48 protein-coding genes and 2 pseudogenes are annotated in these 57,671 nt (G+C 43.4%); 32 read left to right on the top strand and 18 right to left on the bottom strand.

Annotation, left to right across the window (positions count from 1 at the left end; genetic code table 11):
* Positions 1-99: 99 nt before the first annotated feature.
* The 7 genes from trpS to BCT49_RS08925 all read left to right on the top strand — a co-directional run bounded on the left by trpS (position 100) and on the right by BCT49_RS08925 (position 6,869).
* The gene (gene trpS, locus BCT49_RS08950; RefSeq protein WP_102434936.1) at positions 100-1,122 is read left to right on the top strand and encodes a tryptophan--tRNA ligase; all 1,023 of its coding nucleotides are present in this window, start codon (positions 100-102) and stop codon (positions 1,120-1,122) included.
* A gap of 399 nt (positions 1,123-1,521) precedes the next feature.
* Positions 1,522-3,564, top strand: a complete 2,043-nt coding sequence (locus BCT49_RS08945) for a M4 family metallopeptidase (RefSeq protein WP_102434935.1) — start codon at positions 1,522-1,524, stop codon at positions 3,562-3,564.
* Positions 3,565-3,657: 93 nt separating this feature from the next.
* Positions 3,658-3,789 (top strand): hypothetical protein, encoded by a 132-nt coding sequence (locus BCT49_RS26280; RefSeq protein ID WP_277869414.1) that lies wholly within the window; start codon positions 3,658-3,660, stop codon positions 3,787-3,789.
* Between the two features lie 5 nt (positions 3,790-3,794).
* Positions 3,795-4,172 (top strand): VOC family protein, encoded by a 378-nt coding sequence (locus BCT49_RS08940; RefSeq protein ID WP_102435032.1) that lies wholly within the window; start codon positions 3,795-3,797, stop codon positions 4,170-4,172.
* A gap of 134 nt (positions 4,173-4,306) precedes the next feature.
* A complete protein-coding gene (locus BCT49_RS08935) occupies positions 4,307-4,738 on the top strand; it encodes a hypothetical protein (protein ID WP_102434934.1) in 432 nt (143 codons plus the stop codon).
* Positions 4,739-5,102: 364 nt separating this feature from the next.
* Positions 5,103-5,963, top strand: a complete 861-nt coding sequence (locus tag BCT49_RS08930; protein WP_102434933.1) for a delta-class carbonic anhydrase — start codon at positions 5,103-5,105, stop codon at positions 5,961-5,963.
* A 279-nt stretch (positions 5,964-6,242) separates the two neighbouring features.
* A complete protein-coding gene (locus BCT49_RS08925) occupies positions 6,243-6,869 on the top strand; it encodes a LysE family translocator (RefSeq protein WP_055319497.1) in 627 nt (208 codons plus the stop codon).
* A 103-nt stretch (positions 6,870-6,972) separates the two neighbouring features.
* Here BCT49_RS08925 and BCT49_RS08920 read toward each other — a convergent pair whose 3' ends face one another.
* The gene (locus BCT49_RS08920) at positions 6,973-7,578 is read right to left on the bottom strand and encodes a short chain dehydrogenase (protein ID WP_102434932.1); all 606 of its coding nucleotides are present in this window, start codon (positions 7,576-7,578) and stop codon (positions 6,973-6,975) included.
* A gap of 153 nt (positions 7,579-7,731) precedes the next feature.
* Here BCT49_RS08920 and BCT49_RS08915 point away from each other — a divergent pair, with 153 nt between their 5' ends.
* The gene (locus BCT49_RS08915) at positions 7,732-8,616 is read left to right on the top strand and encodes a LysR family transcriptional regulator (protein ID WP_102434931.1); all 885 of its coding nucleotides are present in this window, start codon (positions 7,732-7,734) and stop codon (positions 8,614-8,616) included.
* A gap of 298 nt (positions 8,617-8,914) precedes the next feature.
* Positions 8,915-9,472: a type II secretion system protein gene (locus tag BCT49_RS08910; RefSeq protein WP_102434930.1), complete on the top strand. Its 558-nt coding sequence runs from the start codon at positions 8,915-8,917 to the stop codon at positions 9,470-9,472.
* Between the two features lie 97 nt (positions 9,473-9,569).
* On the opposite strand, the gene BCT49_RS08905 is transcribed toward BCT49_RS08910, so the two are convergent.
* On the bottom strand, positions 9,570-10,952 hold the full coding sequence (locus BCT49_RS08905) for an MATE family efflux transporter (protein ID WP_102434929.1): 1,383 nt from the start codon (positions 10,950-10,952) through the stop codon (positions 9,570-9,572).
* A gap of 390 nt (positions 10,953-11,342) precedes the next feature.
* Between BCT49_RS08905 and BCT49_RS08900 the strand changes: the two genes are divergently transcribed.
* Entirely contained in the window at positions 11,343-11,813 is a 471-nt protein-coding gene (locus BCT49_RS08900) for a hypothetical protein (protein WP_102434928.1), read from the top strand.
* A gap of 102 nt (positions 11,814-11,915) precedes the next feature.
* Complete coding sequence (locus BCT49_RS08895; protein WP_102434927.1) at positions 11,916-12,707, top strand: hypothetical protein; 792 nt, start codon at positions 11,916-11,918, stop codon at positions 12,705-12,707.
* A 339-nt stretch (positions 12,708-13,046) separates the two neighbouring features.
* On the opposite strand, the gene gcvP is transcribed toward BCT49_RS08895, so the two are convergent.
* The 3 genes from gcvP to BCT49_RS08880 all read right to left on the bottom strand — a co-directional run bounded on the left by gcvP (position 13,047) and on the right by BCT49_RS08880 (position 17,739).
* Positions 13,047-15,926, bottom strand: a complete 2,880-nt coding sequence (gcvP, locus tag BCT49_RS08890; RefSeq protein WP_102434926.1) for an aminomethyl-transferring glycine dehydrogenase — start codon at positions 15,924-15,926, stop codon at positions 13,047-13,049.
* Between the two features lie 88 nt (positions 15,927-16,014).
* A complete protein-coding gene (gcvH, locus tag BCT49_RS08885; RefSeq protein ID WP_004730871.1) occupies positions 16,015-16,395 on the bottom strand; it encodes a glycine cleavage system protein GcvH in 381 nt (126 codons plus the stop codon).
* 51 nt (positions 16,396-16,446) lie between these two features.
* Positions 16,447-17,739, bottom strand: a complete 1,293-nt coding sequence (locus BCT49_RS08880) for a serine hydroxymethyltransferase (RefSeq protein WP_017105928.1) — start codon at positions 17,737-17,739, stop codon at positions 16,447-16,449.
* A 441-nt stretch (positions 17,740-18,180) separates the two neighbouring features.
* On the opposite strand from BCT49_RS08880, the gene BCT49_RS08875 reads away from it, so the two are divergent.
* From BCT49_RS08875 to BCT49_RS08865, 3 genes are all read left to right on the top strand, one after another.
* Positions 18,181-18,804 (top strand): helix-turn-helix domain-containing protein, encoded by a 624-nt coding sequence (locus BCT49_RS08875; protein WP_017105927.1) that lies wholly within the window; start codon positions 18,181-18,183, stop codon positions 18,802-18,804.
* 493 nt (positions 18,805-19,297) lie between these two features.
* Positions 19,298-20,431: a glycine cleavage system aminomethyltransferase GcvT gene (gcvT, locus tag BCT49_RS08870; RefSeq protein WP_102434925.1), complete on the top strand. Its 1,134-nt coding sequence runs from the start codon at positions 19,298-19,300 to the stop codon at positions 20,429-20,431.
* Between the two features lie 265 nt (positions 20,432-20,696).
* The gene (locus BCT49_RS08865; protein WP_102434924.1) at positions 20,697-21,761 is read left to right on the top strand and encodes a S1 family peptidase; all 1,065 of its coding nucleotides are present in this window, start codon (positions 20,697-20,699) and stop codon (positions 21,759-21,761) included.
* 108 nt (positions 21,762-21,869) lie between these two features.
* Here BCT49_RS08865 and BCT49_RS08860 read toward each other — a convergent pair whose 3' ends face one another.
* The gene (locus tag BCT49_RS08860; RefSeq protein WP_102434923.1) at positions 21,870-22,196 is read right to left on the bottom strand and encodes a hypothetical protein; all 327 of its coding nucleotides are present in this window, start codon (positions 22,194-22,196) and stop codon (positions 21,870-21,872) included.
* A 201-nt stretch (positions 22,197-22,397) separates the two neighbouring features.
* Here BCT49_RS08860 and BCT49_RS08855 point away from each other — a divergent pair, with 201 nt between their 5' ends.
* Complete coding sequence (locus tag BCT49_RS08855; RefSeq protein WP_102434922.1) at positions 22,398-22,715, top strand: helix-turn-helix transcriptional regulator; 318 nt, start codon at positions 22,398-22,400, stop codon at positions 22,713-22,715.
* Positions 22,716-22,820: 105 nt separating this feature from the next.
* Here BCT49_RS08855 and arfB read toward each other — a convergent pair whose 3' ends face one another.
* The gene (gene arfB, locus BCT49_RS08850; RefSeq protein ID WP_004730912.1) at positions 22,821-23,231 is read right to left on the bottom strand and encodes an alternative ribosome rescue aminoacyl-tRNA hydrolase ArfB; all 411 of its coding nucleotides are present in this window, start codon (positions 23,229-23,231) and stop codon (positions 22,821-22,823) included.
* Between the two features lie 87 nt (positions 23,232-23,318).
* Between arfB and BCT49_RS08845 the strand changes: the two genes are divergently transcribed.
* Positions 23,319-23,924: a beta-phosphoglucomutase family hydrolase gene (locus BCT49_RS08845; protein ID WP_102352214.1), complete on the top strand. Its 606-nt coding sequence runs from the start codon at positions 23,319-23,321 to the stop codon at positions 23,922-23,924.
* Positions 23,925-24,015: 91 nt separating this feature from the next.
* Here BCT49_RS08845 and BCT49_RS08840 read toward each other — a convergent pair whose 3' ends face one another.
* From BCT49_RS08840 to BCT49_RS08825, 4 genes are all read right to left on the bottom strand, one after another.
* Complete coding sequence (locus BCT49_RS08840) at positions 24,016-25,920, bottom strand: sensor domain-containing diguanylate cyclase (protein ID WP_102434921.1); 1,905 nt, start codon at positions 25,918-25,920, stop codon at positions 24,016-24,018.
* A 327-nt stretch (positions 25,921-26,247) separates the two neighbouring features.
* Entirely contained in the window at positions 26,248-27,996 is a 1,749-nt protein-coding gene (locus tag BCT49_RS08835) for a formate--tetrahydrofolate ligase (protein WP_102434920.1), read from the bottom strand.
* Positions 27,997-28,290: 294 nt separating this feature from the next.
* Entirely contained in the window at positions 28,291-29,595 is a 1,305-nt protein-coding gene (locus BCT49_RS08830; protein WP_102413509.1) for an inosine/guanosine kinase, read from the bottom strand.
* Between the two features lie 116 nt (positions 29,596-29,711).
* Positions 29,712-30,188 (bottom strand): CreA family protein, encoded by a 477-nt coding sequence (locus BCT49_RS08825; protein ID WP_102434919.1) that lies wholly within the window; start codon positions 30,186-30,188, stop codon positions 29,712-29,714.
* 248 nt (positions 30,189-30,436) lie between these two features.
* Here BCT49_RS08825 and BCT49_RS08820 point away from each other — a divergent pair, with 248 nt between their 5' ends.
* From BCT49_RS08820 to BCT49_RS08810, 3 genes and pseudogenes are all read left to right on the top strand, one after another.
* Positions 30,437-30,931, top strand: a complete 495-nt coding sequence (locus BCT49_RS08820; protein WP_102434918.1) for a hypothetical protein — start codon at positions 30,437-30,439, stop codon at positions 30,929-30,931.
* A 60-nt stretch (positions 30,932-30,991) separates the two neighbouring features.
* Positions 30,992-32,788 (top strand): HD domain-containing phosphohydrolase, encoded by a 1,797-nt coding sequence (locus tag BCT49_RS08815; RefSeq protein ID WP_102434917.1) that lies wholly within the window; start codon positions 30,992-30,994, stop codon positions 32,786-32,788.
* A 349-nt stretch (positions 32,789-33,137) separates the two neighbouring features.
* Positions 33,138-33,866, top strand: a pseudogene (locus BCT49_RS08810) (HAD-IA family hydrolase).
* Here BCT49_RS08810 and BCT49_RS26385 read toward each other — a convergent pair.
* A complete protein-coding gene (locus tag BCT49_RS26385) occupies positions 33,808-34,023 on the bottom strand; it encodes a hypothetical protein (protein ID WP_080585209.1) in 216 nt (71 codons plus the stop codon). The pseudogene BCT49_RS08810 and the gene BCT49_RS26385 sit on opposite strands and share 59 nt — an antisense overlap.
* Before the next feature lie 194 nt (positions 34,024-34,217).
* Here BCT49_RS26385 and BCT49_RS08800 point away from each other — a divergent pair, with 194 nt between their 5' ends.
* Entirely contained in the window at positions 34,218-35,318 is a 1,101-nt protein-coding gene (locus tag BCT49_RS08800) for an efflux RND transporter periplasmic adaptor subunit (protein WP_157938606.1), read from the top strand.
* Positions 35,319-35,329: 11 nt separating this feature from the next.
* Entirely contained in the window at positions 35,330-38,413 is a 3,084-nt protein-coding gene (locus BCT49_RS08795; RefSeq protein ID WP_102434915.1) for an efflux RND transporter permease subunit, read from the top strand.
* A gap of 206 nt (positions 38,414-38,619) precedes the next feature.
* Here BCT49_RS08795 and BCT49_RS08790 read toward each other — a convergent pair whose 3' ends face one another.
* Together BCT49_RS08790 and BCT49_RS08785 are read right to left on the bottom strand one after the other, a co-directional pair.
* Entirely contained in the window at positions 38,620-40,044 is a 1,425-nt protein-coding gene (locus BCT49_RS08790) for a methyl-accepting chemotaxis protein (protein ID WP_102434914.1), read from the bottom strand.
* A 148-nt stretch (positions 40,045-40,192) separates the two neighbouring features.
* Complete coding sequence (locus BCT49_RS08785) at positions 40,193-41,416, bottom strand: aromatic amino acid transport family protein (RefSeq protein WP_102434913.1); 1,224 nt, start codon at positions 41,414-41,416, stop codon at positions 40,193-40,195.
* Positions 41,417-41,862: 446 nt separating this feature from the next.
* Here BCT49_RS08785 and BCT49_RS26275 point away from each other — a divergent pair, with 446 nt between their 5' ends.
* From BCT49_RS26275 to BCT49_RS08775, 3 genes are all read left to right on the top strand, one after another.
* The gene (locus BCT49_RS26275) at positions 41,863-41,991 is read left to right on the top strand and encodes a hypothetical protein (RefSeq protein WP_017059831.1); all 129 of its coding nucleotides are present in this window, start codon (positions 41,863-41,865) and stop codon (positions 41,989-41,991) included.
* Between the two features lie 174 nt (positions 41,992-42,165).
* Entirely contained in the window at positions 42,166-42,777 is a 612-nt protein-coding gene (locus BCT49_RS08780) for an ACP phosphodiesterase (protein ID WP_102434912.1), read from the top strand.
* Between the two features lie 57 nt (positions 42,778-42,834).
* The gene (locus tag BCT49_RS08775) at positions 42,835-44,106 is read left to right on the top strand and encodes a DEAD/DEAH box helicase (RefSeq protein WP_102434911.1); all 1,272 of its coding nucleotides are present in this window, start codon (positions 42,835-42,837) and stop codon (positions 44,104-44,106) included.
* Between the two features lie 119 nt (positions 44,107-44,225).
* On the opposite strand, the gene BCT49_RS08770 is transcribed toward BCT49_RS08775, so the two are convergent.
* The gene (locus BCT49_RS08770) at positions 44,226-44,972 is read right to left on the bottom strand and encodes a TetR/AcrR family transcriptional regulator (protein ID WP_102434910.1); all 747 of its coding nucleotides are present in this window, start codon (positions 44,970-44,972) and stop codon (positions 44,226-44,228) included.
* A 150-nt stretch (positions 44,973-45,122) separates the two neighbouring features.
* Here BCT49_RS08770 and BCT49_RS08765 point away from each other — a divergent pair, with 150 nt between their 5' ends.
* Genes BCT49_RS08765 through BCT49_RS08755 form a run of 3 tightly spaced genes read left to right on the top strand, consistent with a single transcriptional unit; the run spans position 45,123 to position 50,322 of the window.
* The gene (locus BCT49_RS08765) at positions 45,123-46,211 is read left to right on the top strand and encodes an efflux RND transporter periplasmic adaptor subunit (protein WP_102434909.1); all 1,089 of its coding nucleotides are present in this window, start codon (positions 45,123-45,125) and stop codon (positions 46,209-46,211) included.
* A complete protein-coding gene (locus tag BCT49_RS08760; RefSeq protein WP_102434908.1) occupies positions 46,211-47,266 on the top strand; it encodes an efflux RND transporter periplasmic adaptor subunit in 1,056 nt (351 codons plus the stop codon). Before BCT49_RS08765 ends, BCT49_RS08760 begins: the two co-directional genes overlap by 1 nt.
* Positions 47,263-50,322: an efflux RND transporter permease subunit gene (locus BCT49_RS08755; RefSeq protein ID WP_102434907.1), complete on the top strand. Its 3,060-nt coding sequence runs from the start codon at positions 47,263-47,265 to the stop codon at positions 50,320-50,322. The genes BCT49_RS08760 and BCT49_RS08755 overlap by 4 nt, the downstream gene beginning before the upstream one ends.
* Before the next feature lie 213 nt (positions 50,323-50,535).
* On the opposite strand, the gene BCT49_RS08750 is transcribed toward BCT49_RS08755, so the two are convergent.
* Both BCT49_RS08750 and BCT49_RS08745 read right to left on the bottom strand, forming a co-directional pair.
* Positions 50,536-51,273, bottom strand: coding sequence for an EAL domain-containing protein (locus tag BCT49_RS08750; protein WP_102434906.1), 738 nt, complete (start codon positions 51,271-51,273; stop codon positions 50,536-50,538).
* 573 nt (positions 51,274-51,846) lie between these two features.
* A complete protein-coding gene (locus BCT49_RS08745; protein ID WP_102434905.1) occupies positions 51,847-52,482 on the bottom strand; it encodes a hypothetical protein in 636 nt (211 codons plus the stop codon).
* 290 nt (positions 52,483-52,772) lie between these two features.
* Between BCT49_RS08745 and BCT49_RS08740 the strand changes: the two genes are divergently transcribed.
* The 3 genes from BCT49_RS08740 to BCT49_RS08730 all read left to right on the top strand — a co-directional run bounded on the left by BCT49_RS08740 (position 52,773) and on the right by BCT49_RS08730 (position 54,277).
* Complete coding sequence (locus BCT49_RS08740; RefSeq protein ID WP_102434904.1) at positions 52,773-53,018, top strand: DUF2164 domain-containing protein; 246 nt, start codon at positions 52,773-52,775, stop codon at positions 53,016-53,018.
* A 153-nt stretch (positions 53,019-53,171) separates the two neighbouring features.
* Positions 53,172-53,711: a cytochrome b gene (locus tag BCT49_RS08735; protein ID WP_102434903.1), complete on the top strand. Its 540-nt coding sequence runs from the start codon at positions 53,172-53,174 to the stop codon at positions 53,709-53,711.
* The gene (locus tag BCT49_RS08730; RefSeq protein WP_029223680.1) at positions 53,708-54,277 is read left to right on the top strand and encodes a YceI family protein; all 570 of its coding nucleotides are present in this window, start codon (positions 53,708-53,710) and stop codon (positions 54,275-54,277) included. The genes BCT49_RS08735 and BCT49_RS08730 overlap by 4 nt, the downstream gene beginning before the upstream one ends.
* Before the next feature lie 304 nt (positions 54,278-54,581).
* Here the strand turns inward: BCT49_RS08730 and focA are convergent, their stop codons facing one another.
* On the bottom strand, positions 54,582-56,033 hold the full coding sequence (focA, locus tag BCT49_RS08725) for a formate transporter FocA (protein ID WP_048662006.1): 1,452 nt from the start codon (positions 56,031-56,033) through the stop codon (positions 54,582-54,584).
* A gap of 274 nt (positions 56,034-56,307) precedes the next feature.
* On the opposite strand from focA, the gene BCT49_RS08720 reads away from it, so the two are divergent.
* Positions 56,308-57,213: a LysR substrate-binding domain-containing protein gene (locus BCT49_RS08720; protein WP_102434902.1), complete on the top strand. Its 906-nt coding sequence runs from the start codon at positions 56,308-56,310 to the stop codon at positions 57,211-57,213.
* A 204-nt stretch (positions 57,214-57,417) separates the two neighbouring features.
* Positions 57,418-57,651 (top strand): annotated as a pseudogene (locus BCT49_RS08715) (DUF1097 domain-containing protein); the annotation flags it as partial.
* Positions 57,652-57,671 lie beyond the last annotated feature (20 nt).

The following is a 57,671-nucleotide window of genomic DNA, read 5'->3' as shown; positions in this document are numbered from 1 at the left end:
AGAGCAGCACGGAATACTCACATTCTTTAGCTGCTGGAAGGTAGTTAAGAATGTCGTCTCTTTTTATCTCCAGTAGCCTTTTTTACTTGGAGATACCCCATGAAAACACCTCAAAACACGAACAAACCAGAAATCATTCTGACTGGCGATCGAGCTACGGGCCCTTTACATCTAGGTCATTATGTTGGCTCACTTCAGCAGCGCACTTCATTGCAACATATTCACGACCAAACGATATTGGTTGCCGACATGCAAGGGCTTACTGACAACGCTCATAATCCTGCCAAGGTTTCGTCTAACATTCTTAATGTGGTGGCTGATTATCTAGCGGTAGGCATCGATCCAACAAAAACCACAATCTGCCTTCAATCACAGTTACCAGCACTCGCTGAACTCACCATGTTCTACAGCAACCTTGTGTCTATCGCTCGTTTGGAACGCAATCCAACCGTTAAAAGTGAAATTCAAAACAAGGAGTTTGGTCGCTCAATTCCAGCTGGTTTTCTGACTTATCCGATTTCACAAGCGGCTGATATTACAGCCTTTAACGCGACCTTGATTCCTGTGGGTGACGACCAATTGCCAATGCTAGAGCAGACCAACGAGATCGTGAGAAAAGTAAACTCGCTCGCGGGCAAGCCAATCTTAAATGAGTGTAAACCTCTGCTTAGCAATGCCTCTCGTCTTCCGAGCACCGACGGCAAAAGCAAGATGTCCAAATCAATGGGGAACGCGATTAACCTTGGTGCGACAGAGAAAGAGATTCGTACCGCAGTCAAATCCATGTATACCGACCCAAATCATCTACGAATCGAAGATCCTGGCCAAGTAGAAGGGAACATCGTGTTTACCTATCTTGATGCTTTCCATACTGATGCTCACTACGTCAATGAACTAAAAGATCACTACCGCAGAGGCGGGTTAGGGGATGGCCAAACTAAGAAGGTATTGGAAGAGTGCCTACAAGAGATGATTCGCCCGATAAGAGCACGCAGAGCCGAATTGCTGGATGACAAAGCGCAACTCATCGATATCTTGCGCCAAGGCACGCAGCTATCAAGAGAAAGAACAGAAACCGTGTTGTTTGATGTTAAAGAACTATTTGGCTTGAACATCTTGTAAGTTTCATCAGCGATTATTCTTCATCTATTCACATTTCATCCTTCACTTATTCATAAGACGAGTGCCCGATAGCGATCTGATCTCGTCATCGGTTACCCGACCTGTGTGAAACCACCAAAGAGGTTATCGTTTACGTGACTTCTTTGGACTGATTTTAATGCTTATTACTGTGCGATTTATCATTTCCTATTTACAGAAGTAACACTTCAGCATTTAGCTAACTATAAGATTTTAAATAAATTTTTGCGGTATATCTCAGTTCGAAAGACATCATTAATTATGTTTTGAATTAATCTCACATATGCAACTGAGTTAATTTCTTTATGTGCAATATCTATCGTTAAGATGCGACTTCATCTAGTTGGTGAATTAATAAAAACATAATTATAAAGGTGATGTATGCGTGGTGCACATTTACTAATGCTATTTCCGATAGCGTTTACTTCTCAAGCTGCCAATGTTGTCGACTACTCGCAAGTCGATTTATCTACAGTACTCAATCAAACAACACAGGGTTTTACCGCTGTAAGCCAACCACTTGCTTACCAAGATGCAAGTCGAGTAAACACAGGTACAACAACACTCCTACGTAAAACACAACTTCATTACGGGATTCCGGTTTACGGTCAATCGGTAGTAGTTGATCTTTCCAAGAAGGGCATTGCGAAAGCAGTCGATGGACAAGTATTAACGGGCATTGAAGCTGATATCGGATCAACCTTGCCAATGATTAGCGCAAAGCAAGCTATTGATATTGCGAAGTCACAGTATAAAGGGGTTGCCGCAGCGACTATTCGTGATCCTAACACTGAGCTTCTTATTTGGCTTGATGAACAGCAACAAGCGCGCCTGATTTATAAGGTCGATTTTTTGCAGACTTTGGGCATGGCACCCTCAAGACCGATTACGCTTGTTGATGCTAAATCGGGTGAGTTACTGGATCGATGGGAAGGGATTGCGTTCATAGAGGCAGAAGGACCGGGTGGAAACCAGAAAAGTGGTCGCTATTACTTTGGATCGAATACGCAGTTTGGCGGATTCCAAGTCAACTCGTATTGCCAGATGGACAGCCAAAACGTTGTGACTATGAACATGAACAACCAACAAGGCTCAGGGCAGATTCATCAATTTAGCTGCAACGGAAATTACGGTAAGAACGTCAATAATTATCGCGCAGTTAACGGTGCGTATGCACCAATGAACGACGCACACTACTTTGGCCAACGTGTGTTCGACATGTATCAAGATTGGTTGAACACACGTCCTATTCAGCAAAAGCTTACTATGCGTGTTCACTACGGTTCGAACTATGGGAATGCGTTTTGGGATGGCCGCCAAATGACGTTTGGAGATGGTAACCAATCCATGTATCCATTGGCGACGTGGGACGTGATTGCTCATGAGGTCAGCCACGGCTTTACTGAGCAAAACTCAAACCTTGAGTATCGTGGTATGTCGGGCGGAATGAACGAATCTTTCTCTGATGTAGCTGCTGCGGCGCTTAGTGAATATGTACATGGCACTTTCAATTGGAAGATGGGCGAGCATGTAATGAAGCATAGTGATGCGATGCGTTACTTCATTAACCCAAGTCAAGATGGTATGTCTATCGGTCACATCAACCAGTACTACAATGGCATTGATGTTCACCATAGTTCAGGGATCTTTAATAAAGCGTTCTACCATCTAGCCACGAGCAACAGTTGGGGTATCAAAAAAGCGTTTAAGGCTTACGCTACCGCGAACCAACTATACTGGACACCAAACTCGGATTTCCAACAAGGTGCCAACGGGGTGTGCAAAGCTGCTGAAAAGTTAGGTTATGAGACCTCTGCAGTGAAATCTGCGTTTAACGAAGTGGGTATTGATGTACAGAACTGTGGTTCTGGTCAGCCAAATCCGAACCCTAACCCTCCAACTCCAACACCTGGTGTCGTGGAACTAGAGATAAACGTGCCAACACCAATTGTGAGTGGTGGCGATGATCAGCAACAGTTCGTTCTAAGGAATGCACCTGGAAGTGACGCTTGGATTCAGACTTATCATGGTTACGGTAACGTTGGCTTGTATGTCGCAATCGGTCGACCTGCGTCACTAAGCGACTACGATTGCTCTTCTACCAACTCAGATAACAATGAATATTGCGGTTTTGGTGGCCTGCAAGGTGAGGATATCTACGTGCTGGTGGACGGCGCTCAAAACTCAATGGATGCTTACGTTGCTGTTAGCGCAGACTTTGGATTACCTCAGCCTCAACCTCAACCAGAACCTGAGCCACAAGGCTTGTGCGATAACCTTCAAGAGTGGAATCCAAATTACTATTATCCAGCAGGCACAGCAATTCAGTATTACGGCAACAGATTCTCAGCGTCTGCGGATAACTGGGGAGCCGACCCGTTCAACAATTATTGGTACTGGGTATTTGAAGGTGCTTGTTACTAGCTAAAACGACTTAAAGTGATTTAAGTTAGCTAAAACTGATGAGAAGGGAGCGCAGTCTGTGCTCCCTTTATTCGTTCAAAGTGAGAGGTGAAGATGGATGCTGATCTTGTGTTAGCACGTTGGACATTAGAGTATGTGGCTAAGGCTAAGGCTAAGGCTAAGGCTAAGGCTAAGGCTTATTCGGCATTCAGCACGCAATATTCAGTAACGACGACACAAGGATGATTAATTTGGAAATCAGTCATTTAGATCACTTGGTACTAACCGTTAAAGATATAGAGATAACGGTAGATTTTTATCAGCGCGTGTTAGGCATGAAACCCATCCAGTTCGGAGAAGGTCGCTTGGCGTTGTCATTTGGTAATCAAAAGGTAAACCTTCACCAGCAAGGCAATGAGTTCGAACCAAAGGCTGAACGTGTGCAAGCGGGAAGTGCTGATCTTTGTTTTATTACCAATACACCCATGGCTGAGGTAATCGAACATATCAAAGCGAACGGAATAGAGATAGAAGAGGGGCCAGTACCGCGAACAGGTGCGACGGGTAAAATTGTCTCTGTTTATGTTCGAGATCCTGATGGCAATCTGATTGAGGTTTCTAACTATTAGGATTTAGCTTCAAACTTCATTTCTACTTTATCTTTAGATTCAATCAATCACGCTCTTAAGCTACTTGGGACTGGATGTAGCCAGACAAATAAATTACAATCGAACAATGTTTTATTAATTCGAGCCTTATCGTTATGGTGCGTAACCTAGTCACATTCATCGTTAGTCTGTTTTTCTTAACGGCTTGCTCTACCACGAGTAATGAGCAGATTGACGAGAAGACATTGAGCAACGAAGACACTTTGTCGAACACTATCGAAGATGATGCGAATCTAAACGTCATTGCTGAGTCAACGGATGAGACAAGTGCTGATTTAGTTCAGGATACTAGTGCCAACGTTAAAGCAGAAGCTGAACCTGTATCAGAAGCATTCGAAGATTCTGAAGTGCACTCATCTCAAGTAATAGCGAAACAAGATGAAGTTGAGACCGACAATGAGAAAGGGCTGGGAAGTTACCTATTGCTCAACAACGAACCGACTAAGAAAGTCATCAAGTCGTTCGAGGGAGTAACAGACACATTGAACGTTCTGACCTTTGGAATATTTGCCACAGGCAATGGTTGAGCGAATAGCTTGAATTAAGAACATCGAATCAGTAAACAAGGCGAGCCAAGTGGTTCGTCTTTTGTATATCTGAAACTTACTATTAGTTCTGGGTGTAGTTCTGGTTATAACTGTTGTTCGCTTGTTTGCCGGCTTGAGTCAAGAGACAGTCAGCAAAGTAGGTATTTGTTCGTTCTGGAATGGACTCGCCGTATTTACCGTGTTTGACTTGTTATATGCATCAAGGGTTTTAATACTCTTCCCAAAGTAAGCTGTGAAATCTAATCTTACAAAGACAATGTCTGATATTCACTTGTGAGCATAGTAGTATGTTTGCCGTGAAATCCGGTATTTAGTTTTGTTATCAATATTCTAGGGAAGAGATATGAAGAATAAGAGTGTATTTTTAAGTGTCGCGATGGCCATGTTGGCGGCTCAAGCGAACGCATCTGACGCGAACCATGAGTCTGTAGCAGACAGTGTTATCGCCGAACAAAGAGCGAACCTGTCTGAAAACACACAAGGCAAAGGTTTCGGCCCGCAAGCCCCACGTGATTTGGGTTCTTTGCAGGGAACTAACGCTCGTCTGTTTTCCGATGCGCCAGATTCAACAGCCATGAACCTATGTAATATCCACTTCCATAAGAACGCAGAACACAAAGGGGGTGAGTTTACTCAATACGCTGGTAACGGTGATGGAAAAGGTTTCCAGAGTGGCTTTAAATACACAGGTAAGTTAAGTACGGCTGAGCTGAAACCATTTGAGGGCAAGGTTTGTCCGAGCGATCATGGCTCTTTGCATTCGGGCGACACCATCGAAGTGCATTACGTGTACTCAACCGCTCAAGTCGAACCGGGCGAAACCCTCGGTGCTTGTTTCAACGATGCGATTACCAACCCGCAACTGCGTGTTGAAACCCAAGTTTATGTGTTAGTGAATGATGACAAGGCTCTCGACTTCGAAGCACTCGCTAAGCACTCTAAAGTCAACGGTTTGCATCAAGCACCTAACATTCCACAAGATACTGGCTCAGCGATTCAATACGCAGGCTCTACAACGGGCCCAGGTTACAACGAGCAAGGTTCACCTTTCCAAGTAACATGGAGTGTTCGTCCACAAGTAGCGAAAGTAAACATCGCGACGGTTGGCAACTGGTGTGAAGGAAACGACTTCAATGAAGATCACGCACACGGTGTGAGAAACATAGTTGTAAACCCAGAGTTGTTGTCACCAATAGCGAACTAATCTTGTTGCGTTGATTCGTAGTTAATATTTTGTAAAGGCGAGCCACTAGGTTCGCCTTTTTTGTGTCTTATCGAAAAACACGTTGGGTTTAGCTTTAGGGGCATGCCTCGTGGGGAAATTACGTGTGACACTTATTCAAAACATGAGTCGTGTGAATCGTTCTTAGTTAAAAACGCTGTTAGTCAAACAGTCTCTTAGACAAAAACGTTCTTTACCCGAATCGGGGCTCCATGATACGTTCGAAAATTATAATGTTGAATGATATTTGAGGGACGGAAGATGTCACTAGAAGGCGCAGTTACATTCTTTATTGCCATGTTTATATTTGGTATTACTCCGGGGCCTGGCGTATTTGCCATTTTAGCTCGCGGTATGGTTAATGGTTGGCGAAAGTGCATCACTCTTTCGTTAGGAATGATATGCAGTGATCTGATTTATCTTGCGCTTGCCTGTTTTGGCCTAGCGACGATTGCTGAGAACTGGTCGTTTGCTTTTGAGGTGATTCGTTACGTTGGTGCCGCTTATCTGATTTACTTGGGCTACAAGATGTTTAAGAGCCTACCTGAAGTGCAAGGTTCTGCGGAGCTCGCAGCCAAGCAAAGCCAAAAATCAGAACTCGCCAGTTTCGCGCAAGGCTTTTTGATCTCAGCATCAAACCCGAAAGTGATTCTGTTTTATATTTCATTCTTGCCTACGTTCATTGACCTGACGGTTTTGCAGTCGCAAGATATCATATTGGTTTCGGTTTTAGCGGCGGTTGCTCTGATGTCTGGTTTAATGCTCATTGCAATGGGCGCGGGCAGAATGGCCAGTTTACTTAAAACGCCACGCGCACATAAAAGGTTAAACCAAAGTGCAGGTGGAATAATGATTGCAGCTGGCTCATATTTGGCGATAAATCGGTAGACATAGCTTGTTAAGCTCGATTCTTTAAGCTCGACTCATTAAACAAGAAGGCGAACCGATGGGTTCGCCTTTTTCGTTATAGATGTACGCTTTGTTAGTAAATCTAAGCGTCTACAAAAATCACTTCACCAGTAAGGAAGCCATCGACTGAGCGCTCGAATGCTTTGCCGACTAACTTGCTTGGTACGGGCTCAAAACCTGGCATCATTTCACCGTAAACATCCCACGCTTCAGCGAGCACGGTCGGGTTGATGACATTGATGCGTGTGTTTCTTGGCATCTCATAAGCGACACACTTTACGAAGGTGTCAATCGCGCCGCTGGTGGTTGCGTCTGCAATAGCGAAAGGGATTGGCTTCACGTTCAAAATACCGCTAATCAGTGTAAATGAACCACCATCAGCAATGTATTTTTGGCCGATGCGAACAAGATTAATTTGTCCCATCATTTTGCTCATTACTGTGGTCACCCACTGTTCTTCTGTCATATCTGCAAAGGTGTTGTATTCACAAAGGCCGACTGTGTTCACAACCGCATCAAAGTGTCCCACATTCTTGTAAAGCGCTTCAATCGACTTTGGGTCGGTGATATCAACAATATGGTCGACATCGCCAGAGCGACCCGCTGTGATTACGTTGTGATTGCCTAAGCCCATTAGTGCTGCTTGACCCATCTTGCCACGTGCGCCAATTAGAATGATTGTTTTCATGTTGTTCTCCGATCTGTATGTGTTTCGTTTCGATGGAGGAACTTTAACTAAATGACTAAACAAGTAGAAACAAAGCTTAATTGTGAGTGTTACTGGTTTTTCTTGTGCAGTGTTACACTCATATAGAATCCAATTTCACGGAAGTAGGTAAGTGTGAGCAAATTAGATCGATTAGACATAAAGCAACTCAGGGTTTTCCAAGCGCTAATACGTGAAGAGAACGCGTCTAAAGCTGCCAACCAATTAGGGATGACTCAGCAAGCCGTCAGTGAACATTTAAAGAAACTGCGTGAAGTCTTCGACGACAGGTTGTTTGTAAGAAAGACAAATGGGTTTGTTCCAACGACATTTGCTCAAGAACTTTCTGTTGGTGTGGATCGTCTGCTTATCGATTTCAACTTGCTGTTATCAAAGACTAATTTTGTGCCAGAGAAAGCAAAAGGGACGTTTGTGATTGCGGCGACAGATTATGCCCAGCAGATTATTTTACCGAGCTTGATAGCAAAGCTAAGGGAGCGAGCGCCGGAATTAAAGCTGATTGTGCGTGACTTCGAAATCGATAACCTGCACGAGTTAATGGAAAGCGGTAAGGTCAATTTAGCTATCGCATTCCCTGATTACATTCCAGATAGCTATAAGGTCATTAAGCTGTTTGAAGAGCACCATGTTTGCGTCACTTCACCTCATTCCTCTATCGCTCAAACAAACCCTTCATTAGAAGAGGTCGCGAGTTATCCGACGATCATCGCTTCACCATCTCGCCCAAACTTTAAAGGGTCGATTGACGAATGGTTTGGGAAGTTCGGTTTAAAGCGCAATGTTGTGGTGTCTGCTCCGTGTTTCTCCATCGTACCCATGTATCTAAACACCACTGACTCGATTGCCTTCCTACCATCCAGAGCGATAGAAGGGCTGAATCTCGTCACTCTTCCAATGGAGCAATCACCAGAGAGTTTCGATGTGGTAGCTGCATGGCACCCAAGATACAACGATGATCCGCTGCAAAAGTGGGTCACATCTTTGTTAGAAGTTGAATAGTCAGGAACAAGAAGTCGTTTCAGTCGATCATTGGATCATGCGTGGGCTCAAAGAAATGGATCAAACTTAATCAGTGTCTAACTCAAGTTCTTCCTACAATATTACTGATAGAAAACCCATTCACGCCTTATGTGACAATGCTCCCAGTAAGTATGAGAGATTTAAAGTTATAAAATTGACTAAATCTAGATGGGTTATAGAAAATTAAGTTGAGTTTTAAGTGTGCTATTCAAGATGTATAGTTGGTGATAATTCATTGAGTTATTGAATCTTTTAGTTATCAGATGATGTGGGTGTTATGAAGAAAAACGGCTTTACGTTAATGGAATTAATCATTGTTATCGTGATACTCGGTGTTTTAGCTGTGACAGCAGCCCCGAGGTTTCTTAATATCCAAGAGTCAGCGAGAGAAGCGGTACTTGAGGGCGTCGCTGGTGCGATGGAAGGAGTCATCACTCAGGTAACCTCTAAGGCTATTATTGTTGGGCTAGATCCGGCTGCCAGCAACCCAAGTGATCAAAGTAACTATGTTATCGATTTTGGTATCGGTAGCGTTGAGGTCGACTGGGGGACACTTTGTCCTGAAAGCCGAGGGGAGTCTGGCGACAAATTGAATATGCTCGATTTTCTTACCTTGTCAGATGATGACAGCTTAACGTCTGACTTTGCTAATAGGTATACAGTGGTTGGTTATGAATACCCGTTTACCACTGGAGATCTTGGCGGCGCGATAATAGACGATCTTCCATCTGGTTGTTATGTTCTCTATGACTCTTTTGGTGGTAGAACGAGTGGAGATACATGTCCAGCTGATGGTTGTGTATGTACAGTTCAAGTAGTTAACGATGAGTGTTAAACCGAACACATGAACTGATTTATGAAAATTCAATAAAAAAGCGCGTTATTGCCGAGTAGCAATAACGCGCTTTTTTGTATTAGCTTGATGATTTGTCTTAGTTTGCCAATGGAGAACTTGCTGGTGGCAAGTCACGCTTCTTAATCACGTATCGCAAGCGAATTAACATCAGTGTCGCTGAAACGCTCAAGCCCGTAAGAATACCAATCCAAAAGCCTTCTTCACCCATTGCAGGAACAATGTGGTCTGTTAAGCCCAACACCATACCCAGTGGTAGTGCTAAGCCCCAGTATGAAGCGATAGCTAAGATCATCGGGATCTTAGTGTCTTTATAGCCCCGCAGTGCGCCGTTAGCAGACGTTTGCAATGCATCGCTGAATTGGTACATCGCCGTAAAGGTCAACAATACCGCTGCCGTTGCGCTAATTGCAGGGTCGGTGGTGTAAAGCCTAATGATCCACTCAGGGAACAGAAGGAACATCGCAACTGAAAGTAATGAAATCAACGCCGCAACCAAGATACCGACTTTGCTGCGTTCAATTGCGCCAAGCTCGTCTTTCTCGCCTAGTGCATGTCCAACACGAATCGTAATGCCAAAAGAGATACTCATCGGAATCACGTAAGTTAGGCTTGAGATGTTAAGTGCAATTTGTGCGGCTGCCACGTTCTCTGCACCAATACGACCAATCATCAGTGCGATTACCGCAAAGATACTGCCACATACCGCGATGTTCATCCCGATAGGTAAACCTAATCTTAGAAGGTGAAGCATCTCTTTTGCTTTTGGCTTAGCGTCTGAAAACTTGATGATGGTCTTGTAGTGGTGATGACCTTTAATGTAGGAATAGAGCATTCCCGACATTAGCCAATACACTAAACTTGTCGCCCAGCCACAACCCACAGCGCCCATTTCAGGGAAACCAAACTTACCGTAAATAAGCACGTAGTTGACCGGAATATTCACCAACAAACCAACCACTGAAATGATCATCGGTACTTTGGTGTTGTTCATACCCTCACAGAAGCCGTTCAAGGTGTAGAACAGGGCAATACCCGGTACACCAAAGGCTAGGGCAAAGGCATAGTCGCTACCAATTGGGATGATCTCGGCGGCTACACCAATCCATTCTAAGATCGATTTCGCACTCACCAAATAAGCGATGAGGAGCACACTCGCTATTAATGCTAGCCAAACCATCTGGAAGAATTCAACAGAGATACTTTGAAAGTCACGTGCGCCGCGGTGGTAAGCGACAACAGGCGTTAACGCCATAATCACGCCACGTAGCAACAACAACACGGGAATCCAAAGGCTGGTGCCAAGTGCAATAGCGGCGAGGTCGGCAGGGCTTACTTGGCCAGCCATTGTCGTATCGACAAATCCCATCGCTTGGGTAGCTATTTGAGTCAAAATGATTGGAATCGAAAGATGCATAAGTGCACCCGATTCACGAGTAAAAGGACGAAATTTCGTTAGCATGGAAGTTCACAACACCAATATAAATACACGAATGATGGCAGGATGGCCGGTGTGCATTTTAGGATGTGCCCCGTTGGGCGGGCGACAATATAAACACCTTACCGTATAGGGTCAAGCTTTGGATTTCTAGAGTTTAACTTGCTCTGAAATAGGGAAGGGTTCTGAGGGTTAAAACACAGTTAAAAAGCGCATAAGTTTATGATTTGTTGGGCGTTATATTGGTTAGGTAATTTCTGTATTTGCTACGCTTATCACTAAGGTTACAGTATAAGTTATTGTTATGGCTCAACTAAAATTAGTACAATTGGTGGCATAAAAAACTAGATAGAAAGATTCTGTATTTAAATGCAGAACTTTTCGGTCTAATAGCTGTTAACTGTACAGGTAAATATGAAAGTTACTAAAAGCTCTAGGCATTCGAAGATAACAGGTGATTTTACAGAGAACCTTGTTCTTTACTGGTTATCTAAATATGGTTTTGAAAGTACAATTGTCGATCATACTGGTATCGATATTATTGCTAGAAACCCAAATAATAATGAATTAATGGGGATCTCTGTAAAATCTCGTTCAAGAAATACAGGGAAAGAAAAACAGTATCTAAGCATTGGGAATGATCATTTTCCTAAAGTAGAGGCTGCTTGCACCGCTTTTGGTTGTATTCCATATTTTGCAATCGTAATTGATGAACTAGATACGATAAAAGTATTTATTACCTCGATGGAGCATTTATTAAGTTTACATCCTATGAGAAAAAAGTGTTCTGGTTGGAAGATGACAGATAAGTGGGTATTGCAATATGAGAAAGATCCAAAAATAAAAATGTTTGAATTTAAGCATTCAACAAGTACCTGGTGGTAAGTACAGTTAACAAGTCATTTAAATGGAAAATTAACAGTTGGCCATCGCTTCGCGATTATAGCCAACCATTAATTTCCACTTAATGAGGCGCTAGGAGGATATATGGATAGTGCATTATTAAAAATTCAAAGAGCAGAGAAACATTATAGTGAACTCTCTGTTCTATTTGTGAAGAAGAAACCTTTTCGATATTTTTTAGAAACCAATTGTAAAACGGGTCAACGAGCAACATTTGCAAAAAGAGATATAGTGGTGGTTAACGATGCTGCAATAATTATTGGAGACATAATTCATAATCTTAGAGCTGCAATTGATCATACATATTGGAACTGTACATCTGATTTTGCAAAGTCTGAAGGTGAAAAGAAGAGTATCCAGTTCCCAATAACATCTAATGAAGATGCATTGCAGAAGTCTATTCTTCCTGGATTGCCGAAAAGGGTTTCTGAGTCCTTTGCAAAGGATCTAGCATCCTTAAAACCATATCGAGAAAATGGGAATAAATTACTTTGTGCTATTCATGATCTGGATGTAATGGATAAGCATAAACTTCTAATACCAACCGGTAATTTTACAAAAATAACTAGCGCCATGTTGCAACAGCAAGTTCCTGATTTTCCCTCGGGTTTGATGGGTGTTGGAATTGGTAACTGTCATCGTGATGTAGTTTGGCATATCAAGCCTATGACTTGGACTCAACGACGAAAAGCAAGAATACCTGCTTCTAACATAATAGAGAAAGAGTTAAATGTGCCCGTAGACATCATTCTTAACGATCTTGATTTCTCCAAACCAGCTTTAGAGGTTTTGAAAGAGCTGATTGAAGTCGCTAAAAACGTCGTAAATGTCTTAAAAGAAAGTGTTGAGCCCAAAGAGCTAGTCAAATCCTCCTAACAAACGACTATGGCGCCAATATAAATTTGGCGCTATCCATCTATCAGTAACTTCAAACCTAGCGCTGTATCAGCCTCTTACTGCCACAGAGCCAGCAGAAACACAAAAAGTCCAATCCCAAGCGTGACTTTTAGAAGTAAGCCAAGAGGGGCTCCACCTTTTGGCGCTTTGTTGCAACATCCCATAATCGTTACCTCATTCATCGTTGGATTCATTTCACCATAAACCTTTCCCTTACGGTAAGGTCAATGCATTTGTTAGCCTCAGATTTCAGAAAACAAAAAGGCGAACCGTTTGGTTCGCCTTTTGTTATGTTTTTCTGCTTAGCGCCGCTACGAATTAGTCTTCGTAGTTATCGATGCTTGGGCAAGAACAGATTAGGTTACGGTCGCCGTATACGTTGTCTACACGGTTAACAGTAGGCCAGTACTTCGAGTTCTTCGTTGCTTTCGATGGGAAGCAAGCCAGTTCGCGAGAGTAAGGGCGATCCCATTCTGCGCCTGAAAGGTCAACTTGTGTGTGCGGTGCGTTCACTAGAGGGTTGTTGTCTAGTGGCCATTCACCCGCTTTCACTGCTGCCATTTCGTGACGGATTGCGATCATCGCTTCACAGAAACGGTCTAGCTCTTCTAAATCTTCTGATTCAGTTGGCTCTACCATTAGTGTGCCAGCTACTGGGAAAGACATAGTCGGCGCGTGGAAACCGAAGTCCATTAGACGCTTAGCAATATCTTCTTCGCTGATACCTGTGTCTTCTTTAAGCGGACGAATATCGATAATACATTCGTGTGCTACGCGGCCGTTAGTGCCACGGTAAAGAACAGGGTAGTGAGGACGTAGTTTTTCCATCACGTAGTTCGCGTTCAGAATCGCGACTTTAGTCGCGTCTGTTAGGCCAGGTTCGCCCATCATTGCGATGTAAGCCCAAGAGATAGGTAGGATTGAAGCACTACCTAGATCTGCAGCTGATACCGCGTAGTCAGAACCTTGTACACCGTTTTCGATGTGACCTGGTAGGAAAGGCGCTAGGTGCGATTTAACACCGATAGGACCCATACCCGGACCGCCACCACCGTGTGGGATACAGAATGTTTTGTGTAGGTTCAAGTGAGATACGTCTGAACCGATGAAGCCAGGTGAAGTTAGACCTACTTGAGCGTTCATGTTCGCGCCGTCTAGGTAAACCTGACCGCCCGCTGCGTGTACTTGTTCACACACTTCTTTCACTTGCTCTTCGTATACGCCGTGCGTAGAAGGGTAAGTGATCATGATGCTTGATAGGTTTTCTTTGTGCTTCTCGATTTTCGCTGCTAGATCTGTCATGTCGATGTTGCCATCTTCATCACACTTAACAACCACTACCTTCATTGAAACCATTGATGCTGTTGCAGGGTTAGTACCGTGCGCAGAGCTTGGAATCAGACAAACGTTACGGTGAGCTTCACCGCGGCTTGCGTGGTAACGTTGAATCGCGATTAGACCTGCGTATTCGCCAGATGCACCAGAGTTAGGCTGTAGTGAGAAATCGTCGTAACCGGTGATTTCACATAGCTTCTCTTTAAGATCTTTCGCTAGCGCTGTGTAACCCGCTGCTTGATCAAGAGGTGCGAATGGGTGAATTGAACCAAACTCAGGCCATGTTACTGGAATCATCTCAGCAGCAGCGTTCAGCTTCATCGTACAGCTACCCAGTGGGATCATGCCGTGCGTTAGTGAGAAGTCTTTGTTCTCAAGCTGTTTTAGGTAACGCATCATTTGCGTTTCGCTGTGGTGCGTATTGAATACTGGGTGAGTTAGGAACTCAGATTCACGACGGCAGTTTTCTGGAATTGCTGCAAACTCATTTGATGCAATGTCAGAAGATAGTGCTTGAACGTCTTCTTTCACGTCGAAGATTGCGAACAATGCGTTCACGTCGTCGATCGTTGTTGTTTCATCTAAGCTGATACCGATCTTACCTTTAAGAAGGCGAAGGTTGATGTCTGCTGCTTGCGCTTTCGCGTACAGTGCATCTGTCTTCTCTTCAGAGTTGATCGTGATGGTATCAAAGAAGCTGTTGTTCGTTAGCTCGTAGCCCGATTTAGTCAGGCCTGCCGCTAGGATAGCTGTCATGTGGTGTGTACGACGAGCAATAGTACGTAGGCCTTCTGCACCGTGGTAAACCGCGTAGAAAGACGCCATGTTTGCTAGAAGTGCTTGAGCTGTACAGATGTTCGATGTCGCTTTCTCGCGGCGGATGTGTTGCTCACGAGTTTGCATTGCCATACGTAGCGCTTGGTTACCGTGAGTATCGATAGATACACCGATTACACGACCTGGCATTGTACGCTTATGCTTTTCACGAGTACCCATGAATGCAGCGTGTGGACCACCGTAACCCATAGGAACGCCGAAACGTTGCGCTGAACCGATTACTACGTCTGCGCCCATTTCGCCCGCAGGCTTAAGTAGAGCAGAAGCAAGTAGGTCAGTAGCAACCGTTACAAGTGTTTTGTTTGCTTGAGCTTTCGCAATGATGTCTGTTAGGTCACGAACTTCACCCGTTGTACTCGGGTATTGAAGAAGCGCACCAAATACGTCTTGCTCTGGAAGTGTTTCAAGAGCACCAACCATTACTTCAAAACCGATGTACTCAGCACGAGTTTTAACAACTTCTAGTGTTTGAGGGTGAACATCGTCAGCAACGAAGAATACTTTGCTCTTGCTTTTGCCAGCACGCTTACACAGTGTCATAGCTTCGCCAGCCGCTGTCGCTTCATCAAGAAGGGATGCGTTCGCGATTTCCATACCTGTTAGGTCCATTACCATTTGTTGGTAATTGAGTAGAGCTTCAAGACGACCTTGAGAAATCTCTGGTTGGTATGGTGTGTAAGCTGTGTACCAGCCTGGGTTCTCTAAAACGTTACGTAGAATAACGTTTGGAGTGAATGTGTTGTAGTAGCCTTGGCCAATGAAAGTACGTTTCACTTGGTTTAGGTTAGCGATCTCTTTAAGAGAGGTCAGCATGTCCATTTCGCTCAGAGGCGCAGCAAGTGTCATTGGTTTTTCAAGACGGATTTGTGCAGGAACCGTTTCGTCGATCAGTGCGTCTAAGCTAGTCGCGTTGATCGCATCAAGCATTTTCTGCTGGTCTGCTTTATTAGGGCCGTTATGACGAGCAACAAACTCGTTTTGAGTACCCAAGTCTTTTAGTAATTGGCTTTGAAGTAATTCAGTCATGATATGTTCTACTTTCTCTTTGGAGCCGTGAGCTAGCCCCTAAAATTAAGCTGCTCTAAAGAGCAGCTTTATCGTAATGAGGAACCTATTAGTCTTCTTCGATAGAGCTTAGGTATTCTTCCGCATCTTTAAGGTTGTTTAGTTCAGACGCATCAGACATCTTCACTTTAACAATCCAACCACCTTCATAAGATTCTTCGTTAATTAACTCAGGGCTATCTTCTAATTCTTCGTTGATTTCTACAATTTCGCCAGAGATTGGTGCGTAGATATCAGAAGCTGCTTTCACTGATTCAACTAGAGAGAAGCTTTCGCCAGCTTCGATTTCGTCTCCAGTGTCAGGCAGGTCAACAAACACAACGTCACCTAGCATCTCTTGAGCGTGCTCAGAAATACCGATAGTTACAGTACCGTCACCGTTGTCTTTTACCCACTCGTGGCTGTCTGCAAACTTTAGTGTATTGTCCATTGCTTATTCTCCAAAAATTTATGAGGTTTTAATTTAAATCTTAAAAACGGTTTAACGATAAAGAGGGAAGCGTTTGCAAAGCTCTTTAACTTGCTTGCGAACACGTTGCTCAACTTCAGCGTTGCCTTCAGGGCTTTCAACTAAGCCATCAAGTACATCGCCGATCCATTCACCGATAAGTTTGAATTCTTCAGTGCCAAAACCACGACTGGTTCCAGCTGGCGTACCTAAACGAATACCCGAAGTAATCATAGGCTTCTCTGTGTCGAATGGTATGCCATTTTTGTTACATGTGATCCCTGCACGCTCTAATGCTTCTTCAGTTACGTTACCTTTCAAGCCCTTAGGACGAAGGTCAACCAACATTAGGTGCGTGTCTGTTCCGCCAGTCACAATGTCACAACCGCGAGTTTGCAACACTTCAGCAAGAACTTTTGCGTTGTCGATCACTGAATCAATATAAGTATTAAATTCTGGGCCAAGTGCTTCGCCAAACGCTACTGCTTTAGCCGCGATAACGTGCATTAGTGGACCGCCTTGAAGGCCAGGGAACACTGCAGAGTTGATCTTTTTGTTGATGTCTTCGTGGTTCGTAAGAATCATACCGCCGCGTGGGCCACGAAGTGTTTTGTGCGTTGTTGTTGTAACAACGTGTGCGTGTGGTAGTGGGCTAGGGTGAGCACCTGTCGCGATAAGACCCGCGATGTGTGCCATATCGACCATTAGGATAGCGCCAACTTCGTCAGCGATTTCACGGAACTTAGCGAAATCAATAACGCGTGGAATAGCACTACCACCAGCAATAATCATTTTAGGTTGGCTTTCGATAGCTAAAGCGCGAACGGCTTCGTAATCGATTTCTAGAGTTTCGCGGTCTACGCCGTATTGAACTGCGTTGAACCACTTACCAGACATTGCAGGGCGTGCACCGTGTGTAAGGTGGCCACCAGCATCTAGAGACATGCCTAGGATAGTGTCGCCAGGTTGAAGTAGGGCAAGTTTAACTGCACCGTTTGCTTGAGCGCCTGAGTGAGGCTGTACGTTTACGTATTCGCATTTGAATAGTTGCTTCGCACGTTCAATCGCAATCGCTTCAACTGTATCTACATGTTCACAACCACCGTAGTAACGGCGGCCTGGGTAGCCTTCAGCGTATTTGTTTGTTAGGCAAGTGCCTTGAGCTTGCATTACTGCTTTAGAAACGATGTTCTCAGAAGCAATAAGTTCGATTTGTTCATTTTGACGAGTGTTCTCTGCTTGGATGCCAGCAAATACTGCATCGTCTGTTCCAGATAGGTTCGTAGTGAAAAAACTGTCTAAGCTATGGTTTTGGTAAGCGTTCATTGTCGAGACCTTTCATTAAGCTAATGGTGATTGTTTTTATAGTCCATTAGGTCTTACGTTGATTTCTGCATCGGTATCGTTTGCGCTATATAGGTATAGATAAACGTGAATTGCGTTATAAATATACTCTTACAGCGTCTAAGCGATCGTTGTAGGGTCAATGCAGCACGAATTGTTTCCCAAAAAGTTCGGGTAAAAAACAGCTCTTACAAATGTTAAATCTATCATTTGCTGCAAGCTGAAGTAGCATCTCTTCATCTAACAAGTCGATAACATAGCTCCGATAAAATCAATTTTCAACAAAAATTTCCAATAGGAAACAACTTTTCTTGTTTTGCTACGGGGAGCACGCTTTATTTCTCTGTGTGCTCTTTAATCAACAAAGCGCTTCATGCAACAATGAAATTAATAGACAGGAAGCAAGAAATTAATGAGGGACCTATGTCAGAAGACATTTATGATGAGTACCCATCTTTAACGTTGGCGAAGGAAACGTTAGACCAGAATATTGAACCGCTTAGGCTTGGCCAGCGCATTAAAGATATCCGCGGCAAGCTTGGGATCACGCTAGAAGAAGCAAGCCAAAGAACAGGCTTAGCGCGTTCTACGCTCAGCAAAATTGAGAACGAACAAATCTCGCCAACCTTTCAGGCTATGCAAAAACTGGCGATGGGTTTGCAAATTGATATGCCTCAACTCTTTGAACCACCAAGGAAAAAAGTTGCAACAGGACGTCGTGACTTAACCAAGGCTGGCCAAGGTAAACCACACCCAACACCGACTTATGAGCATGAGCTGCTTGCCACCGAGCTGTCTAATAAGAAGATGATGCCGTTCAAGAGCCGCGTGCGAGCGCGTACTTTTGAAGAGTACAATGATTGGGTTCGCCACGACGGGGAAGAGTTCTTAATGATCATCTCTGGGGATGTGATGTTCTACTCAGAATTCTATGAACCCGTACCGATGAGTGAAGGCGATAGCATGTATTACGATGCCAATATGGGTCACATGTTGATTTCTACTAGTGCAGAAGACGCACTCATTTTGTGGGTGACTGCAAAATAAATTAACAATCTCAGAATTTCTTATAGTGAATGCAAACGTTTGCTTTTGTTTCGAACGTTAGACAATAGACGCGATATTGGTGTGATAATCATCAATATCGCGTTTTTGTATGTACCGAATAATTGTTTTTAAATTGTTAAATGTCACATTTTGAGCTGTTTGACTATTGTTAAGGGTGTAAAACTGACGCAGGCTTGTTTATTATAGTGAACACGGTTTACTCATGTTGATTGAAGTTTACTGAAGTGAATTCTTAGAAAGTGACTTGTAGAGCTTTTGTACAGCTAACCTGATTTATCAAGCTAACGATATAAGCCTATATAAAAGACATCACTTTTTACTATCTACTGTTTCTAAGGTTAAGACGCCAAGGTTACTGACGCGAATACGCTGAGGTGACTAATGATGAAACTTATCGTTAGAAGCGACTCTAAATAGAGATATAAGCGGCAGACTCGATTTGGAAAGCCTGCAACGCTTCATGGAGAAGAAAATGACTCAAGAACACGCTAATCAAGACCTACTAACAACACCACTGCATGCACTTCACGTTGAAGAGGGTGCAAAAATGGTTCCTTTCGCTGGCTACGATATGCCAGTTCAGTATCCACTAGGTGTAAAGAAAGAGCACTTACACACTCGTGATGCTGCCGGTCTTTTTGATGTTTCTCACATGGGGCAACTTCGTCTTCATGGCGCGAACGCAGCTGCTGTCTTAGAATCTTTGGTTCCTGTAGATATTATTGACCTTCCTTCTGGTAAACAGCGCTATGCGTTCTTTACTAACGAGCAGGGCGGCATTATGGATGACCTGATGGTTGCTAACCTAGGCGATCACCTGTTTGTTGTTGTGAATGCAGCATGTAAGACACAAGATATCGACCATCTAACTGCGCACCTTCCAGCTGACGTAGAAATGGAAGTGATTGATGATCGCGCTCTATTAGCACTTCAAGGCCCTAAAGCGTCTGAAGTTTTAGCTCGTTTCCAACCAAGCGTTGCTGACATGCTGTTCATGGACGTTCAAAAAGTTGATATCGACGGCGTTGAATGCATCGTGAGCCGCAGTGGTTACACAGGTGAAGATGGCTACGAAATCTCAGTACCGAACGATCACGCTGAAGCACTTGCTCGTAAACTAACATCAGAAGCAGAAGTAGAGTGGATTGGCCTTGGTGCTCGTGACTCACTTCGTCTTGAGTGTGGTCTATGTTTATACGGTCACGACCTAGATACAACAACTACTCCAGTTGAAGCTAGCCTTCTATGGGGTATTCAAAAAGTTCGTCGTGCTGATGGTGAACGTGCAGGTGGCTTCCCTGGCGCTGATATCATCCTTGAGCAAATCGCGACTAAAGACGTTCAACGTAAGCGTGTTGGTCTAGTGGGTCAAACTAAGGCTCCAGTACGTGAAGGCGCTGAGCTGTTCGATGCTCAAGACAACAAGATTGGCGTTGTAACAAGTGGTACAGCGGGCCCTAACGCTGGCAAGCCTGTTTCTATGGCGTACGTTCGTACAGACCTAGCAGCAATTGGCACTGAAGTATTCGCTGACGTTCGTGGCAAGAAGCTACCAATGACAGTAGAAAAAATGCCATTTGTACCTCAACGTTACTACCGTGGCTAATCTCTTTTAAGAGAAACCACCAAGCTTAACGAAAAGCCTATTGTTTGCTTCTCTGTATCGAGAAGTTTAATGGTAGGCTTTTTTGTTTTTTGCAACGTATAAAACTTAGGATGATGAGCTAAGGTAAGTTGTTTATAAATTCGTTTATAAAATGAGAGATGTGGCCATATCGTTACAAATACTTACTATAATGATGATTAGTACGTGTTATGGTGGCGATTCATCAATTTTGTAAATAAGTAGTAGGGGTTACAAGGAGTTATCTATGAATGAGAACCATACAATGAGTCCGGTTCGTAAGACCGTTCTTGGGCTTTTAGCGCCATTAATCTATACATCAAGTGTTATGGCGACAGAAAACTCGATCGAAAGTACTCCTGACGCGAGCGTAACACCTTATATTGTGAATGGTAGTGACGCCACAGTAGCTGAGTTTCCTTCGATGGCCAGCCTGTTCATTGACCGCATAGATTATGACGGTACCTATTCAACTGGCCCATATTGTGGTGCGACAATTTTGGATCCAACGCATATCCTAACGGCTGCGCACTGTATTTATGGTGATGAGAACGCTCAGTTATTTACTGTTGTCGTCCCGCAATTACAAGACACTTCTCAGTTCCCAAATGGAAGCATTGAAAAAGTTCGTGTATCTGAGGTTTACTATCGCAGCGATTATTCAAATGCGTTGAGCGACTTATTACGTAATGATATTGCAATATTGAAGCTAGAAAGTTCTCTCAATATCGATGCTGTAAATGATGTGATCTATCCCCTTGGTTTTTCTACTGATCTTTATCGTAGTTCGTCAGAAAATTTTGTTGCCGTTGGTCACGGTGATACGCGTTCTGGATTTGACAGTACGACTATATTGCAAAAAGCAGCTCTTAAGTATGTAGACAAAGCAACATGCATAAACGCGTTTACGGATGGTTCAGCTTTAACTGATAGCCAAATATGTTTTAACGGCGATTACAGCCCATTTACCGGGCTATTTAATGGTACGTGCCAAGGCGACTCCGGAGGTCCAGTCTATTGGCAAGATGGTTCAACCTATAGACAGGTAGGTATTACCAGTTTTGGCCCAGATACTTGTGGTGGTAGCTCTACCGTGACATCGGTATTCACCGAAATATTAGACTATAAAACTTGGATCGACAGTGTTATCGCTGGGACTGAAACCGCTAAATTTGTTTCAACAGACGCGAAACGTACTGCTTATGCTGGCACAAGTTCGTCTAGCTCTGGTAGCAGTGGTGGTAGTGTTTCATTTGGTTTGCTAGGTATGTTGATGTTGTTCGCGGGTCTTAGAAAAGCCGTGTTACGTTAGAACTTCAATGTTTTGAACAAGTCGACGCTTTATCTAACGATAGCGTCGACTTTTTTATCTCTGCAGGTTTATCTGTTTAATCATTTACCCGCTTAGTTGCTTAGTTATTTAGCTGCTTAATTCTACAACCGCTTTTCGGCTGTACCTTTCTAGAATCTCATCCATCTCTTTTATCGCATCATTGATGCTTTTGATGCCGCCTTGCGCGACACCTTTTTCGCTTGGGTTCAATGCAGAAAAAGCCCGTTTTAATTCCTTATCTTCCAACATGTTCCCGTGCAATAACACTTCTTTGTAGGTGAGTAGCCTATGCTGTACCGCGATAATTTGACTGCGGGTATTGTCTGATTCTAAAGCGTGCTTTATGCATGGAAATGCCAATGTATAACGATTCGCAATTTCCAATTTGACGTCTTTGTTATTCGCAATTTGCAATTTCTATTATTTCCCAACACTTGAGTAATCAAGTTTACTAGCCTGCACGTTCACGACCGATCAAAGTGTGAAAGTTTATGAAACGTAACGTTTTTTAATAATCGCATAATATGCCTTTGATGGCGTATGTAAACCGTTACGAGTCAATATGGTCTGCTTCTTGCTGAATTTAGGTCATAACTGTCTAGTTAGGAGAAGCTCATGTCACAAGAGCCCATCGTCATGGCGCTGATTGAGCGCAGGAAGCAAGCCAATTTGTCGCAAGAGAAGTTAGCATCAAGTGCAGGAATGAGTTTAAAAACCTATCAACGTATTGAGCGAGGGGAAGCTGACATCAAAATGTCTCAGTATCGTTCTATCACAAGAACCTTAAAAGTGACGGATTTGGATGTCGTGCTAGATATTGTTGGTGCAACGCAAGCAACTGCGGAAGATGTTGCAGCGGTCAGTCGGCTACTGACCAGCGAAGAGAGAATGTTGTTGATCAAACTGATTTTGTCGGTCAAAAAACAGCCGTAGCGATTTGGTCTAGTTTTGCTCTAATCGGTATCGTCTTTTATCTAAATAAATAGAGTTAGAACGGTTGTTTCATGGGTGACGTGTTCACTGGAGGACATGAAACAATTATTCTACTCTTCCACGCAGTTGTTTAGTGGTACTTCTTTGCTTCTTACCTTCTAAACGTCTTTTCTGAGAGCCACGTGTTGGCTTTGTCGCTCTTCTTACTTTTTGAACCTTTGTGGCTTCCAAGATCAATTCTTTCAAACGCACCAAAGCATCATCACGGTTTTGTTCTTGAGTTCTATACTGTTGCGCCTTAATGATAATCACGCCATCTTTAGTGATGCGGCTATCTTTGTGCGCTAGGAGTTTTTCTTTATAGAAATCAGGTAGGGTGGAGTGCTTGATATCAAAACGTAAATGTATCGCGCTCGATACTTTATTGACGTTTTGGCCGCCGGCTCCTTGTGCTCTGATCGCAGTTAACTGAAGTTCCCAGTCCTGAATCGAAACAGAGTTAGATATTTGTAACATAAACTTCCATTTTGAACGGTAATATGGGGTCATGATACTGAATATTGGTTATGGTATCAGTAACTTTCTTAAAGAGTGGTAGCAGTGATGAAAATAGATTTGACGGCGTATGAAGGATTAATCTTTGATATGGACGGTACGTTGATCGATACAATGCCTGCACATGTAAAAGCATGGCAACAAACGGCTGAAGAGTTCGGCTTTCATTTCGAGGCTTCTTGGCTGCACAGTTTAGGCGGCATGCCGAGTTATAAGATCGCGGGTGAGGTGAACAGTAAATACGGTTTGTCACTCGACCCACAAGCGGTATCTACGTTTAAGATGGCGTCGTTTGCGGCGATTGAAGACAAAGGCGATATTATCCCTTGTACGCATTCTCTTCTAATAGAACATCTAGGCAACAAGAAAATAGCGGTAGGGACAGGCAGCCAGCGTAAAAGCGCAGAACAGTTATTAGATAAAACGGATATCTTGAGCAAGCTGGATATCTTAGTGACAGCAACAGATGTGAAGAACCATAAGCCAAATCCAGATACCTTTCTGGACGCGTGTTTCGGTATGGGATTACAACCTAAGCAATGTGTTGTATTTGAAGATACTAATCTTGGTAAGCAGGCGGCTCATGCGGCGAACATGGATTGTATTCTGGTGGTCGAAGGGAATAAGTTAGAGTTCTATCCTGCACCAAGCTGATTGCTAAATTGTGATGTTACTGAATGATAAGGCTGCTAAGTCAATGGCTCTCGGTCTGATTAACAGCCTAATAGGAAGATGTAGATGTCTGTTAGGCGATTTCGCTCATTTCTTTGTCTAGAAATAAACAGACTTTGTTTCGACCTGCCGCTTTGGCCTCATATAACGCTAAATCGGCGCACTTGTAGTTAAGAGCAGGATCGCTGGTGATGTTAGTGATTCCGCCACTTACAGTCACTACGTTGTCGAGCTCAAGACTGACAGCAACTCTCAACCTGTTAAGGACGTATTCAGCTTCTTCTGTTGAGGTGTGAGGCAGAATAACACCAAACTCTTCACCACCAATACGAGCAACAAAATCGGTTTCACGACATTCGTATTGGAGCACTTTAGCGACCGTTTGAATGACTCGATCACCGTAGTCATGCCCAAATCGGTCGTTGATGCGTTTGAAGTAGTCAATATCCAAGATAGCTAAACAAGACTGCTCGCGAGTAGGGTAACGATTAACACGAGAGCATTCATCGCGCAGCTCAAGATCGAACTTACGGCGGTTCCAACAGCCTGCTAACGAATCTTTTTCACTTAGGTTTCTCAGTTTATTCTCGAGCTCTTTGTGTTTACTGATATCGACAAATGACGCGACATAAAACTGAATCACATCTTTTGAGTCTTTAATTGTTTGGATTCGCAGTATTTCAGTGATCAGAGAGCCGTCTTTACGGCGATTCACCACTTCACCTTCCCATACTCCAGTCTTAGTAATAATGCTCCACATCTTTATGTAGAACTCTTGATTGTAGCGACCAGAGGCAAACATTGAAGGTTGGTGACCTTTTACATCTTCTAGGCTGTAACCACTTACGCGGGTAAACTCTTGGTTTACTTTGATTATTCGGTTGTTTCTATCGGTGATGACCAAGGCCGACATACCATTCATTGCTGCTTTAGCCAGTTGGCTATCGATGCTGTTCTTCTTGTGGTTTCTATTCCAAAGCACAAACCCAGCAGAAATCATTGATATCAGTATCGTTAAGGTAATGATCTGTACGATGATTGCGTGATGCTCTTGTTGATACTGGTTATTAAACTGATGGTTTTTAACGTGAAGAACCATATAAATAGGCCCTTCAAACTGATCTATCTTAGGGCTGATATCCGAGTGGAAATACCAGTTTTCGCCATCAAAATAGCTAGAGGAAGTGTTGTCTTTAATTGCTTCCCATAACTCTGGATAGCGCTTGGCGTAAGTGATGTCAGCACGAGACTCAAGAACATGACCAAATGATTCTTCTGGGTCGGGGCCCATGATGACATGGCCGGTTTTATTGAGGAGTACAGGTACCGCAGAAGATGTTCCGATTTGATAATGCAGGCGATCATAAATCTCAAGCATATTGAGGTTTGCAATAAAGTAACCAATGATGCGATTTTTAGACGTTACAGGCGTCATGATACGAAGGGCCGGAATTAACGGATGAACTATTTCACCATTTTCGACTTCTAGATCGATACCATTTGAACTAACTTGCCCAATGTCTAATTTTTGAAGAGTATCGAAGTAACTGCGCGCTGATTTGTTTTGTAGTTCCTTGTCTGCAACGACTGTGGCTTGGTTGTCTTTGTAGTTGATGCGGAACACTTCATTTCCTTGAATGTCGAGATAACGAAGTTGTGAGTAATATTTTTGTCCACGAGCAAGCATCACCCACAAGTCTTGCAGCGCTTCTTTGTGAATCGTTGAGGGTTCTTCAATGGCACGAAGAAGGGTTTGTGAATTTGCTATAGAGGGAACGGAGTTAGATATCTGCTCCACGATGACAGAAAGCTCATGGAAGCTGTATTCAATTTGGTTTTGACTTGATTGCTTAATATTTAGCGTGTGCTGAGCATCTATCCGATCAAATTCAGAGTTAATATAGAGGGCAGGGACTAGTCCTAGGGCAAAAATGGTACATAGAAATTGGCTGACTAGTTTTTTTATACTCGTATTCATCACTGTCCTCAAAGAATCAGCGCAATACTATATATTTTATGGGGTTTTTAATGTGATCTTGACCCAGAACTTAAAACAAGCTTTGCATATACTCATGGTTTTAGTGCAACTTTTTGCAATTAAGCTTGCCAGTTGGACAATTAAGTACCATCAAAACTTTGCAGATCCGTTTGTGTTTAATTAAGTGTTTTGGGGTTGCTGATGGTCGTTCGGTTTGGTGGAAGTATATTGGGTTCAATAGGGATTCTATTGCAGAACTGCCAATAAGCGCAGTTAACATGTAACTGCGCTTATTTATGACTTATAAAGAATTAGTGAATTAATAAATCAGCTTAATCCAATAATGTTGCCATTGTCATCGATGTCTAGAGACATGAAGGCTGGTTTATCCGGTAAGCCAGGCATGGTCATTACATTGCCACACAAAGCGTAGATGAAACCCGCTCCGGCACAAAGCTTCAGTTCTCTAACGGGTACATCAAACTGGGTAGGCGCGCCTTTAACTTGTGCTTCTGTCGAAATAGATAGCGGTGTCTTTGCCAAACATACCGACAGGTTGCTGTATCCATGTTGGTTGAATTCAGCGAGTTGTTTCTTCGCTAAAGGTGATAGCGAAATACTTGCTGCACCGTAACCGACCTCGGCAACTGCCATTAGCTTTTCTTCTAAGCTCTGCTGCGACTCATAAAGCGGTTTAAAGTCGCTCTCGCTTTCACAAGCATTGATCACGGCTTGAGCTAACAACGTCGCACCTTCGCCGCCTTTACCAAAAGCTTCGCTGATTTCAACGGTCACATTCGGATCAAAATCGGTGATCAGCTGTTTCAACGCGTTCAATTCTTGAATCGAGTCTTGTGGGAATTGGTTGATGGCGACAACGGCAGGCACTTGGTATTGCTTAACGTTGTTGATGTGCCATTTCAGATTCTCAAAGCCAGCGATAAGGGCGTCTTGGTCATCATTGAAGATTGACTCTGGCAATGCGGTACCTGGTCTTAAATCGTATAAGCCTGAGTTGGCTTTTAGGCCACGTAGTGTTGCGACGATCACCGCGCAATCGGGTTTCTTATTCGATGCTTTAACCTTGATGTTGCACGCTTTCTCAAAGCCCATATCTGAGCCGAAACCGCCTTCAGTCACAACAAAATCACTCAGTTTGAGAGCAATCTTATCGGCAATAATTGAAGAGTTACCATGTGCGATGTTTGCGAAAGGCCCTGCGTGAATCAACGTTGGCACACCTTCAAGTGTTTGCATTAATGTTGGTTCAATTGAATCTTTCATTGTTACGGTCATTGCGCCTGCAACGTTGAAGTTATCTGCGGTTAATGGCATGCCTTGATGGTTATAAGCGAGTACCACACGACCAATACGTTTGCGCAGGTCTTGAAGGTCGTCAGCCAACGCAAGAATGGCCATGAGTTCTGAAGCGGCCGAGATATCAAAGCCATCTTCGCGTTCAAAACCGTTGATTGTTTTGTCTGCCTCGTTCTTACCGACAGTGATCATGCGCAGTGCACGATCATTATGGTCAAGCACGCGACGCCAAACGATTCTGCTTGGGTCTATATCTAGTGCTTTTAAGCCAGAGCGCGCTTCAAAGGCTTCTAACCCTTCACGTTGCTCATGATACAAACGAGCGTCAATAGCAGCAGAGGCGAGGTTATGAGCCGCTGTCACTGCATGAATGTCGCCAGTTAGGTGGAGGTTTAACTGTTCCATTGGCGCAACTTGAGAATAACCACCGCCAGCAGCACCGCCTTTGACACCAAATACTGGACCCATAGAAGGCTGACGAATACACGCCATCGCAGATTGGTTAATTTTAGCGAGACCTTGTGCAAGGCCAATTGTGGTGACTGTTTTACCTTCACCGAGTGGCGTAGGTGTAATAGCAGTTACAACGATTAATTTTCCGTCTTGTTGCCCAGACAGGCGTTCAAGGGAGCTTAAAGAAACCTTAGACTTATGGAGTCCTAGCGGTTGATGTTCATCTTGATTCAGGCCTGCTTGTTCAGCAACCTCACTGATGTTTTTAAGGGGAGTAGAGCGACAAATATCAATATCAGATAGCATATTTGATCCTTATATCAGAACCGAAAGGTGGTACGTAAACGTTTGCGTGGCGATAGTACTGTATAAATTTGCCAAGTAAAGGCAAACCACACGAATTATGTGCTGGAAGATAACAGATCTAAAGAGTCATTGCGCGAGATCAAATCTTAAACAAGCAAAATATTCGATTTGATTACCTCTAATTGTGTTTACATAAACTACGAATACAAAAATGGCTGCATATAGCAGCCCTTCGATAAATGGGTAATCTAACTCGGCGTTAACCTCAACCAGTCGACAACCTAATAGGGTCGATTAACGATCCCAATATGTTTCTTCTAAGCTATCTTCACGTTCCGGTAGGGCACGAGAAAGGCGAGGTGAGTGTTGAGTCAATACCTCGTAGCTTACGCGGTTGGCATACTTACAAATTTGAGACAGTGACGAGTATGTTAAACAAGCGTGTTCGTGTTTCTCTGAATTTGGCACATTCACGTGGTGATAGCTGTTTGCTGCCATATCGTGTAGCAGTGCTGAAAGTGCACCGTCGCCTGCGCCATTGGTGTTCTTAATCTCAAGTGGACCACCTAGGTAAGGGCCAATGTGAGAGTACACTTTTACTGGGTCTACACAGTCTTGCTTACGCATAGCACGGCTAAATTCAAACTTGTTGAACTCAGGGATGTTACCCGGTAACAGTGGCAGTGTGGTTTCACGTTTCGCTAGTTCGTCTGTGTAACCTGCCATGTACAGGCCAATAGGACCAGCAGTACATAAAACAAGGTCAACCCACTCAAGTGCTTTATTCGCTGCAAGTAATGGGTCTTTTTCACCGGTTAGTGCTTCACCTTCGTCTTCGTTCATCGCGACGATGGTGACGTTCTCTTTCAGGTATTCTTGCCACCATTCAGCGTTACCTTCGATCACGTATTTAGTACCAAGCGTCAGTACAACAGGCACATTGTGAGCTTTCGCATATTCAATCGCTTTTTGTACGGCTTTTGGCATTGGATCTTCAGGCTTGCCGCGCATTAGGTATGAAGACACAACCAAAGCAGATGCTTTTTCGAAAATTTGCTCAGGAATACTTTCAGGAAGCAGCTGATTCATGTGTCCTTCGTTGATCGCAAACGTACGTTCGCCATCTTCGGTAATTAGCGTGTAGCAACGACCAATTGGACCATCAACTGTTTGTAGGTGGTTTAAGTTCATGCGAGAAGAGGTACGGCAAAGGTAACGGTAACCAAACGAACCCACTTCGATTTTCTTAGACATAACGCCAAGCAGAACCGATTTGCTGTCTGCAAGAACAGAGTAGTTGTGCAGCGTATTACCAATGGTATCGCCAGGGTACTGATGCGTGATCAAACCACGTTCAACTAGCTCTTCGTACAGGGCATCGGCTTTACTTTCTTCCAGTACAAGCGAGTGGCCTTTACTCAGTTCGTATTTTTCAAGGAACGCGTTGTCAACACGGGCTTCGATATCAACAATAGTTTGACCTACGCCGACAATAGTCGCGCGATGCAACTTAGGCGTTTGTTGAATTTGGTTGACCAACGGATCACGGGCGTGAGTTGGAAAATAGTGCTTAGATTTACGCTGTCCAGGAAACTTCATATGAAAAATACAGTGAAAAAATTTTGCCGCATGATATCACATTTTGTTTCTGTTTCTTTCATTTTTATTACATTTTGAATCACCTGCACAATGTCTGTACAGGTGATTCAAGCTCATTATTCCGTAGGGACTAACGTAGCAGGATCAACGTAAGCCTTTGTACCCCATAGAGGAACAGTGGAAAGGCTGTGTTTGAAGCTGCCCTCTGTTTCTTTAGTGGTGTAAGACAAGTAGAGCAATGATTGATTCTCAGCGTCGTAGATGCGGCGAACTTTCATTGTTTTGAAAAAGATACTTTTCGATTTCTTAAATACCACTTCACCTGACTTACTCTTGTCTATTTGAGCAATCATTTCAGGTGTGATTTCACCGGTCTGACGACAAGAGATAGAGCTATCACTTGGATCCGATAGGCTAAGGTTAGCTTCGATAGATGCGATATGACAAGTTACACCTGCGATCTTATCGTCATCTAAAGAAGACATCTTGATATCCTTCATTGTGAAGAAACCAAGAGAAACGTCGCCAACCTCGTTGTCTGAGCAGCCTGCCAACAATGTCATGATACCAACTGCTATTAAGGCTTTTTTCATAAGAAGTCCTTTTTATTTATATAGTTCTGTTTACTATAGGAATATTGAAAGCTTGAATACGAGTGTAGAGCTTTTCACTGAGTTCTTAAAGGATGTTGTTGGAGAATGAAAAATATGAAGCATTTAAAGTACTTGTTGGCCTTGGTCATGCTCTGTATGCTCTCTGCTTGTAGCTCGGCACCTCAGTCGACCATATGTCTTCCAAATAACTGTGATATTTGGGGATACTAAACGTAGGTACTAATAGAATGAATAACGAAATACCTGAAAATGCACACAAGAAAAACCAATGGCTGTTCAGCCAACTCGACATTGCGTACCCCGCAAAAGAGAGCCTTCTCGGTCGAGACCTCTATAAAAGCAAACTTCCTCAGAAAACGTATCAATTCCTCCCGCAAGATCAAACACCTACCCAACTAGACGAATTACACAAAGTCGACTTCCATAAACTGACGGTTCTATTCTCGCTAAACCAAGCCAGCGCGTATCAAGATGAAAGCGAAAGAGCGCATATTTTGGAGTTTTTAAGCCAAATAATGCTGTCGGATGAACATGAGCTATATGTAGGTACCAAGAATGGTGATGTAGTGGCGAGTGCGATTGTTACAGCGACTGACGATTCAGTGCTGATCTCAGATGTCGTAAATCAGCATGACCAAGACGCTATTGGGTTTGCTAAACAGTTACACGAATTTTGGGCACAAGATCAAGTTTCTAGCCATAAAGTATGGTTCGAAAGCTAAAGAGTCTTTGAGAAAGCGTTAATCTGAGTACAATACACCGTCTTTTAAACAGGGTCCGGTATGTACAAGCTATTGATATCAATCGCTGTATTGTGTGTTAGCGCTTTTTCTACAGCTACTTACGCTAACAACTGGGATATCAAGCACATCCTAGTTATCCACTCTTATGGACCTTCCTATCAATGGACCGCCGATTTCCAAAAGGGAATAGATAGCGCGTTCAGTCAATCTCAAGTCGAAGTTAAACTTTCAATTGAATACCTAGATACCAAGCGTATCAACAGTCCAGAATATTACGACTCTCTAGTCAACTACTTTGAAGCTAAGTATTCGGGTTACCACCTGGATGGTGTCATTGTTACTGATGATAACGCTGCAAATTTTCTTGAATCCATCAGCTCTCTAATTAACCGAAATACACCGGTTGTTGCGGTTGGTATTAATGATACCAGTACCGACATGTACGCGATCACCGACAGAGCAACCGTGCTTCATGAAAATGATCATATTGACATTAACATCGAGTTGATTTCACAGTTAAGACCAAACCTTAAGAACCTGTACTTCGTAAATGATTACAGTGTCACTTCTGAGTTGATTCGCAAAGAAGTACAAAAGGTGATGGTTGATTTTCCCGATATCAATTTAGTTGAAATCCGAAACCAAACCCTTGAAGCGACGAGCCAGTACTTAAAAACTATCTCTGCTGATGATGCCGTTCTGCTCAGTCACTACAACACGGAACTTGGCCAAGGTGTTTATCACTCTTATCAAGAGATTGCTGAAACTTTGTCAGTATCGAGTGCGGCTTCTGTGTTCGCGCTATGGCAGTTTTATATCTTAGGTGATGTGTTGGGCGGTTACGTTAATCATTCGCAAAGCATGGGAGAAGAGGCCGTTGATGCGTTAGACAAGTACGTATCTCTTGGTTTCTCTGCACCATTGGTGCCGGGTGACAACATACGCTTTGTGTTCAATTATTCAGCGATGAAAAAGTTTGGTATCGGTGAGAGTGCGCTACCTGAAGAGTCGGTCGTTATCAATGAACCTTCTTCTTTTATTCGTAAGAACTTCCAACTGTTGATGGGTCTGACCATGGTGATTGCGGGTTTAAGCCTGATCATCTTGATGCAGTTCATTACCTTACGTCAGAAGAAAGAGCTGGCAAAGAAGAACAAACGGATCCTCGCTCTGCAGAAGCAAACGCTGAACGTTCAGAAAGACATGATTCATGTGTTAGGTGAAGCCATTGAAACGCGCTCGGGTGAGACAGGTAATCACGTTAAGCGCGTTGCTAAGCTGTCAGCACTGTTGGCTAAGCATAGTGGTTTAAGCCACCGAGAAGTCGAGATGATAGAGATCATCAGCCCAATGCACGATGTAGGTAAAATCTCAGTGCCTGAATCGATTCTCGATAAGCCAGGTAAATTAACCGCTGAAGAATGGGAAGTGATGAAGTTGCACACGACGGCAGGCTACAATCTGCTGATCAGTGGAGCGGGTGACATCACTAACTTAGCGGCGATTATCGCCAATGAACATCACGAGCGATGGGATGGTGAAGGGTACCCGAATGGCAAGGCTGCTGATGAAATCCATTTGTTTGCGCGCATTACTGCTGTAGCCGATGTTTTTGACGCCTTGTTGAGCGCACGTTGTTATAAAGAGCCATGGCCGTTAGAAATGGTTGTAGACCTTTTTGAGCGTGAGTGCGGTCGACAGTTTGATCCTGAACTTACTAAGTTGTTGTTGAAGCATTTACCTGAGTTTGTCGCAATCAGAGATACTTACCCAGATAGTTCCAATTCAGAACTGGTTGCATTAGCTGCGAATACTCAGGAAGCTAATTGTGCGTAAATTTAGCTCCTAGTTAGCTAGTTAGCTAGTTAGTTCTTAGTTAGATCATCGTTGGCTCATAGTAGAGCGAGCAAACCCATTGATTCCGTCATCCATTCTACGTTACACATCCCACTTATTTATATTTACATTTGAAACTGATTATCATTTATAAAATATAGAGCTAAAAACACTATTCATATTTCTCTAAGTTAGATGAAAATGCTTAAGCATATTGAATCATAAGGTGATCAGCTGCATATTTTGCAAAGAAAAATAACTAGGTTTCGGTAAAGTGTTAGCTCAATCATGCCGACCCCGAAGATAACCCTATAGGATAAAGCTTGGATTCAAAGCGAGTGGAATTTCTATGCGGTTGGAACAAACTAAATGTGTGATTTTTGATTGTGACGGAACGTTAATCGATAGTGAAAGACTGTGCTGTCAGGCGCTGGTGAACGTATTTTCGCGTTTTGGCGCTGATTTAAACGTGAACGACTGTTATGCCCATTTTTAGGGTGGAAAGTTGGCTGATATCTTAATGGATACACAAGAACGCCTTGGACTGTCAATATCCGTTGATACGCTTGAACCCCTCTATCGCACAGAACTCGAAGCGCTTTTCCAACGTCACTTGAAGCCTATGGATGGCGCGATTGAGTTGATTGAATTTCTCAAACGACAAGACATCGAGTTTTGTATCGCTTCAAATGCGCCTAAATCGAGAGTCGAATCATCATTGGCTATGACGGGCATGCTCGACGACTTCAAAGGGAAAGTGTTTTCGGCTTTTGATGCAAATAGTTGGAAGCCGGAGCCTGACCTGATCATGTATACCGCAATGAACATGGGCTTTTTACCAAACGAATGTATTTATGTTGATGACACAGTGAAAGGCATTGAAGCTGGCGTTCGAGCTGGGATTCAATCTTTTAGATTACGACCAACGATTGAAGATTCATTGAATGATGATCCAGAAGCCGACATAGCAGAGCTAGCGGCTCAGGATATTTACAGTTTGGAAGAGATTTCAGTTTGGATTAATGGCAAGCATTGCTCAATGAGCGGTATACCGAACTCTGGAGTTTTGGTGGGGTAGTGCCTATTTGAAGGCTGACTATTTTACTAAATTGTTTTGTGTGGAAACCGCAAGATGCGCACGTAAACTTCTCTCCGCTTTCTGAGAGCAGATATTCGTCGTGTTGGCATAGAGGGCATGTGATGTCTTCGTTATTTGGTGCTTCTGTATTATTCATTATGTCACCTGCAGCAAGAGGGTAAGCGAAAATAAGACCCGTTTAACTAGATTACCCCTAAGCTCGATTATTAGACAGTTTTGCCCCTTCATAATCTCTCCTTTGCGACTTGCTTCATGGTAATGATAATAGAATAGTTAAACGCTATACGGTTTGTTATAGTGGAACGGAGTACCATAACTTCGGATTGCCCAGTGAAATATATTGCTTTGTTTGTTTTTTCTTTCGTCCTAACGGGATGTAAGCAACAATCTGCCACACCTGATTTAGACACAACGAAACCCATTCGTAGCGTTAAATACATCACCACAGTGTTTCAATCACATACTCAAATTCGTGAACTTAGCGGCATTGTGCAAAGTGCACAAACGTCGCCACTGAGCTTTAAGGTAGGGGGAACAGTCAGTGATCTTATTGTTTCTAAAGGGCAGCATGTTGAAAAAGGACAAGTGCTTGCTCAACTTGAAACGCATGATCTGGTGTTTGCGTTACAAAAAGCGCGGGCTTCGTTAGGTGCAGCGAAAGTGGCTAAGCTGCAAGCCGAAGATAAGTACAAACGTTCTGCTAAATTGAGCACTAAAGGTTTTGTGTCAGAATCTGAACTGATCGCGATTCGCGCTGACTTAGATGCGAATCAGCAACAAGAGAATTTGGCTCAAACCGATTTGTCGAATGCAGAACTTAATTTAGAACGCGCCAAACTATATGCTCCCTTCTCTGGTCAAGTCAGTCAGGTATCAATTGATGAATTCACTAAGGTAAGTTCTGGGCAGAAGATCATCGAACTAGTTAATGATTTTGCTTACGAAGTCGATTTCTTGGTACCGGAATCGTTGATATCAGAGATTTACTTTGGCGAAGAAGCGAAGGTCAAGGTTCCAGCGCTTAATGACGCAACATTAACGGGCACGGTGTCTGAGATTGGCGCTGTGGTTGAAAGAGGTAATGCGTACTCAGTCACATTGCAGCTAAGTGAGTCGAAAGTTGAATTACGAAACGGCATGTCTGCAGAAATACAGTTCAATATTGGTAGCACAAACCATGGCGCTGTTTTACTTCCTATCGATTCATTTAATTTCAATGACCGTAATGCAAGCTCAGAGAAAAACAACGCTGCAATCTTTGTTGTCAATCCAGAAAGCCTTGCGATCGAAAAGCGTTATGTTGAAATAAAACGCAGCATCAATACACAAGTTGTTGTGATTGGTAACCTTTTAGAGGGGGAGCATGTCGTTACAGCCGGCATTCCTTATCTTTATGAAGGGCAACAAGTCACTCTGTGGGAAGGCTTGTAAGGGGAGTTATTATGCATAGAATTACTGAACTCGCCCTGAAATATCATCGATTTACGCAAGTGTTCTTGGTAATGCTTTTCGTTATAGGCATTAGTACCTTTAAAAATGCGCCAAGCAAAGAAGACCCGGAAATTCTAATTCGTAGCGCTGTCGTTATTGCGCAATTCCCCGGAATGTCACCAGATCGTATCGAAAAATTCATTACTAAGCCTTTAGAGCGCGAAATCAAACAGATCCCTGAGGTGACAGAGATAAAGTCATGGTCACGTACGGGTGTTACTCAGATAACCGTCACGCTTCATGACAGATACTTCGACCTCCAGCCTATTTGGGACACGCTTCGAAATCGTATGGACAGCATGAAAACTAGTTTGCCAGACGGTACACAAGGTCCTTTTGTTAACGATGAATTTGGCCGCGTTTACTCGGCGACAATTGCGCTAACCGGTGATGCTTTCGATGACCAAGAATTGAGAAAAACGGCTGAAGCATTACAAGACCGATTAAGCAGCGTTCAAATGGTATCTCAAGTTGAACTCTATGGCGTAAATGAAGAGCGAATATGGATTAATGCGCGCAGTGGTGCTTTGGCTAATGAAAAGTTTCAGTTTCGTCAGATCGTATCGGCACTGCAGGCTCGTAATGTTGTGTTACCCGGTGGTTTAATTGAAACCGATACTCTGCAAATTGAGATTGAACCAACCGGCAACTTCAACAGCATCGATGAAATTCTCGATCTTGATTTGATTGAGCGAGAATCCGGAAATACGGTCTACTTACGTGATTTAGCCGATGTTGAGCGCGGTTATGAGAACCCCTTTAATACACCCGTTTATTTCAACGGCAAACGCGCGGTTATAATTGCAGCGTCGATGGCTTCCGGTAGCCAAAGCGATGCTTTTGGTGCAGAAGTGTTGGAGTTTATCGAATCCGTTAAGGCCGAACTGCCAGTGGGGATGAATCTCGATCTTGCCACTTTTCAACCGGAAAAAGTCGACGAGGCGGTTAGCTCTGCCACCAACAACCTAATGCAAACTATTGGCGTCGTATTAGCGGTTGTGATGGCGTTTCTTGGCGTAAGAATGGGGTTGATAATCGGTAGCATCGTCCCATTAACCATTCTCCTTACAGTGATTGGCATGTCGATTTGGGGCGTTGAGCTGCAAAGGATGTCTATTGCTGCGATCATCATTTCACTCGGTTTGCTGGTAGATAATGGAATCGTAGTCGCGGAGTACACCAAAAGTAAAATGGCTGAAGGTGTCGATCGTGTAGAGGCGGCCGTTTCGGCATCGAAAGCGATGGCAGTACCGTTGTTAACGTCGTCGCTGACAACGATATTGGCGTTTATGCCACTGTTATTGGCACAAGATGTCACCGGAGAATATCTACGTTCTCTGTCGCAAGTGATTACGGTCGCGTTATTGTCTTCATGGTTCTTATGCTTATTCGCCACACCCGTTATGTGTGTTTGGTTCATGAAACCAATCAATGTAATGGAAAATGAAGATAACGAACGAACGCTTTCTCGTTTTCATCGAGTCTATCGACGCTTCATCAGAACGATTTTAAGGATGCGTTTAATCACTTTAGCTGTTGTTTTGAGTATCTTTGCGGCATCTATTTATAGCTTCAAATTTGTCACCGTACAGTTCATGTCGGGTTCAGAGCGAAATCAGTATCTTGTATTTGTTGATCTGCCGGCTGGAACTAAAGTTGGAGAGTCTGAAAAGGTGTCTGCACGCCTTGAGCATTGGTTGTTAGATAAAGAACAAAATCCGAAAGTGACCAGTACCATTCGGTATGTTGGAGATGGAGGGCCGCGTTTTTTCCTCGCGCTCTCACCTGTTGATAGAGCGACGAATCGCGTATTTATGGTTGTTAATACAACAGACTACGAAGCCGCGTTAGCAATGGTGAATAAAACCAATCGATTCATCATTGAACAGTTACCAGAAGCGAGTGGTCAGGCCAAACGAATGTGGTTGGGGGGGACTGAATTAGGCTTGGTTGAATATCAAGTCGTCGGCAAAGATATATCGACCATTCAGCATATCGCCAAGCAAATTGAATTGATGTTGCGACAAGTACCGGGCGCGGTTGGAGTCTCGAATGATTGGGAAAACAACGTCCCTAAACTTATTCTCGATATAGACCAAGCACAGGCGATTCGCGCTGGTGTGAGTAGTCGAGACATTGCAACAAACTTAGACAGTTACTTGCGTGGAAAAGAAGTCACGAGTTTTCGAGAGGATGAAGATGTGATCCCAGTAATTGTCGGCGCTGCAGACAGTGAGAAAACCATTGATAAACTCTTTACCAAACAAATCGTATCTTCAACTAATGGCGAGGCTCTACCGCTTATTCAATTTGCCACGATTAAAACAACCAGTGAACCTTCAATCATTCGTCGTTTTGATTTGCAAAGAACGGTGACTGTCAGTGTTAAGCATGAAAGTTTACAAGCGAGTGAGCTTAACAAGTTGGTTCAGCCCAAACTATCGGAGATTGAGCTTCCACCAGGGTACCACATTGCTCTAGGGGGCGAACTGAAGGGTGCAAGTAAAGCCAATGGAGCTTTGTTTGGGTACTTACCTCAATGTTTCGCTGTGATGATTCTGTTGTTATTGCTTCAGTTCAACTCGATTCGTCGACCGTTAATTATTCTGCTGACGATTCCTTTGTCTTTGATTGGTGCGGTGTCTGGTTTATTGATTACTGGCGCGTATTTCACTTTTCCTGCGATGCTTGGTATTTTCAGTTTAGCGGGGATCATTATTAACAATGGAATTGTCTTAATTGACTGTATTGAACAGAATCGCAATAGCGAGATGAGAATACATGACGCCATTATTGAAGCTTGTACGGCTCGTTTAAGGCCTATTGTAATGACTACGTTGACTACCATACTTGGCCTCGTACCATTAGCGGTTTCTGGCGGGGAATTTTGGTATTCAATGTCGATTGTGATGATCTTTGGCATGGTGGTCGGAACGATTTTAACGCTTGGAGTTGTTCCCGTACTTTATAGTTTGTTCTTTCGAGAACCCGCCAGAGAAACGAACGAGAGTAGGCAAGTGTTGAGCGCTCACTGAGTCAAAATACAGGTTAAGTTGGTTCGGTAAGCTTGCCAATTAGATAAAGAAAAAGGACTCATATGAGTCCTTTTTTTGTTATTGTTAATCACTAATCACTAATCACTAATCACTAATCACTAATCACTAATCACTAATGCCTAATGGGTAACTTTTAAAGAAATCAGACGAGCTAGAGCTTTCTTTGAACGTTATAGCGTCGCGCCCTAAGTTCGGTATCTAGCCAAAGTTTGAGATAGTGAAACTGACGCTTCAGTTAGCTTAGATACGCCATTTGAAGAGTTTTGAGCGACATCTTTAATCACATCTGATTGGCTACGGATATCGTTAAGTTCTGCTGCGATGGTATTCGCTACATTACTTTGCTCATCGGCAGAAGTGGCTATCTGAATGCTCATGTCCATTAAGGTGTTAGCAGAAGCTGCGATAGAGTTCACGTCATCACCAATATTTGAAATCAGTTGGCTGCTGGTTTGTGCTTGATCAACCGTTTGCTCCGTGATTTTAGCGATGTTCTGACTTTCTTGTTGCAGGCGCTCAATCATCGCTTGGATTTCAACGGTAGCCGACTGTGTTCTGCTTGCCAGCGTTCGTACTTCATCCGCAACAACTGCGAAGCCACGACCTTGTTCACCCGCACGAGCCGCTTCAATCGCAGCATTCAGGGCAAGTAGGTTGGTTTGCTCTGAGATAGCGTTGATCGTCGTGATCACTTCATTAATTTGGCTGGTGTTCACATTCAAGCTGGTAACTGAAGATGAGGTTTGCTCAATCAGAGAAGAAAGTGTGCTGATCTCTGAGATGGCTTGTTGAACCTTCGAGTGGCTATCGTTGATCTGCTGTGCGTCTTGTTCTGTTTGTTCTGTTGAACGTGCAGAGATATTCGACACTTCGTTAGCTGATGCCGTCATTTGGTCCATTGCGGTTGCAACAGAGTCAAGAGACGCGTTTTGGCTCATGATTTGTGTTTCGCTGCGCTTCATCTCTGTTTCGAAAGAAGCCGACGTTTCACTGAGTGTCGCGGCACTGTGGTTTACGTTGTTCACTAGCTCACTTAGCGTGTCCATTGAACGGTCAAGTGCGCAACCAATTGTACCAAATTCGTCACGACCAGGGTGGAAGCCAAGGCGTGAGGTTAAGTCACCGTCACCAATCTTCTGAGTAGTTGAGTAAAGAACCCATAATGCACCACCTAGGAAGGTCGCAACCCAGTAACAGAAAAGACCAAAAGGCACACACCATAAAAGACTGAGTAATAAACTGTACAGTGCTTGCTGCTTTTGGTTTTGTGTATCGTTATTTGAAACGGTAAGAGAGTAGTAGTTACCATCTTGTGCAATAGCCGTTGCGGTAACCGCGCCATTGTTAGCAATGATGGTTTCTTGAGGACGAGTTTGTTGGCTAACAGAACGAACAGAGGCAGGGGAATCTGACGCTGATAAAATCCCTTTGAGTTGATACTCAACCTGTTGTTTTGCACTCGCGTCAATTTGTTCCATTTTGTTGACGTAGTTGAGTCCAGCTAGGCTTGCCACAGCGGCAAAAAAGATTAAGAAAATGACCCAAAACTTGTCGTTGATAGACATTTTGATAAACAACTTGTCTATCGTTCGAAATTGTACTTCTTTCATAAAAACTCCACGGTAAATCCTTTACCGTGGACTCTAAATAACCGACCTCAATAAAAATGTGATACCAATCGACTAATTGTGAAAATTAATGATACCAACATATCGTTTATGAGATCTCAATCAAGTATTTATACAGCGTATAGGTTTATTAGCCTAATGAAGGTAGTAACCCTACTGAAATAAGGATTTGAATTGCAATGATAAACACGCCAACACTGCCCGCTAAAAACAGCGCTTTGCTTCCACCTAATACTTGGTAAGTCTCTTGAGTATTTTGGCCATCAACCGCGAAATCAGTATAACGAACTTTGTAAACCATCACTGTCGGTAACAAGATTGCAAGTACTGCTAGCGCGATTGCTGCGTAACCCAGTGCCATGATAAAGCCTTGTGGGTAGAACAAAGCAAAGCCAAGTGGTGGAACAAAAGTGATCAATGCTGTTTTTACACGCTTAGCGCTGCCTAACTTATTGCTTAATGAATCGCCCATAAATTCGAACAGGCCCAAGCTAACGCCAATAAATGAGGTTAGTAGTGCAAGATCGGCAAACACACCAACGATCACGCTAAGGTTAGATTGATGAACGGTCTGTGACAGTGAGACTAACAGTGCACCCAAACTGGTGTCCGACAATAGCTGCTCTTGGCTAATCACACCTAAAGTCACGCTCTGCCAGAAAACATAGATGACCAAAGGCAGTGCAGAACCAATAATCATGACCTTACGTAAAGAGCGAACATCGCCATCAAGGTATCGAACAATTGAAGGGATGCTGCCGTGGAAACCAAAAGAGGTGAACACAACCGGAATCGCCGCAACAATCAGGCCTTGTTGTAAAGGCATGCTCATTAGGTACTGAGAAGTAATGTTAGGTGCTAGAAAGCTAAGTACTAGAACCATCGCGATTAGCTTTAAGCCAAACAAAACACGGTTAACTTTATCAACACTGTGTGTACCAATCGTCACAACGCCAGCAACTAACAGAGTAAATAGAAGGGTTGTGATTTGGCCGTTGAGTTCAATGCCCGCAATATCCGCAATACGTTGGTTGAATTGAGCACCACCGCCTGCAATGTAGGCCGCACATAAAGCGTAAAACAGAAACATAACTGCGAAGCTCGCAATCCACTTTCCTTTGGTCCCTAAAATTGTGTGAGCTAAAGTGTGTAGGGTTGCGTCTGATTCTGCGAACTGATGAAGCTCTACCATTAATAAAGCGGTAAAGGCCATCAATGCCCAAAGACATAACATTAAGAAAAGCGAAGTTGAGAAGCCAATACCTGCAGACGCAAGTGGAAGAGCGAGCATGCCAGCACCAATAGTGGTGCCTGCAATGATCAAAGTACTACCAAAAACCTTTGATTTATTCATTGTATATAATTCTTTACGTTAGAGTGTGTTTTCATTGTAATTCTTCTAGCTTAAGCGCATAAACCCAAAGAATATCTCGATTTTGAAGTATTCTGATTGAGTTTAATTCCAAATGCAATCTCTAATGTAATTAAAAATATCCACTGTAAATTAATGTTTACAGTGGTGGGTGGCAGGGCATCGAAAATGCCTAAGCAAACGTTTGACCATGATCGGCTTCAAAATTTGTAGAGTAATTTGTTGTACTTGGTGTAAGGTGGCAGTACATATGTCGTTCGCGTATACCCCTTTAACGTAAACAAGCGTTAATGAACGCGAGTAGCTTCAAGCTATAAATATGGAATGGGTAGAGTAGAGTGCGTTCATCAAAGTGACATAATATAAGTCCAAGATGGTGCACTAGTTAACAGGACATTATGTCCACATCAAGGAATAGAGGGGGCACTATGAGTGACCAATCTTATAATGACGAAAGTCTTGAGTTGTTAGATGCTATGGAAATTGGCATTGATTTATCTGACTATGAACAAACAGTTAAACAATTAGCAGAAGAACTTTTTAAGTCTTCGAACTAAGTTTTACCTGAACTAAAGATTTCGGTAGTTCAACGTTCTCAAATTAGACAATTCTTAAACTGAGCAAATCTCATTCGCTCACACGTCATATCAAAACTATCCTCATTAAAGTTCGCGAAGATAAACGAGTACGTTTACCATGTTACTTAGTTCTCGATACTTTAATGAGGTTCAATGAACTTTCTCGCACACCTGCACATCGCCCAACACTGCAACAGTAACTTAGCCGGTAATCTGTTAGGTGACTTCGTTAAGGGTGACCCTAATAAACACTATTCAGGTTCGCTTTCTAACGGGATAAGACTTCATCGATTCGTCGATAGCTATACCGACCGTCATGATGTGTCTCGTTCTGCAAAATCTCTCTTTTCAGATCAAACAAAGCGTTTTGCTCCTATTGCTCTCGATGTCTTCTGGGATCACTGCTTAGCCAATCATTGGGGGCAGTTCTCGACACAGTCATTAGAGCACTTTTGTTCAGACAGTCATCAGCAGATTTTCGAACATCAAGAGTCACACTGGCCTAAAAACTTCATTACTATTCATCAAAAAATGGCGGAAAAGCGGTGGTTGGAAAGCTATCAAGACATGTCTTCCATTGAATTGGTATTACAACGAATGGCGTTGAGAAGGCCTAAGCTAGGTATGCTCAAAAACTGTTATGACGACCTAGAACGCCACTATAATAAGTTGCAGTGTCACTTTAATGAGCTATATCCAAGCGTTTTAGAAGAAGCAAACCAGTTTAGTGCGCTTCAATTGACGAAAAATCAAAAGGAAAGGTAAACAGCGTAATGCAGGTTTGCTACAATCCGCGCCTATTTAATCTTTGAGCATCATACTATGTCTGAACCTACTAAATCTTTTAACCAACTTGGATTGTCTGACCAACTGCTTACAACACTCACCGAGCTTAACTTTACGGCTCCAACCAGTGTTCAAGAGCAAGCGATTCCATTGGTGCTAGAAGGCAAAGATGTATTGGCTGGTGCGCAAACGGGTACGGGTAAAACGGCAGCTTTTGGTTTGCCGATTATTCAGAGGTTAATCGAGACTAAAGACAACGTTATCCCAAACCCTAAGTTAGTTCGTGCATTGGTATTAGTGCCAACACGTGAACTGGCACAACAAGTGTTTGATAACGTAACCAGCTACGCAAAAGGTACCGACATTAAAGTGGTTGTGGCTTACGGTGGCGTAAGCATGAAGGTTCAAACTGATAACCTACGTGGCGGCGCAGATATCTTGGTGGCAACGCCTGGTCGTCTTATCGACCATATTTTCACTAAGAACATCGTACTAAACCACACTGAAGTGTTGGTACTTGATGAAGCGGATCGCATGTTGGACATGGGCTTCATGCCTGATATTAAACGCATTCTTTCACGCATGAATGACGTTCGTCAGACCCTGTTTTTCTCGGCAACGTTTGATAATAAGATTAAGACGATTGCTCACCGTATGATGCAGTCGCCAAGTGAAATTCAAGTCACGCCAAAAAACAGCACTGCGGACACGGTTACCCAGATGGTTTATCCGGTTGATAAATCACGTAAGAGTGAACTGCTGGCTTACTTGATCGGTTCAAAGAACTGGCAACAAGTGTTGGTATTCACTAAAACTAAGCAGGGTACGGATGCGCTAGTAAAAGAACTTAAGCTAGACGGCATTAAAGCGGCATCAATCAATGGTGATAAGAGCCAGGGTGCGCGCCAAAAGGCACTGGACGATTTCAAATCAGGCAAGGTGCGTGCGTTGATTGCAACCGACGTGGCAGCTCGTGGTATCGACATTCAGCAACTAGAACAAGTGGTTAACTATGACATGCCATTTAAAGCTGAAGATTACGTTCACCGCATTGGACGTACAGGCCGCGCAGGCAACAGCGGTTTAGCGATTTCTTTGATGAGTCAGGATGAAGCTTACCTACTGGGTGATATTGAACGATTACTGGATACACGTTTACCTCAAGAGTGGCTAGAAGGCTTTGAACCAAGCCTTGAGAAAGACGTGGCACCTGATCGAGGTGGTCGCAGTAAGGGTCGCTCATCAGAAAAACGTAAGATGAAAGCAAAGCTTAAGATTCACCAAAACCGCGGTAAAGCACGTCGCTAATAAGCCGATCTAAAGAACTAGATTAAAGATCTATACATATAAAAACGCGCTGTTACAGTTGATTCTGTAACGGCGCGTTTTTGTATTAAGTACACTTGCTTCGGACTTGGAGAACAGTATCAGGATTTATTGTGTTCTGGATTACACTTCCACACGCAAGGCACTTCGTAAATTAGCTCTTCAAGAGTCGCCGGGTTAAGTACCCATTTCTCCTCAATATTAAATTGATTGATCATCTGCGAATTGAACATTTGCCAATGCTTCATTAAAGCTTCCTCTGCACTCGTTTCCATGTCGCCTTCGTTCCAAGTGCTTTCCATGAAAGGAGTTAAACAAACCGCTCCGTTGGCGAACATGATCATTTGCCATTTTATTTCGAAAATATTAACGGTTTTTTCCGGATTTGCTTTGTTGTATTGGTCAGCCAGCATATTGATTTCGTACTCAAGGTCGCCCACGTTGTCGATAAAATAATCAACCAAGTTATCTTCTTGACGTACAGAATCCGAGAGAAGTTGCATCGGTCTGTGTGAGTGAATCATGTTGGTAAAAAGGCGCATCGCGAATAAATAGATCGAAATATTTGGCGCAATGTCTTTTGGTAACTCTTGCATGATCTTGCTGATATAAGACTGAAAATATGAGTGTAAACAATCACTTATTGCATGCCATATCTTCTCTTTGCTACCAAAGTGGTGGCGAATGAGGCTATGAGACACCCCAGCTTTTTCGCTGATATTACGTAACGAAACTCGTTCATAACCTGCATCACAAAACATATCTGCTGCAACAGCCATTATTTGAAATCGAGTCTCTTCAGCGTCTTTAGCGCTTCTTCTACCTTGTTTCTTTTCAGTCATCTTCATTTCACACATTTACCTGATTACCACATTCTACACTGTTTTTACTCAAATAAAAAATACTGCACAGGTGGAAAGTAAAGCTTGTAGATTCCGAGATTTTGAATATACTGCCCACCTGTGTAATAAATCATAATAATTAAATGGAGAAGCATCATGCAATCCAAGTTGTCTATTCAAGCCAAGGCGGGTAAGCAGATAGGAGTGGCGTTTGCTGCACTATTACTCGCAGGCTCTTTGACCGGATGTAATAAGGTTCAGTCAGAAGAAACGGTTCAAGTTGTTAAGCCAGTCAAGCTGTTTGAGATCCCTCAGCAGACGGATATCGAGCTTGATAGCTTTATCGCAAAAGTGGATGCGACCGACCGTGCCGCACTTTCATTCCAAGTGGGTGGAGATATTGAAACGTTCTCTGTTCGTATGGGACAAGAGGTGAAGAAAGGCCAAGTACTCGCTGTACTAGATGCAACGGATTACCGCATTGCGGTTGATGCAGCACAAGCAAAATTTGATCTGGCGAACAGCCAATACAAGCAAGCGTCTGAGCTGTACTCGAAGAAGCTTGTAAGCACGGATTACTACGACCAAGCCGTAAACACCTTTACTGCCGCTGAAGTTGAGTTGGACCAAGCACAAACAAACCTTGGTTACACCACATTAGTTGCTCCATTCGATGGCGTGGTATCGATGGTGTTTGGTAAGCAATATCAGTTAATCGCTGAAAAGCAGCCAGTACTTAATATTTTGAATCACAGCGAGATGGATGTGACTTTCTCTATTCCGGTATCAAAGCTTGAAGACCGTTCTATCCAAGACCTAACTAGCTCAAACATGTGGGTTGTGATGGATAGCCACCGCGGCATTCGTATCCCAACGCGTTTTAAAGAGATCTCAACTCAACCAGACGAAGACACCAACAGCTATCAAGCGGTTGTGTCTATCGAGAAACCCGAAGGTATTAATCTGCTTTCTGGCATGACGGCACAAGTTGAAGTTCAGAAAAATAAGTCGGACTACGGTATTGGCATTGTTGATTCAGCTTGGTTAAGCAAAGAAGCAGGCCACGGTGAACTGTGGCGCTACAACCCAGAGTCTCAATTGATTTCTAAAGTACAAGTCACCCTTGATGGGCAAGGCAAGGTTATTGAAGGGCTGTCTTCAGGCGACCTGATCGTAGAAGCGGGTGTCGATGTGTTATCTGATGGGCAACAAGTAAAAGCTTGGTTACGTGAGGGCGGTATTTAATGAACCTTTCCAAATTATCAGTTGTGGTTGTATCTGCGTTATTGCTTCAAGCCTGTAACAATGGAACCGAGCACCGTGAGCAACCTTCACTTTTGGTTTCAACCTTTGAAGTAGGTGCGCCACTGACTGATCAATTCAGAAGTTTTAACGGACAGGTGATGCCTGCGGAGCTCACACCATTGGCATTTAAGCTTGCTGGTGAGATTCAACAAGTATTGGTTGAAGCCGGTGACAAGGTCGAAAAAGGTCAGCTACTGGCGACCTTAGACAACGCGACATACCTTCAAGATCTGACAGACGCTAAATCTCAATTCAAATTAGCGAGCAAGCAACTGGCACGTGGGTCTGAGATGTTTGACAGCAAGATGTTGTCGCAATCAGAACACGATCAACTGACCGCTAACTATAAACTGGCATCGGCTAATTTGGCTGCAGCAGAGCGTAAGCTGAGTTACACAGAGCTTTTAGCGCCATTTTCTGGAACGGTTTCAACCGTCGATAAGCAACGTTTCGAAAACACCACACCGGGTGAAACGTTACTCAGCGTGTACCAGAACGACAAGGTGTATGTGCGAATTCAAGTATCAGATTCGATCTTAGCGTCTATCAGCCCAGATATGCGTTCGAACAGCTATCGACCTGACGCAACCTTTGGCGGCCACTCTGGACAATACCCTCTAACGTATCTAGAGCACACCAGTGAACTGCACCCGCAATCTCGCACTTACGAGTTTTGGATGCAGATGCAACAACCTGAAAGTGAAATTCTGCCGGGTACCAGCGTTACGGTCAATGTGGATATGGCGAAAGCGGGCCTGAGTGATGTTCAAGGTTACCAGTTGCCGATGACGACGCTACAAGCAGGCGCTGAAGCGAACCAATTTTACGTGTGGAAAATGGAAGATGGGCAAGCATTCAAAAGCGAAGTTGAAGTCGACAAGATCAGCGGCCAAGGCGCACTTATCGCGCATGGTGTTGAACAAGGTGAGCTACTCGTAAATTCGAATCTAAGAAAACTCCGTGACGGAATCCAATTGTCAGGAAAAGCAGAATGAACATCGCAGAATATTCAATAAAGAACAAAGTAATCAGCTGGCTGTTTCTAGTCATTTTGGCCATTGGCGGTGTGACGTCTTTTGGTAATCTATCCCGTTTAGAAGACCCAGCTTTTACCATTAAAGATGCAATGATTATTTCAACTTACCCTGGCGCTACGTCAATGGAAGTTGAGGAAGAGCTGACTTACCCCCTTGAGAAAGAGATAAGACAGCTCCCTTATATCGACAAGATCACTTCGACCTCATCGAATGGCATGTCTCAAATTATGGTCAGCATGAAGATGGACTACGGTCCAGACGAGCTACCACAAATCTGGGATGAAATGCGTCGTAAGATCAACGATCTACAGCCAACGCTACCAAGTGGTGTCAATTCAGTTCAGATCATTGATGATTTTGGTGACGTATTTGGTGTGATGATCATGCTGACTGGTGATGGCTACGATTATGTCGAGCTAAAGCAGTACGCAGATTACCTAACGCGTGAAATCGAACTGGTCGATGGTGTAGGCAAAGTAAGCATCGCGGGCGACCAACAAGAGCAATTGTTTGTTGAGATGTCACTTGAGCGTTTAGCGGCGCTGAACCTAGATATGTCGACGGTAACGTCACTGTTAGCGCAACAAAACAGTGTGGTATCGGCAGGCGAGGTAATGTTGAATGGCCAAAGCCTAACCATTAAACCTAACGGTACGCTGAGCACAGTTGAAGAGCTAGAAAACCTGATCATTCATGGTCGTGATACGGGTAATCTGATTCGCTTGAAAGATGTCGCTGAGGTTACTCGCGGTATCCAAGAAAAACCGGGTAATGTATTAACTTACAACGGTAAACCTGCGATCAACCTAGGCATTGCGTTCTCTTCAGGCGTAAACGTCGTTGAGATTGGGAACGCGCTAGATGCTGAGCTGGATCGCTTAGAAAGCATTAAACCTGCCGGTGTAGAGCTGAACTACTTCTACAACCAAGCGCAAGAAGTAGATAAGTCAGTGGCTGACTTCCTAATCAGCCTAGTAGAAGCCGTTGCTATCGTTATCATCGTACTGCTTTTTGCAATGGGCTTACGCAGTGGTTTGATTATTGGTTTAGTACTGCTACTGACCGTATTTGGTACGTTCATTCTTATGGACTACAACGATGTCGAACTGCACCGTATCTCGCTAGGTGCCTTGATCATCGCACTCGGTATGCTGGTGGACAACGCGATTGTTGTCGTTGAAGGTATTTTGGTTGGCTTGAAGAAAGGTAAGACCAAGCTTCAAGCAGCGAAAGACATCGTGACACAAACGCAATGGCCACTATTGGGCGCGACCATTATTGCGATTACCGCTTTTGCACCTATCGGATTATCGAAAGATGCAACGGGCGAGTTCATGGGTTCATTGTTCTGGGTACTGTGTTTCTCGTTATTCTTGAGTTGGGTAACGGCGCTAACACTAACGCCATTCCTTGCTGAAATGTTACTTAAAGAAGAAGACAAGGTCGATGAGAACGAAGACCCATATAAAGGTATTCTGTTCGTAGTATTCGGTGCGTCTCTGAAATTTGCATTGCGTTTTAGATGGTTAACTGTTGTCAGCATGATCGTATTGCTCGCCGTGTCTGTGGTTGGTTTTGGTAAGGTGAAGCAACAGTTCTTCCCGCCATCAAATACACCGATGTTCTACGTAGACATGTGGATGCCAGAAGGTACGGATGTACGTGAAACGATCAAGCAGACTGAAAAGGTTGAGAGCTACATTCGTCAAGAAGACGACGTAGAGTTTGTAACCACGACGGTTGGGCAGGGCATGCAACGTTTCGCTCTGACATACCAACCAGAGAAAAGCTACGAAGCGTACAGCCAGTTACAAGTAAGAACCACTGACCGTGACACCATGTTTAAGGTTCTAGCGGAGTTAGACAAAAACTTAGCGAACGAATTTGAGCAACCGACATTCCAGTTCAAACTGATTGAGTTTGGTCCGTCACCGGCTTCAAAGATTGAAGCGCGCATTATCGGTGCTGATCCTCAAGTATTACGTAGCATTGCAGTTGAAGTCGAAGACGTCTTACTTGCCGATCCAGGCTCACGAAATGTTCGTCACGACTGGCGTGAACGCACTAAAGAGCTAGTGCCACTGTTTAACGAATCAAAGGCACGTCGCCTTGGCATTTCAAAAACTGATCTGTCTGAGACGTTACAAATGGCGTTCGGCGGTTACAACATCGGTTTACTGCGTGATGGTACTCATATGTTACCTATCGTGGCGCGTTTACCAGAAGAAGAGCGTTTTGATTTTGAATCACTGAACAATGTGAAGATTTGGAGCCCATCGCTACAAACTTACATTCCAGTTGAACAAGTGATTGATGGAGTAGAGCTTCAATGGTCTGAACCACTGATTCAACGTCGCGATAGAAAGCGCACACTAACAGTTCTGGCTGACCACGACGTATTGGGTGATGAAACGCCAGCAAGCTTGTTTGCTCGTGTTAAACCAAAGGTAGAAGCATTAGATCTACCAGAGGGCTACAGCATCAGTTGGGGTGGTGAATACGAAAGCTCAAAAGATGCACAAGAATCTCTATTTGGTTCACTGCCAATGGGTTACTTGCTGATGTTTATCATCACTATGCTTCTGTTTAATTCGCTTCGTAAGCCACTTGTGATTTGGTTTACGGTACCACTCTCTATCATTGGTGTTTCGATTGGCCTGCTAGGTACTAATATGCCATTCAGCTTCACAGCGTTCTTGGGCTTACTGAGTCTAAGCGGCATGATCTTGAAAAACGGTATCGTACTGCTTGACCAGATCAACACTGAACTATCAACAGGTAAAGACCCATACTTAGCGGTTGTCGACAGTGCGATTAGTCGTGTACGACCGGTATCTATGGCAGCATTGACGACTATCTTGGGTATGATTCCTTTGGTATTCGATGCATTTTTCGGCTCGATGGCGATTACCATCATGGCAGGCTTAGGCTTTGCTACCGTACTAACGCTAATAGTAGTACCAGTGATGTTCGCTATTCTATATAGAATCAAACCGTCCACTGCGGGTTATTAGGGAATGATATAAAACAGATTCTTTTAAGCCAGCCCAGTCAATTTTGACTGGGCTTTTTTATGGGTGTGATTTGGCGATACAAGATCGTGCTAAGTGACTATAGCGTCAGCGAGCGTTGCGTTAAGAAAGAGATAGGTATTAAAAAGCCGCTAACCAATGGTAAAGCGGCTTCCTAGAGAATAGAGAATAGAGAATAGAGAATAGAGGGCAGTTCTAGATTGCGAGGCGGAGATCTAACTCAATCGGCTTTGGCATCGCTAAGTGATAGCCTTGATACATATCGAAGCCTAAATTTTGCATTGCCGCGAGCTGTTGTTCGGTTTCGATACCTTCGATCACGGTCTTAGCACCAATTTGATTAGCAAGGCTAAGAACCAACTCCATTTCACTTGTGTCGCCTTGTTCAAAATCCAACATGACAGAGCGATCTATCTTGATGATATGGGGATTAATATGACGAACGCGCTGTTCTGTTGACGCTTGTGTTCCGAAATCATCAACAGCAATTTGAAAGCCGTTTTCTGCAAGAGAGTGAGCGGCATCTTTCAAGCGTTCTTCACTTTCTGCATTCAGTTCTACCAGCTCCATGACGATTTGTTCGCATGAAAGGTTAAGTTCATGAAGGCGTTTAGCCAACAGGCTGTCACTGACTTTTTCTGCTGCAAACAACTCACCAACGTTCGGAAGAACGTTTAGGAAAAGGTGTAAATGGCGAATATTCGATTGTGCGAAGTTACGGATATGGATAGCGCGACTCAGCCTTTCAACATTGATCTTATCGTTGCACAACGTGTCGTCGGAATGGAAGAAGTGATCAGGACGAACAATATCCCCTTTGCTATTCGAAATACGCACTAAAGCCTCAACGCCTATCTGAGTCATCGAACTGTCAAATATAGGTTGATAGACGCTTCTAAGTGTTAGGTCTTGGTATTTCGCAATAAACTGCATATCGGCATCCACAGATATACAGCTAATAAATTCACTTCTGTCTGATAAAATCATAGTCGCTAATAAAGATGTTTATTCAATGACGGAATATACGTCATGGCTGTCACAATATTGACAGGTGTAAGTAAATTGTCAATTAATAAAAATTCATTTGCAGGGTCAATATTTAAATAAATATAATTAACGAAAAATCAGCATGATAAATGACATTAACCATTAAATTTACTTATCATTCACTGTGTTTGATAATTGCTGTGAATCTAATGGCTGAGTAACGTCTCTCATATTAACCCCAACCAATATAAGGCTAGAACGCTGATACACCAGAGAAAAGTAGGGTTAAAGGCTGAGATTGTGGGGGAATGTCAAAGTTACAAAATGGAGAGGCTAAGCGAGTTACATAGAAATGATATCTATCTCTCAAAATCGAGACAGTGAGTCGAACGGCTATTAATAATTAAAACAGGAAGTTCGAATAATTAATGAACAGGGAATGAGTGTCTTTTATAAAATATTGGGATGAAGGTCTAACAATTTACTTTCAATATTGAATGAAAAAGTTGACCCGTATTCTTACTGCCATTGAAGTACCGCATAAAGTTGCAGGTATTTACGAACCAACTGTTGATTCCCTGACCGTTTTAACGGGTGACCGAATTTAATAAAACATGGGCTGATACTAAAGTTATTATTTAAATCAGTAGCGAATTGGGAATCACTCTCTCTTAGCGTGATACCTTGTTGGCTGTATTCAGTAATCTCATCTGGGAGCTCTCCCATCCACCAATGCAAAAGTTCGCCGCTGTTTTTACTTCGGGTAATCCAATGGTCAGACACAATGATCAAAACGTCATTGGGTTGAATGGCAAATCCATACTCTTGTTGCCACTTATGAATGTCTAGCATCAACTTTTTACGACAAGTTTTACCTGCGCTCACCATGTGATGGCTGATCATCCAAACGGTGCCGATTTCAGAAGAGATTCGGAAGTGTCGAGGGTTTTCACCAGAGGAGAGCATTTCGAGTGGGCTGATGTTGCTTGCATGATTAAAGCTAACGAAGGTGTGCTCCATACGTCGGGCAAAGGCCTTACCGATGTGATGCTCACTGATTCCTTGATTGTGTACCGTAGGGTAGTGGCGTTCGCAGAGCTTTAGGCAATCGTCTTGAAACTGATTGACGCTTTTAATCACGAGATCTAATAACAATGAAGTCCCTTATACACAGTTACTATCTTATTGATGGGCAATAGTACGGTAATTGCGGTGCCATTACCTATCGCCAAAGTGCGAGTTCTTGATCCCTCTATCAAAATTAGCGATTGCCGAGCGATTTTATGGATAGCACTGGCACTTCACTGGTCTGTATTCTAAATTATGAGGAATTATAGCTAGTTAGGAAAACGACAACTAGTGAACAAAGTTACGATGAGTTAGCTAGATTATAGTTTAGTCAGCTAATCACGATCGAACTACTTACACTTTATTTGGAAATAGTCATGACCATTCAATTAGATTCGAAACAAAAGTCGGAGCTCACCCATGTGCTTCAGAAGTATCTGCAAGATGAACTCGATGTGGAGCTTGGTCAGTTCGACACGGAATTCTTGGTCGACTTCATTAGTAAAAAGTTTGGTGCGGTTTACTACAACAAGGGGATAGAAGACGCTCAAAAAGTGATGGAACGTAAAATGTTAGACATCTCAGATGAGCTCTATGAGATCGAACAAATTGTTGAAATCTAACGTTTAGCCCAAACTTGTTCAAAAAATTTGAATAACTCGTTTAATTTGAAATGATGTTACCAATGTAAAGCTTGGTAAATAATATGTTACACAAACTTGGTGTAGGGTACGCTTTTCGAAACTACACTACTCGTTAACATTCGGAAGAGATGCATGGACAACAACGTTAGAAATTACAACCCTTTAGCAAGAGCGATGCATTGGATTTCAGCACTCGCTATTTTTGGCTTGTTTGGTGTAGGCCTGTGGATGGTTGATCTTTCATACTACAGCGAGTGGTACAAAACAGCGCCAGACTACCACCGTTCGGTAGGCATTCTTTTGGCTGCCGTTACCGTAATCCGCTTGCTTTGGAAACTAGTTACCGCGTCACCTAAGGTGGAAGGTAAAAGCTATGAAGTTGCAGCAGCGAAGATCGCTCACGGCTTTATGTACATTAACTTAGCAGTTTTATTTATTTCAGGTTATTTGATTTCGACATCAGATGGCCGCGGGATCGAGGTCTTCAATTGGTTCACTGTACCAAGTATGGGTGAACTGTTTGCAAACCAATCTGATCTCGCAGGTACGGTTCACTACTATGCTGCATGGGTACTGATCATTCTGGCATCAGTGCACGCCTTAGCGGCGATAAAACACCACGTTATCGACAAAGACGATACGCTACGAAAAATGATAGGAGCTTCAAAATGAAAAAGTCAATTATCGCTACAGGATTAGCATTTGCTATGGCAATGCCTTTCGCTGCGAACGCCGCTGATTACGTGATTGATACAAAAGGTGCGCATGCTTCAGTTAACTTTAAAGTTAGCCACCTAGGTTACAGCTTTATCCAAGGTCGTTTTAACACATTCTCAGGTGATTTCTCATTTGATGAGAGCAACGTTGAAGCTTCAAAAGTGAACGTAACGATTGATACAACAAGCCTTGATTCAAACCACGCAGAACGTGATAAGCATATCCGTAGCTCTGACTTCATTGATACAAGCAAATTCTCAGACGCAACATTCAACAGCACAAAAGTGGTTGATAAAGGCGAAGGCAAACTTGAAGTAATGGGCGACCTTAAACTTCACGGTGTCACTAAGCCTATCGTTATCGAAGCTGAATTCATCGGTGCTGGTCAAGACCCATGGGGCGGTGAGCGTGCTGGTTTCGTTGGTACAACTCGTCTAGAACTTGCTGACTTCAACATTCCAGTAATGGGCGCTTCAAGCTATGTAGATATGGATCTGCACGTTGAAGGTGTAAAGAAGTAATCTAACTTGATGATTGCTGGCTGGTATCAATCTTTTATGTAAGATCAAAAGTTGAATATATACCTAGAAAGCAACAGCTAGAAATAGAGAAAGGCGCAAAGTATTCACTTTGCGCCTTTTTTATTGAAGTAAATGGCAACGCGTTTAGGTTTGTTTTGTGTCAAACCTTTTACTACGTTTTAAGCCACCATTTACTTCTAGCCAGTCAACGTTGCCATGACTGATTTCTTTAAGTGAACGACTAATCCCTAATCATCCAGCCTTGTTTTAGTTAAGTTAGTATTCGTTAGCTCATCCCTCTTAGTTAAGCTGTTTCTAGTTCAGCTTGTGGAACCACGTTTAGGCGGTCACCGTAAATAGGGCGTAGCGCTTGCATCACCTCTGTACGAGTCAACACACCGACCATTACGCCGTTTTCTAGTACGGGAAGCATATGTGGCTGACTTACTTTCATCGCTTTTGCACGCTCTTCTAGAGAAAGAGAAGTCAGGCGAGTGGCGTAGCCCATGCTTGTCGTAGGGTAAAGTTGCTCTTTGTCGATACATAGGAACTCAGCAACATCGACCAACTTATCGCTAGCAGAGATAGCGACTACGTCACGGCTCATTAGGTCTACCACTTTCTGGCCTTTAGTCGGAATGTAGTCTTGGCACCAAAGATCAACCATTACGTCATGAACAGAGAAGATACCTACTAAGCGGCCTTCAACATCGCAAACAGGAGCGCTAACAAGTTGAGCGTCTAAAAGTGAATCAATCGCAACAGATGTAGGCATTTCTACGCTAAGTGTAATTGGTTGGGTGTTCATGATTTGCTTGATAGTAGTTGCTGTGTTCATAGTGATTTCCTTAACTGACGTAATTTCTGTTGTTTGTGTAATAGCGGTAATTTTTGCTGCTTTAAGTTGTGGACGACGGTAGATGCTCCAATTGGCTAAGCCGACCAATACCGAACCACCTACGATGTTGCCGATTGTCACTGGTATTAAGTTTGCGGTGACAAATTTCATGATGTTTAGGTCTGCGTACTGGGCTGGTGTCGCGCCAATTTGCATCCAAAAACTCTCTGGTGCGAATGCCTGAATCGTGATGCCTAGTGGGACCATGAACATATTCGCCACACAGTGTTCAAAGCCTGAGCTAACGAACATTGCAACGGGTAACACGGTCATCATTGCTTTAGTCATGGCGTTAGCAGAGCTGAACGTTAACCAAATTGCTAAACACACCAATAAGTTACAAAGCACACCCAAAGCAAATGCTTGAACAGGGCTGTGGTGTAGCTTGTGCTGTGCAATGTTCAGAGCGTTTAAACCCCATTGGCCACCATCTAATTGATATAAACCTGCTGCGCTTACCAAAGCTAAAAGGAACATGGCACCAATGAAGTTGCCGACGTAAACCTTGCCCCAGATTGACAGCATCTTGGTGAAGGTGATCTGCTTGTTAGCCCATGAGATGCTTGATAACACAGAACTAGTAAACAGCTCGCCGCCGCAAATCACAATCAGGATTAACCCCATGCTGAATGCAAGGCCACCGGCTAAGCGACTCAATCCCCATCCAGCATCAGCGCTACCTGTGGTTACCGTGATGTAGAATAAAAAAGCAAGCCCGATGAATGCACCAGCCATGATTGCCAAACTCAATGTCATGCTGCTGGTTTTATTTGCTTTGCTTAATGCAAACTTCTCGGCTTCCGCCATCATTTCTGTTGGCGAGAACAGTTGCTGATTTTCAGAAGTGCTGGTTGCCATATCCCCCCCTTGAACAATCCGTCATGTGTAATTCCTAGTGTTAATGACTTGGTTAATCCGTAATGGTTAATCAGTAATGTTTTGCAGGGCTCGTTTGTGTCCTGCCATTCCAGATTAGGGGGTTGAGGGGTAGAGGTAAAATTGATAATTTTTAGAAACCACATCAAAATTATTGATATAGATTTGGTTACGCGTAGAATGAAATTAATTGCTCATCGGCTTAATAAAAAACGAGCAGCAGGACATAAGTTATTAAAAGAATTAAGGATGAATTTTGCGTTATTCATTAAAGCAACTCGCGGTATTTGATGCAGTGGCAGATTCCGGGAGTGTTAGTCAGGCAGCAGACAAGTTGGCGTTGACTCAGTCAGCGACAAGTATGTCTCTTGCACAGTTGGAAAAAATGCTCGGCAGGCCTTTGTTTGAGAGGCAGGGCAAGCAAATGGCCCTCACTCATTGGGGCATGTGGCTAAGGCCGAAAGCAAAGCGTTTACTGCAAGATGCGCAGCAAATTGAGATGGGTTTCTACGAGCAGCATTTATTGAGTGGAGAGCTCAAACTCGGTGCTAGCCAAACCCCAGCAGAACACTTGGTTCCAGACCTCATCAGTATTATTGATAACGACTTTCCTGAGATGCGAATCTCGCTTGGCGTGCAAAGTACTGATGCAGTCATTGATGGCGTATTAGATTATAAATATGACTTGGGTGTTATCGAAGGCCGTTGTGACGACAGTCGCGTTCATCAAGAAGTGTGGTGTACTGACCATTTAACGGTGGTTGCATCTGCTCATCACCCGTTTGCGAAGCGTGAAAGAGTGAGTTTGGCGCAGTTAGAGCAAGCGAAGTGGGTATTACGCGAACATGGCTCGGGTACTCGCAAAGTTTTTGATAGCTCTATTCATCATTTAATTGGTGATCTTGATGTTTGGCGAGAGTATGAACACGTTCCTGTTTTAAGAAGTTTGGTTGCAAACGGCCCATATTTAACGTGTCTACCTTATCTCGATGTCGAACAGTTTGTTGAATCAGGGCAACTCGTTACCTTGAATGTTCCTGAGCTTGAAATGGAACGTACGCTTTCGTTTATCTGGCGTGCTGACATGGCAGAAAACCCGCTTGCTGAGTGTATTAAGCGAGAAGGTAAGCGCATGATGAAAGGGAAACCGTCGGTTCTGTAAGGTAGATTTGATAAAATACTAATAACCAATTATGTTGAATAAGCGATTCCGGTCTCTATCTGGTGATAAATGCACATTCGCGTACATTATTAATGTGATCGTGATCGGCTAAAAGAAGGCGATCTTCCCATAATATGCTTACTTGATTTTAAGTGAGGCTAAATCCGGTTGCGATGAATTGCGTAATTAGGCTTTAGAAATAGTATGAGTACATTAGTCGCGATTTCATTAACAACAGGTATTTTGTCAGGTCTATGGGGATGGATAGCTATCTCTTTCGGCTTACTGTCATGGGCAGGTTTTCTAGGTTGCACCAGTTATTTTGCTTCGCCAACAGGCGGTGTTAAAGGACTAGCGGGTAGCTTACTGACCAACATGACGGGCGTATTCTGGGCAATGGTGATTATCGAAAGCTCAACCTTCGCAGGGTTAGAGATTCGGCTCTTCTCCGCTTAGAT

The organism is Vibrio lentus (assembly GCF_002875945.1).
Classification (GTDB): Bacteria; Pseudomonadota; Gammaproteobacteria; order Enterobacterales; family Vibrionaceae; genus Vibrio; species Vibrio apostichopi.
The sequence above is the reverse complement of the archived record's forward strand: the minus strand, read 5'-3'. Positions and strand labels throughout refer to the sequence as shown.

What these genes read in the sequence shown, in the direction of transcription:
- BCT49_RS08910 (WP_102434930.1), top strand. Translation starts at nt 8,915, where the DNA reads ATGAAGAAAAACGGCTTTACGTTAATGGAATTAATCATTGTTATCGTG.
- BCT49_RS08735 (WP_102434903.1), top strand. Translation starts at nt 53,172, where the DNA reads ATGGACAACAACGTTAGAAATTACAACCCTTTAGCAAGAGCGATGCAT.
- BCT49_RS08835 (WP_102434920.1), bottom strand. Translation starts at nt 27,996, where the DNA reads ATGCTATCTGATATTGATATTTGTCGCTCTACTCCCCTTAAAAACATC.
- BCT49_RS08825 (WP_102434919.1), bottom strand. Translation starts at nt 30,188, where the DNA reads ATGAAAAAAGCCTTAATAGCAGTTGGTATCATGACATTGTTGGCAGGC.
- gcvP (WP_102434926.1), bottom strand. Translation starts at nt 15,926, where the DNA reads ATGACTGAATTACTTCAAAGCCAATTACTAAAAGACTTGGGTACTCAA.
- gcvT (WP_102434925.1), top strand. Translation starts at nt 19,298, where the DNA reads ATGACTCAAGAACACGCTAATCAAGACCTACTAACAACACCACTGCAT.
- BCT49_RS08750 (WP_102434906.1), bottom strand. Translation starts at nt 51,273, where the DNA reads ATGCAGTTTATTGCGAAATACCAAGACCTAACACTTAGAAGCGTCTAT.
- BCT49_RS08770 (WP_102434910.1), bottom strand. Translation starts at nt 44,972, where the DNA reads ATGAAGATGACTGAAAAGAAACAAGGTAGAAGAAGCGCTAAAGACGCT.
- BCT49_RS08785 (WP_102434913.1), bottom strand. Translation starts at nt 41,416, where the DNA reads ATGAATAAATCAAAGGTTTTTGGTAGTACTTTGATCATTGCAGGCACC.
- BCT49_RS08840 (WP_102434921.1), bottom strand. Translation starts at nt 25,920, where the DNA reads ATGAATACGAGTATAAAAAAACTAGTCAGCCAATTTCTATGTACCATT.
- BCT49_RS08815 (WP_102434917.1), top strand. Translation starts at nt 30,992, where the DNA reads ATGTACAAGCTATTGATATCAATCGCTGTATTGTGTGTTAGCGCTTTT.
- BCT49_RS08945 (WP_102434935.1), top strand. Translation starts at nt 1,522, where the DNA reads ATGCGTGGTGCACATTTACTAATGCTATTTCCGATAGCGTTTACTTCT.
- gcvH (WP_004730871.1), bottom strand. Translation starts at nt 16,395, where the DNA reads ATGGACAATACACTAAAGTTTGCAGACAGCCACGAGTGGGTAAAAGAC.
- BCT49_RS08845 (WP_102352214.1), top strand. Translation starts at nt 23,319, where the DNA reads ATGAAAATAGATTTGACGGCGTATGAAGGATTAATCTTTGATATGGAC.
- BCT49_RS08795 (WP_102434915.1), top strand. Translation starts at nt 35,330, where the DNA reads ATGCATAGAATTACTGAACTCGCCCTGAAATATCATCGATTTACGCAA.
- BCT49_RS08755 (WP_102434907.1), top strand. Translation starts at nt 47,263, where the DNA reads ATGAACATCGCAGAATATTCAATAAAGAACAAAGTAATCAGCTGGCTG.
- BCT49_RS08875 (WP_017105927.1), top strand. Translation starts at nt 18,181, where the DNA reads ATGTCAGAAGACATTTATGATGAGTACCCATCTTTAACGTTGGCGAAG.
- BCT49_RS08765 (WP_102434909.1), top strand. Translation starts at nt 45,123, where the DNA reads ATGCAATCCAAGTTGTCTATTCAAGCCAAGGCGGGTAAGCAGATAGGA.
- BCT49_RS08760 (WP_102434908.1), top strand. Translation starts at nt 46,211, where the DNA reads ATGAACCTTTCCAAATTATCAGTTGTGGTTGTATCTGCGTTATTGCTT.
- BCT49_RS08855 (WP_102434922.1), top strand. Translation starts at nt 22,398, where the DNA reads ATGTCACAAGAGCCCATCGTCATGGCGCTGATTGAGCGCAGGAAGCAA.
- BCT49_RS26385 (WP_080585209.1), bottom strand. Translation starts at nt 34,023, where the DNA reads ATGAATAATACAGAAGCACCAAATAACGAAGACATCACATGCCCTCTA.
- BCT49_RS08790 (WP_102434914.1), bottom strand. Translation starts at nt 40,044, where the DNA reads ATGAAAGAAGTACAATTTCGAACGATAGACAAGTTGTTTATCAAAATG.
- BCT49_RS08820 (WP_102434918.1), top strand. Translation starts at nt 30,437, where the DNA reads ATGAATAACGAAATACCTGAAAATGCACACAAGAAAAACCAATGGCTG.
- BCT49_RS08895 (WP_102434927.1), top strand. Translation starts at nt 11,916, where the DNA reads ATGGATAGTGCATTATTAAAAATTCAAAGAGCAGAGAAACATTATAGT.
- BCT49_RS08900 (WP_102434928.1), top strand. Translation starts at nt 11,343, where the DNA reads ATGAAAGTTACTAAAAGCTCTAGGCATTCGAAGATAACAGGTGATTTT.
- BCT49_RS08740 (WP_102434904.1), top strand. Translation starts at nt 52,773, where the DNA reads ATGACCATTCAATTAGATTCGAAACAAAAGTCGGAGCTCACCCATGTG.
- BCT49_RS08930 (WP_102434933.1), top strand. Translation starts at nt 5,103, where the DNA reads ATGAAGAATAAGAGTGTATTTTTAAGTGTCGCGATGGCCATGTTGGCG.
- BCT49_RS08830 (WP_102413509.1), bottom strand. Translation starts at nt 29,595, where the DNA reads ATGAAGTTTCCTGGACAGCGTAAATCTAAGCACTATTTTCCAACTCAC.
- BCT49_RS08880 (WP_017105928.1), bottom strand. Translation starts at nt 17,739, where the DNA reads ATGAACGCTTACCAAAACCATAGCTTAGACAGTTTTTTCACTACGAAC.
- BCT49_RS08865 (WP_102434924.1), top strand. Translation starts at nt 20,697, where the DNA reads ATGAATGAGAACCATACAATGAGTCCGGTTCGTAAGACCGTTCTTGGG.
- arfB (WP_004730912.1), bottom strand. Translation starts at nt 23,231, where the DNA reads ATGTTACAAATATCTAACTCTGTTTCGATTCAGGACTGGGAACTTCAG.
- BCT49_RS08775 (WP_102434911.1), top strand. Translation starts at nt 42,835, where the DNA reads ATGTCTGAACCTACTAAATCTTTTAACCAACTTGGATTGTCTGACCAA.
- trpS (WP_102434936.1), top strand. Translation starts at nt 100, where the DNA reads ATGAAAACACCTCAAAACACGAACAAACCAGAAATCATTCTGACTGGC.
- BCT49_RS26275 (WP_017059831.1), top strand. Translation starts at nt 41,863, where the DNA reads ATGAGTGACCAATCTTATAATGACGAAAGTCTTGAGTTGTTAGATGCT.
- BCT49_RS08920 (WP_102434932.1), bottom strand. Translation starts at nt 7,578, where the DNA reads ATGAAAACAATCATTCTAATTGGCGCACGTGGCAAGATGGGTCAAGCA.
- BCT49_RS08935 (WP_102434934.1), top strand. Translation starts at nt 4,307, where the DNA reads ATGGTGCGTAACCTAGTCACATTCATCGTTAGTCTGTTTTTCTTAACG.
- focA (WP_048662006.1), bottom strand. Translation starts at nt 56,033, where the DNA reads ATGGCAACCAGCACTTCTGAAAATCAGCAACTGTTCTCGCCAACAGAA.
- BCT49_RS08925 (WP_055319497.1), top strand. Translation starts at nt 6,243, where the DNA reads ATGTCACTAGAAGGCGCAGTTACATTCTTTATTGCCATGTTTATATTT.
- BCT49_RS26280 (WP_277869414.1), top strand. Translation starts at nt 3,658, where the DNA reads ATGGATGCTGATCTTGTGTTAGCACGTTGGACATTAGAGTATGTGGCT.
- BCT49_RS08730 (WP_029223680.1), top strand. Translation starts at nt 53,708, where the DNA reads ATGAAAAAGTCAATTATCGCTACAGGATTAGCATTTGCTATGGCAATG.
- BCT49_RS08905 (WP_102434929.1), bottom strand. Translation starts at nt 10,952, where the DNA reads ATGCTAACGAAATTTCGTCCTTTTACTCGTGAATCGGGTGCACTTATG.
- BCT49_RS08780 (WP_102434912.1), top strand. Translation starts at nt 42,166, where the DNA reads ATGAACTTTCTCGCACACCTGCACATCGCCCAACACTGCAACAGTAAC.